Source organism: Bradyrhizobium sp. 62 (genome assembly GCF_023073035.1).
In the GTDB taxonomy this organism is placed as follows: domain Bacteria; phylum Pseudomonadota; class Alphaproteobacteria; order Rhizobiales; family Xanthobacteraceae; genus Bradyrhizobium.
This window is the reverse complement of sequence record NZ_JADPIT010000015.1, coordinates 1,294,907-1,336,673: the sequence shown is the minus strand read 5'-3', so window position 1 is coordinate 1,336,673 and position 41,767 is coordinate 1,294,907. Positions and strand designations below refer to the sequence as shown.

Sequence of the window (41,767 nt, the reverse complement as noted above, 5' to 3'; positions counted from 1 at the left end):
CGGTGAGCTGGCCGATCGCCTCCATCTTTTGCGATTGCCGCAACGCTTCCTCGCCGCGGCGGCGCTCGGTGATGTCGACTGCCTCGGGCACTGCGCCGGTGATGTTGCCGTGGCGGTCGAGCACCGGGCGCATGCCGAACTCGAAATCGCGCTCGCCGATGGGAAGGCGCAGGCGCATCTCCAGCCGCACGGCTTCGCCCTTGAGCACGGTGTCGAAGGCCTCGCGCACCCGCGCGTTCATGCCCTCCGTCGTGCTGAACCAGGGCGTCTGCCACAACGGCTTTCCAATCACGTCCGCAGGGCTCGCCTTGATGGCGTCGAGCACGGTCGTGTTGGCGTAAAGCAGCTCGCCCCTGAGATTGACGAGGCCCTGGTATTGGTTGCTGGTCTCCAGGATCGCGCGTAGCCGCGCCTCGTTGGATTCGAGCTCGGCGGTGCGCTCGACGATGCGCTCTTCCAGCGTCTCGTTGAGCTGCCGCAGCTCGATTTCGGCCTGCTTGGCCACCGTGATGTCATGGGCCACGCCGATGAAGCCGATATGCCTGCCGGTCGGGTCCCAGCGCGGCTGCGATTCCGAACGCAGCCAGCGCCATTCGCCGTCGGCGTTCTTGTAGCGGGCTTCCAGCACGAACGGCTTGAGCGATGCTTCACCCTGGACGGACTGCTGCAGCACATGCGGCAGATCGTCCGGATGCAGCACCTTGCGCCAGTCGAAGGAGATGGCCTGGTCATAGGGCAGGCCGACGAAATCGACATAGGCCTGGTTGGCGAAGGACCGCGTGCGGTCGAGCTTGGTGACCCAGATCGGCACCGGCGCGCTGTCGGCGATCAGCCGGAAGCGCTCCTCGCTCTCGCGCAGGGTCTCGCGCACCAGCATCTGGTCGGTGACGTCGATATGGGCGCCGACGAGGCGGAGGGCGTGGCCGCCACCGTCGCGCTCGATCTTGGCGACGACTCGGATCCAGCGCGTCTCGCTGTCGCTGGGACGGATGATGCGGTATTCGGCGGTGTAGTCCTCGCTGCTGCCGGACAGCGCATCGATGAAGTGCTTCACCGTAGCGTCCCGGTCGTCCGGATGAATGCGATTGATCCAGTCCTCGTGCGACTCGTCGGCGGCTTCCGGCGGCAGGCCGTGGAGCATCAGATATTCCGGCGAACGGCGGTTCTTGAAGCCTTCGCGGAAGTCGACTTCGAGACCGCCGACCTTGCCGATGCGCTGGATGCGCGCAAGCTCAGCTTCGCGTTCCTGGAGCGCGCGATAGGCGTTGTCGCGCTCGCGCGCGACGTCTTCTAGGTGCTGGCGCAGCCTTTCGGCGGCGATGGTCTCGGGCAAAGGATCGTTCAAGGCGTTGGCCGGGGTGATGCGAAAGCGCACGTGGCGGACGGATATTCACACAGACGAAGCGTGATGGCCATTGCCCAAAGGGTATATGGAAAGAAAGACGTCGCCGAATGCAGTGTGATGGGCATGAAAGAACGCCGGGTCTGGCTATTTGTTCCGAACCTTGGAACGATGAGCCCTCCGCGCGCGTATCCGCGAGGCGCCGCAACTTTCATTCATAAAAACTCGCTTTCCGAAGAGGCTAAATCTTGAAGCTTTTTGTCTGCCAGGCCTGCGGCAACATCATCTATTTCGAGAACCGCGCCTGCGAGCGCTGCGGCCACCGCGTCGCGTTCCTGCCGGAGAAGGAGACGATGTCGGCGATCGAGCCCGACGGAGAGGCCTGGAAGACGCTGGCGACCAAGGGCGAAAGCCGCATGCTGTGCAGCAATGCCGAGCATGATGCCTGCAACTGGCTGACTGATGCGGGTGATACCACCGGCTACTGCCGCGCCTGCCGCCATAACGGCGTCGTGCCGGACTTGTCGGATCCGGCGCAACTCGCCGGCTGGCGCGAGCTGGAGATGGCAAAGCACCGGCTGTTCTATTCCCTGATCCGCTGGAAGCTGCCGCTCCAGACCCGGCAGGACAATCCCGAACATGGCCTGATCTTCAATTTCCTCGCCGACGATCCGCAGAGCGGGCAGAAGGTCCTGACCGGTCACGACAACGGCCTGATCACGATCGCGCTGACCGAGGCCGACGACATCGAGCGCGAGCGGCGCAGGCTGGAGATGGGCGAGCCCTACCGGACGCTGCTCGGGCATTTCCGCCACGAGGTCGGGCACTATTTCTGGGACGTGCTGGTGCGCGACGGCGGCAAGCTGGACGAATGCCGTGCCGTGTTCGGCGACGATTCCGCCGATTACGGCCAGGCCTTGCAGCGCCACTATGCCGAAGGCGCCCCGCCGGACTGGCAGCAGAACTACGTTTCTGCCTACGCGACGACGCATCCGTGGGAGGATTTCGCCGAGACCTGGGCGCACTATCTTCACATCGTCGACACCCTGGAGATGGCCAGCGAGTTCGGCATGGAGGTGCGCCCCAAGGTCGATCGCGACGGGGAGTTGACGACGCGCATCCGCTTCAACCCTTACGAAGCAAGGGACGTCGAGGCAATCGTCAACGCATGGCTGCCCTTCACCTTCGCCATGAACAGCGTCAACCGCGCCATGGGCATGCGCGACCTCTATCCGTTCATCCTCTCGCCGGTCGTCGTCGAGAAGCTCGGCTTCATTCACGGCCTGGTCCGGAATGTGGGCAAGGCCGGGAAGCCGTAGGCCGCCCAGGGGCCCGCCAGGCCCGTTTCGGTCTAGCTTTGGTCTTGCGCTGGTACGCCAGAGGACCCGGATTTTGACCGTTGCCTCCGGCCTATTTTGATGTACCACGGGAGCCACACGGCCCGTCCCATAGGCTCCAACGGCCAGGGAAGGGTCCCGCCCAAGGTCGAGACTCAAGAAAAGCATGTTCAAACGCATTCTGATCGCCAATCGCGGCGAAATCGCCTGCCGGGTCATCAAGACCGCTCGCCGCATGGGAGTTCAGACGGTCGCGGTCTATTCCGAGGCCGACCGCGACGCCCTCCATGTCGAGATGGCCGACGAGGCAGTGCTGATCGGCCCGCCGGCTGCGGCCGAGAGCTATCTGGTGATCGAGAAGATCGTGGAGGCCTGCCGCAAGACCGGCGCCGAGGCCGTGCATCCCGGTTACGGCTTCCTGTCCGAGCGTGAGGCGTTTCCGCGCGCGCTGGAGGCGGCCGGCATCGTCTTCATCGGCCCCAACCCGGGCGCGATCGCGGCGATGGGCGACAAGATCGAATCCAAGAAGGCCGCCGCGAAGGCGAAAGTCTCGACCGTGCCCGGCTATCTCGGCGTCATCGAGGACGCCGCGCACGCGGTCAAGATCGCCGACGAGATCGGTTATCCCGTGATGATCAAGGCCTCCGCCGGCGGAGGCGGCAAGGGCATGCGCATCGCGCATTCGACCTCCGAGGTCGCAGAGGGTTTCAACCTCGCCAAGGCCGAGGCCAAGGCCTCGTTCGGCGACGACCGGGTCTTCATTGAAAAGTTCATCGTCGACCCCCGCCATATCGAGATCCAGCTGCTGGGCGACAAGCACGGCAACGTGATCTATCTCGGCGAGCGCGAATGCTCGATCCAGCGCCGCAACCAGAAGGTCATCGAGGAAGCGCCGTCGCCGCTGCTCGACGAAGCCACCCGCCGCAAGATGGGCGAGCAGGCGGTCGCGCTCGCCAAGGCGGTGAATTACGACTCCGCCGGCACCGTCGAATTCGTCGCGGGGCAGGACAAGAGCTTCTACTTCCTGGAGATGAACACGCGCCTCCAGGTCGAGCATCCCGTCACCGAGCTCGTCACCGGCGTCGACCTCGTCGAGCAGATGCTCCGCGTCGCCGCCGGCGAGAAGCTCGCGATCACGCAGAAGGACGTCACGCTGACGGGCTGGGCAGTGGAGTCGCGCCTCTACGCCGAGGACCCGTTCCGCAACTTCCTGCCCTCGATCGGTCGCCTCGTGAAATACCGTCCGCCGGCGGAAGCGAGCCAGGACGGCATCACCGTGCGCAACGACACCGGCGTGCAGGAGGGCGGCGAGATCTCGATCCATTACGATCCGATGATCGCCAAGCTCGTCACCCACGCGCCGTCGCGCGCCGCCGCGATCGAGGCACAGGCCACCGCGCTGGACTCGTTCTATGTGGACGGCATCCGCCACAACATCCCGTTCCTGTCGGCGCTGATGCATCATCCGCGCTGGCGCGAAGGCCGGCTCTCCACCGGCTTCATCGCCGAGGAATTCCCCAAGGGCTTTGCCGTGCGCGTGCCGGAGGGCGAGGTCGCACGGCGGCTTGCCGCGGTCGGCGCCGCCATCGATCACGTGCTGGGCGAGCGCAAGCGGCAGATCTCGGGTCAGATGGGCGGCCGCATCGTGCAACGCGAGCGTCGCCGTGCGGTCTGGCTCGACCGCCAGGAGGTCCTGCTGGAAGTCGCGCGCGAGGGCGGGGCGGTCGCGGTGCGTTTCGTCGATGCCGACGGCAAGGCCGGCAATCCGCATCTGTTGCAGTCGGCGTGGAAGCCGGGCGATGCGGTCTGGCAGGGCACCATCGACGGCCACGTCGTCGCAGTGCAGGTGCGCCCGATTGCGAACGGCATCCGCCTTGCGCATCAGGGCGTCGAGGTGCCGGTCTATGTCTGGACCGAAGCGGAAGCTGCCTCGGCGCGGCTGATGCCGGTGACCACGGCTGCCGACACCGGCAAGAAGCTGCTTTGTCCGATGCCCGGCCTCGTGGTCTCGATCGCGGTGATCGAAGGGCAGGAAGTCAAGGCCGGCGAGACGCTCGCGGTGGTTGAAGCCATGAAGATGCAGAACGTTCTGCGCGCCGAGCAGGACGGCACGGTGAAGAAGATCCACGCCAGCGCCGGCGCGACGCTCGCGGTGGACGCGCTGATTTTGGAATTTGCGTAACGTCATTGCGAGGAGCCACCGGGTCCGCCCGAAGCGCGGCCCTATGACAGGCTCCGCGACGAAGCAATCCAGTCTGTCTCTGCGGATGCAGCAATCCAGAATCCGTGCCGCGGAAATAGTTGGATTGCTTCGCTTCGCTCGCAATGACAGATTGCTTCGCTTCGCTCGCAATGACGGAGTATGCTGCGGCCTCCGTGACCTAACAGAGACATCACCATGGCCTTTCGTTCCCGCCGCGAAAAACTGCGCTCGATCCTGTCGGGCGGGATTTGCGTCCATCCCGGCTCGGTCTACGATGCCATCTCGATCCGCATCGCCGAGGATCTCGGTTTCCCGCTCGGCATGTTCGGCGGCTCGGTGGCTTCGCTCGCGGTGCTCGGCGACCCCGACATCACGCTGATCACGATCACCGAACTTGCCGAACAGATGCGGCGGATGTCGCGTGCGGCAGCGCTTCCGGTGCTGGTCGATGCCGATCACGGCTATGGCAACGCGCTCAACGTGCGCCGCACGGTGCAGGAGCTGGAGACGGCGGGTGCCGCCGGCCTCACCATCGAGGACACGCTGCTGCCGGCTGGCTTCGGCGAAGCGAAGACGCAGCTGATCTCGCTGGAGGAGGGCGTCGGCAAGATGAAGGCGGCACTCGACGGCCGCGGCGACCCCTCGCTCGTCATCATGGGCCGCACCGGTGCGGCCTCGATCACCTCGATCGACGATGCGATCCGCCGCGCCAGGGCTTATGAGGCCGCCGGCGTCGATGCGCTGTTCTTCACCGGCATCAAGTCGCGCGCCGAGCTTGAGGCGATCGCATCCGCCACGCGCCTGCCGATCGTGCTCGGCGGCGCGCCGGAGGAGTTGAACGTGCTCGAATACCTCGCTGGCCAGCGCGTGCGCATCGCGCTTCAGGGCCACGCGCCGATCGCGGCCGCAACGCAGGCGGTCTACGAGACGCAGAAGGCGCTGCGCGACGGCACTGCGCCCAAGAATCTCAAAGGCCTCCCGTCGTCGGACTTGACCAGCCGGCTCACGCGCGAGGCCGACGTCAAGGCGCGCAGCGCCCTTGTCCTCGGACTGACAAAATGAGCCAAGCGATCCTCCAGGTCATGATCCGCGGTCGCGTGCAGGGCGTCGGCTATCGTGCCTGGCTCGAGCATCAGGCGACGACCTGCGGTCTCGAAGGCTGGGTCCGCAACCGCCGCGACGGCAGCGTCGAAGCGCTGTTCGCAGGGCCGCCGAAGCACGTCGCCGACATGGTGGCGCTGTGCCGCCACGGCCCGCCGTCCTCGCGCGTCGACAGCGTCACCAGCGAGACGGCCGACGTCGATGAGCTGAACTTGCGCCGGGCAGGCGAGGCGTTCTCGGTGTTGCCGACGGTGTAGCTAAGGAATCACCGCGGCAGCTTGGCGATCGCTTCGCTCAATTCGTGGATCTCGTACGGCTTGCGCAGGATCGGGAAATCGCCGCGCACGCCTGCGGCGACTTCGCTGTAGCCGGTGGCGAGCAGGATCGGCAGGCCGGGACGGATCTGGCGGAGGTGATGGGCGAGGCTGAGCCCGTCCATCTTGCCGGGCATGACGATATCCGAGAACACGAAGTCGACGCCGTTCTTCTCGATCTCGCTCAAGGCGGCTTCGGCGTCCGCGACCCGGCGCACCTGATAGCCGAGCTGCTCCAGAAGACCGATGCTGACGGCGGCGACGTCCGGATTGTCCTCGACCAGCAGCACCGTGCCGCTGCCTTGGAACGCCGGTTCTCCCGCCGCCTCGCGCGATGGCTCGTCTTCTCCGCGCGGCAGGAGGATGGTGAAGGTTGTGCCCTTGCCGAGCGCGCTCGCGACCCGGATCGTGCCGCCGGCCTGATGGGCGAAGCCGTGCACCTGGGAGAGACCGAGGCCGGTGCCCTTTCCGATCGGCTTGGTCGTGAAGAACGGCTCGAAGATCTTGTCGAGAACGTCGGAGGGAATGCCAAGGCCGGTATCGCTGACGTCGATCGCGATGAATTCGCCCACGAGGGGGTCCTCGTCGAGCACGAGATTGCGCGCTGCGATCGTCACCGTGCCGCCGTCGGGCATCGCGTCGCGGGCATTGATGACGAGGTTGAGCAGCGCGGTCTCGAGCTCGGAAACGTCGGTCCTGATCGGCCAGACGTCGCCGCTGACGTCGAAAGCCAAGCGCACGGAGCTGCCGACGCCGGCATCGAGCACCTCGCGGATCGCCGCGATGCGATCGGCGAAGTCGATCGCCTGCGGATTGACACTCTGCCGCCGTGCGAAGGTGAGGAGCTGGTTGGTCAGCGCGGCGCCACGCCTGGTGGCGGTCTCGATGGCCGAGATCGCGCGCTGAAGCTTGGCTTCGTCGTCGGCCCCTCGCTTCAGCATGTGGAGGCTGCCGCTGATGATCATCAGGAGATTGTTGAAGTCGTGGGCGACCCCGCCGGTGAGTTGGCCGAGCGCATCGAATTTCTGGGATTCGGCGAGCTGCTTCTGCATCGCCTCGAGCTTGATCTGGGTATTGCGGCGCTCGGTGATGTCGCGTGTGATCTTGGCGAAGCCCACCAGCTTGCCGTCCTCGTAGATGGGATCGATCACGACGCTCGCCCAGAAGAAGGTGCCGTCCTTGCGGACGCGCCAGCCTTCCTCCTCGTAGCGGCCCTTGTCCCGCGCGATCCCGAGCGCACGGGCGGGCTTGCCGTTGGCGCGGTCGGTCTCGGTGTAAAAACGGGAAAAGTGCTGGCCGAGGATCTCCCCGGGCGAATAGCCCTTGATGCGCTCGCCGCCGATGTTCCAACTGGTGATGATCCCGGTGGGATCCAGCATGTACAGGGCGTAGTCCGCGACCCCTTCAACCAACAGGCGGAAACTGCGTTCACTCTCGAACAAGTCTCTCTGCTGACTGAACTTCTCGACCATTCCCGGACCCTGCCTTAACGGGAGCAAACGCCGCAGATGGCGGATTGTTCCCCGAGTTTGGAACCTTTTTAAGCAATATTGCGAGCCCGTATGCACCGCGCAAGCCAGCGGATGCTCTTGACAGCCGATCCTACCTGTCAGATATTTCTGTTATGACAGAAACAACCGGAAGAAAGAAACTCCCAGCCGCCGTCGAGCGCTTCATCCTGCATTGGGGTGACATGGGAGACGAGTGGGGCGTCAATCGCTCGGTCAGCCAGATCCACGGGCTGCTCTATCTGGCCGAGGCGCCGATGACGGCCGAGGACATCGCCGACACCCTCGGCATGGCCCGCTCCAACGTCTCCAACTCGCTCAAGGAGCTGCTTGCCTGGAACTTGATCCGGCGCGTCCCGATTCTCGGCGATCGCCGCGACCATTACGAGGCCGAGACCGATATTTGGGAGGTTGCGGCCAGGATCGCGGCGCGGCGCAAGGAGCGGGAGCTTGATCCAGCGATCACAGCGCTCAGAGCCTGCGTGTCCGATGCCGCGGAAGATCCGACCATCAATCCGGTCGCGAGCAAACGGCTGAAGGAGATGCTCGCCTTCACCGAGCTCACCGACCACTGGTTCATGCAGATGCTGAAGGTGCCGCGGCCGCGGCTGGCCGCCTTGATGCGGCTTGGTGAGAAGATCGCCAATCTGCTGCCGATGGGCAAGGCCAAATAGGTTTGAGGAGGGTGCGATGACGTCGGCAAGATTATCAGGCTCCAACGCACCGACCTTCGCTCACACGAAACTGCTTGACGATCGCCGCTTCCGCGCGCTGCTGTCGGATGAGGATTGGGGCCGGCTGCCGCTGGCGACCTGGCGACGTTTTTCGAAACGCGTCGCCGACGGCGACAGCGTCGTCTATGTCGGTGTAGTCGACGAGATCGGCTTCAGGGACATCGGCTGGTGGTTCGCGCAAGCCGCGCGCCTGATCGGCGGTCCGCTGCCGACCGGGCGCGACACCGGCGTCCCCATCATCGTCACGGTGACCGAAGACGCCGGCGGCGGCGGCCAGACCTGGACCCGCATCTGCGCGCGCAAGCGCGGCTTTCCGCAAGTGATCCATTCCGCCAAACGTTTTGCCGGCCCGACCGGGCTGGAAGAATATGTCGGCTTCGGCGTCTCGATGGCGCTCCGCATCGCGGTCGAGGACCAAGCGCTGACGTTTCGCAGCGCCGGCTACGGTCTCCAGTTTGGACGCCTGTGGATTCCCCTGCCGCGATGGCTGACGCCGGGCGATCTCACGGTGACACACAGCGATCTCGGCGAGGGCGCCTTCCGCTTTACCCTCGACGTCATTCATCCGCGTTACGGCGCGCTGATCCACCAGTCCGCAATGTTCAGGGAGGCCGTGTCATGACACAGCTCATGTGGACGCTCATCGCCATCCAGATCGTGATGGGCGTGTTCGACACCTTCTATCACCACGAATTCACCGAGCGCCTGGCCTGGCGTCCGTCGCAGCGTTTCGAATTGAAGCTGCACGGCATTCGCAACATGCTTTATGCGCTGCTGTTCCTCGTGCTCGGCTGGCTCGAAGTCCATGGCGCGCTGGCGCTGCTGATCGTCGCGGTGCTGGTCGCCGAGATCGTCATCACGCTGACGGATTTCGTCGAGGAGGATCTCAGCCGAAAATTGCCGCCGAGCGAGCGGATCAATCACACGCTGCTCGCGATTAATTACGGCGCCATCCTGGTGTTGCTGTTGCCGGTGCTGATCGATTGGGCCACGCAGCCCCTCGGCGTGATGGTCGTGTATCAGGGCCTGCTCAGCATTGCCGCGACGGCGTGTGCGGTCGGCGCCGCGCTGTGCGGTGTCAGGGATTTTGCGGCGATGCGCCGGCTCAGCCGCATGAGAAGCGCTCCCGCGCACGGGCTCGTCGAAAAGCTGTCCGGCCGCAAGACGGTGCTGATATCAGGTGCCACCGGCTTCATCGGCAGCCGCCTCGCAGCGAGCCTCAGCGGAGCAGGGCATCACGTCATTGCCCTGATCCGCAATCCCGCCAAGGCCGAGATGCTGCCGCCGCCGGTCACGCTGATCACGAGCCTCGATCAGCTCGCCTCGGACGCGCCTATCGACGCTGTCGTCAATCTCGCCGGCGAGCCGATTGGCAACGGCCTGTGGACCGAGGCGAAGCGCGCGAAGATTCTCGGCTCGCGCATCGACATGACCGGCGAGATCGTCAAGCTGATCGCGCGGCTCGAACGCAAGCCCGAGGTGCTCGTCAGCGGCTCTGCGATCGGCTGGTATGGCCTGTGGGCCGACCAGGCGCTGACGGAATCGGCGAAGTCGCACGCCTGCTTCAGCCACGAGCTCTGTGCGGCCTGGGAGGCGGCGGCGCGGCCGGCGGAGGAGCTCGGCGTCCGCGTGGTCAATTTGCGCATCGGCCTCGTGCTCGGCACCGAAGGCGGCTTCATCACGCGCTTGCTGACGCCGTTCGAGTTCGGGCTCGGCGGTCCCATCGGCAACGGGCGGCAGTGGATGTCCTGGATCGAGCGCGACGATCTGATCCGGCTGATCGCCTATGTGATGGCGACGCCCGATCTCGCCGGCCCCGTCAACGCCACCGCGCCGATCCCCGTCACCAACGCAAAGTTCAGCGAGGAACTAGGCCGCCGTCTGCATCGGCCCGCGGTGTTCCGGATTCCCGGCGGCCTGCTGCGCCGGATCGGCGGCGGTTTCGCCGACGAGCTCCTGCTCGGCGGTCAGCGCGTGCTGCCCAACAAGGCGCTAAGCCGCGGTTTTGTGTTCCGGCACGAGACGCTGCGCAGTGCGTTCGAAGCAATCTTGTAAAGCCGTGCGGCGTCAGATCGCCGCCACGCTCCGGAACGTTGCCGCGACTGCGCGCAGCGCCGCCAGCTTGGCGGGATCGCTGACCTTGGAATGTAGCATCACCTTCGAGCTGCCGAGTTTCGGCAGCTTGTGGGTCGGCCCGATGTCGACCAGCCCGGGGGGCGCGATCCGTCGCGCCAGCGGCGCGATTGCAAGTCCGGCGAGCGCGGCTGCAACCACGGCGGTGACGCCGCCGCCGACGAAGCGCTCACGCCATTTCAGGCCAGCCTTATCGAGCGCGCGCACGGCGATGGCGCGGACCCCACAGGGCGGGGCGAGCGTCGCGAGCGGCAAAGGCTGCCCCTTTGGCACTGTGAAGTGTCGTGACGCGAACCAGCCGAACTCGTCCTCGGCCAGCTTCTCGCCGCCGCGCCGGCTGCCTTCCTGGCGCACGATCACCGCATCCAGTTGGCCCGAATCATAAGCCTCCTGCATCTCGCGGGAGAAGCCGATGGTGACGGCGAGCGTGAGGTTCGAGGACATCGCATGCAGGCGTTCGAGCAGCGGCACCAACTCCGAGCCCGCGGCATGGTCGGAGATGCCGAGCGAGAGCGACTGCGCGACTGACCCCTCGCCCGACAGCGCGCAATCATGCGCCGCGATGAGCGCGCGGGCGCGCTCGCGGAACGCTGCGCCATCCGCGGTAAGACGGACCGCGCGCGGCGAGCGTTCGACGAGACGTTTTCCCAGCAGCGTCTCCAGCCGTTGCAGCTTGAGGCTGACGGCCGCCTGGGTCGTGCCAAGCGCTTCGGCGGTCCGCGTAAAGCTCTGGAGGTCGGCAACCAGCAGGAAGGCCTGGACGGTGGCGATGTCGAGCGTTGCTGTCATTATTATCTCTTATCACTGGTATCAACAGAGATAAGATACCAAAATGTCGAGGGCGGGTCTAGCTTCTCACCAACGCCGCGCAACACCTGCGCGACATCCGAGGAGAACGACCATGCCGCTGATCACCGTGTCCTACACCACCTCCCGCCAGTCGCCCTCGCTGAAGGCCGACATCGCGAGCGCCGTGTCCGAGCTCACCGCAAAAATCCTGCACAAGGATCCTGAGGTCACGGCCATCATCGTGAAGTCGGTGGAGGCGGCCGACTGGTTCGCCGGCGGCAAGTCGCTCGCAGAGCAAAAGCTCGCGAGCTACTGGATCGACATCCACGTCAGCGAAGGCACCAACACCAAGGACGAGAAGGCCGCCTATCTCGCCGCGATGTTCCAGCGCATGGCCGGGATCCTGGGCCCGCTGCATCACGAGACCTATCTGCATGTCGACGAGGTCAAGGGCGATGCCTACGGCTTTGGCGGCCTGACCCAGGAGCGGCGCTACGTCGCCGGCAAGCTCGAGGTTTCGCCGGAGAAGGCGTGAAACCGCGGACCGCGGGTGAACGATCTCACCCGCGGCCTGAACCGGCGGCCTGAACCGATTGAGCCTCCTGATCGTCAGCTCGCTATGCGAAACTGAACTTCGTCCTTGTTCAGGAAACAGGTCTTGTCGAACAGCTTCAGGTCGAGCGGGTTCGGCAGCCTGACATCGTCCAGGTCAGGGCAGGGCTTGAGCGAGGGATCATAGGAACGGTCGATCTGCGAGATGAAGACGACAATCAATCCCTTGTCGCGCGCGAATGATTTCAACGCGCGCACCTGAACGGAAAGGTCGGGATTTTCCCGCCGCTGGTCGAGCAGTTGCAGATAGTCGATCACCACGACGGTGCCGCGCGGTGCTGCGGCCATCTGCTTGATGACGTGGTCGGCACTGATTGCGTCGGAGCAATCGACCTCGAAGAGTTTTTCGAATTGCGCCAGGTCCACGCCGATCGCCCGAAAGCGATCGAAGACGTCTTTCTCGGTGTATTCCAGCGAGAAGAACGCGGCGCGATGGCCTGACCGCATCGCCTCCACGGCAAGCTCCAGGCTCATCAGGGTCTTGCCCTGGCCGGGACGCGCACCAACCAGCACCAGGTCACCCGGTTGGAATTGCGTGAAAAGCCGGTTGGCCGGCGTCGCTGCGGCAGCTTTCGCCGCGAGCATGCTCCATGCGGAAAAGCCTTCCGTCGCGGCGATGCGGTCGAGCGCATCGTGCAGCGGAATGCCTTCCTCGCGGGACAGGCGCTTCGCTCTTCGCTTCAGATGATAAATGGGTGCAGACAGTCTCATCGCAAAAACCTCCCATTGCGAGCTGAAACGCAACCCCTCCTTATGCCTGGCGCTCGAACAGTCGGTCCGATGATCAATTCGCCCGGTATGAAATGTACTTTCCCGGCGGAGGGGGGAGGCGTGGGCGACACCGAGATCAAGCGTAGCTGATTCCGGGTTTGCGGAGAATGAGGGAGACCGGAAGTTAGGCCGCCGCTTCCGGCACCAGCGCCTGGGTCGGCCCGAACAGCTCCTCGAAGGCTTGCCGAAGCGCCACGTCGACATCGCTCATCGTCACGAGCTGGCCGAGGTCGACCAGCGAGGTGACGCCGTAGCGGGGATCGGCGACGCCGCAGGGCACGATGCCGTCGAAATGCGACAGCTCCGGCTCGACATTGATGGCGATGCCATGGAACGAGACCCAGCGCTTCAGCCGGACGCCGATCGCCGCGATCTTGTCCTCGTGCTCGGGTCCCTTATCGGGCCGCTTGACCCAGACGCCGACCCGGTCCTCGCGACGCTCGCCACGGATATTGAACGCGGCGAGCGTCCGCAGAATCAACTCTTCCAAGCTCGCGACATAGGCCCGGACATCCGGCCGGCGGCGCTTCAGGTCGAGCATGACATAGGCCACGCGCTGGCCGGGCCCGTGATAGGTGAGCTGGCCGCCCCGCCCGGTGGCAAAGGTCGGGAATCGGGCCTCGAGCAGGTCTGATTCCTTGCCCGAGGTGCCGGACGTGTAGAGCGGAGGGTGCTCCAGCAGCCAGACCAGCTCCGGAGCTTCACCCGCCGCAATCGCCGCGACGCGCGCTTCCATTTCGGCCACGGCCTCCGGATAGGGCACGGGCGCGTCCGAAATCCGCCACTCCACGGGCTCGCCGGAGGAGGCGGAAAACGCCGTCAAATCGAGCTCTTGGCGGGGGTATTGGGGTGAATTAACCATTGGCTAACCATAACCGGGTGATGATCCCAGGCGCAAATACCAAGTCCCTAGTCCTAGTCCCAAGTTGCGGTGGTGCTGAAGTGCCTACTCTCGACAAAGTCACCGTGGATCTCATGGTCGTCCTCGGGACGACAACCATGCCGATCCATCAAGTATTACGTCTTTCCCGCGGCGCCATCATCGAGCTGGACGCAACCGAGGCCGACGAGGTCAAGGTTTTGGCCAATAATTTGCCCGTCGCCTCCGGCGTCGTGCTGGTCGACCGCAACCGGATCGCGGTCGAGGTCAAGCAGATGCTGCCCCGTATCCCGGGCACGCGGTAGCGGCCCGGGCACGCGCAGCCGCCTGGGCAGGCGGAAAAGGCCGATGCCGGCGCGAAGAGCCGGAACTTTCCTGCCAAGCTTGTGGAATTCAGGGCCTTTGGAGGCTTGTACCCCTCTGATGGATTTGTTAGATCGGCGCCGTTGATCCGGTTGGCCTTCAAGCCTCTAGCCGGCATCCCCAAAAGCGCTCGTGGCGGAATTGGTAGACGCGCTGCCTTGAGGTGGCAGTGAGTAAAATCGTGGGGGTTCGAGTCCCTCCGAGCGCACCAAGCAAACAGACACGCGAAAGATTGTTTCGCGATTTTCGGTGCCCGCCCTGTTCGCGCTGCGAATCCTGGAACGGGGCCTCCCCCAGTCTTCGATGTTCGATCTCGCGGCCGAGAGTCGGCGCGATCGTCGTCCGCGCCTCGCAATCACTTCGGCAAGGTCAGCAGGAGCCACGCGCCCGCGGCCACACAGGCAATGCCGGCAGCGCGCGCGATCCAGCGTCCCACCGGCGTGACTTTCTCCAAAAGTACAAGCAACGACAAAAGCGCAATCCAGAGCACGTTCATCACGCCGCCCACGAACAACAGCGCCATCATTACCCAGCAGCAGCCGACACAATAACCTCCATGCCGAAAGCCCAGCAGCACGCAACCCCGCAGGTCGCTGCGAAAGCCGCCGTGGCGCATCAGGAACAGAAACGGCGACTGGCATTGGGCGAGGCAGATGTCTTTGAGCCGTGTCCATTGATAGGCGCCCGCCGCGATCAGCACGATGCCGCCGAGCAGGTTGCTCGCGATCGCCATCCGGGAATCCAGCAGGGCAGCCCGCTCGATCGCCCATTGGAACAGGGTGGCTGCCAGCGAAAAGCCGCACCAAGCCAGGAGATAGCCGGCGGCAAACCAGCCGGTCGCTGCGAATAGTTTGCCTTGCGCTTTGCCCTGTCGACCGACGCGGGCGTACATCAGGATCATGGGCGCGGCCGAGGGGGCCATCATTCCGACCATCATCACCGCCCACATCAGGAACACATAGGCGAACTCGATTTTTCGCCACGGCTCTTCGGCTGGCAGCATGATTCCGATCCCAGCCGGGATCATGCGGAACTCGGTCATCCCCATTCCGCCCATGTCCATGTCGTTGGCGAGCCAGAGCACATAGCTCCACGCCAGCGCGACCATGAGGACGATCGCGATGCCGACGATCCAGCGATCGCGCCGCAGCACGACTTCCAAGGGGCTGTCCGTCATTTGCGATCGATGTTGTGCGATCGATGTTGCCGGCCACCGATGCAGGGCGGTATCTGGAGTTTACATCACACTTGGTTCGACCAGCGGATCGGCGCATAGAGGCCGTTCCTGCCGGAATTATCCCAGCGCATGCCATGATCGCTGAAGGTATTGCCGGCAGCACCGACCGCCATCACCATGGCGTCGGGGCTGACCGGATGGCCGATGTTCACCCACATCTCGCCGCTCGGATGCATGGTCGGTAGCGGATCGACGGACATGTGCAGGACGCCGGGGATTTCCGCGGACCGCGTCTTGCCGTCGATTTGGAACGTGATCGGGACCTTGCGCACCCCCAGGTTCTTGCTGATCAGTGGCGCGAACGCGGCCATGGGACCGCCGGCACCGCCGGTGAAGATTGCAGCCAGGGCCTCGGTCTGGTCATCGTTGGCGCGCTGATCGATATAGGCGGCCACCGACCAGTCTCCGTCTGCCATGACCCCAGGTGCGTGGAGGATGACGAGCACATTCAGGTCATCGAGCGCGATCTCGCCATAGCGGCCGGTCTCGATGTGGAAGATCAGCGGTACGTTGCAGAAGCCTTCGGTCGGTCGCGCGGTCAACGGCGGCGCCGCCGACACCAGGCAGGGGCACACGATGCTGCAATTGCAATTCTCGAAATAGTCACCAGAAAGGTGCCATGGGACATCCGCCATTGCTGTCTCCCGCTTGGCCGAACCCGATAGATGCTTTCGAATGAGCTACGTAGAGTTGAAAATTACGCTTCGTGAGGAAGCACCGCAAGCCGATTCCACCATCGACATATGTCGAGCAAGGTGAGCGCGACGAAGTTCGCTATCCCTCATGCCCGGGTTCCCTTAGTTCGCCTGCGGTCGAAACTCCGGCTCGATCTGGGTGGCCGCGGGCATGAACACCCGCGCCGGATGGCTGAAGATCTCGAATTCGTCGCCCCGTGCGATACCGACAAGCGTAATGCCACTGGCCTCCGCCGTTCGGACCGCAAGCGCAGTCGGTGCAGACATGGCGACGACGATGCCGGCGCCCATCGCGGCGGTTTTTTGCACCATCTCGACCGATAGCCGGCTGGTGAGGATGACGGCGCCGGCGCCGCCGGATGCACCTTCGATGGCGAGAGCGCCGGCAAGCTTGTCGAGGGCGTTGTGGCGCCCCACGTCCTCGCGCACCATCATGGTCTTGCTGCCTGGCCGGAAAAAACCCGCGGCGTGAGCGGCGCGTGTCTTGTGGTTGAGGATCTGTGACTCGGTGAGGGCCGCGATGGCCGTGCTGATCTGCTCCGGCGTGAGGCCCGCCGGTTGCTCGACGCACTGAGCGATACGGCCGGCTTCGCGCAGGCTGTCGATGCCGCACAGGCCGCAACCCGTCGGCCCGACCAGATGTCGCCGTCGCTCCTTCAGCCGTCGCCCGGCATTCGGTCGCAGCCATAGCCGCAGTTCGATCCCGTCGGGACCGGGAACGACCGTGAGTTCCTCGATCTCGCCGATGTCGCCGATGATCCCTTCGGTCAGACTGAATCCCACAGCAAGGTCGGTCAGATCGGCGGGAGTTGCCATCACGACGGCGACGGTCGTTCCGTCGTAGACGAGTGCCACGGGACATTCCTCGGCCAGCATCCGCTCATCGTGCGTCCCGCTCGACGTGAGCCGGGGCATTCTCACGGATGGCGTGGGCATGGATGCGCGATCGTGTGCGCCGGATCGAGAGCCGTGCATGGGTGTTCGTCCTACGTCGATTCATCGACGCACGAACCGGAGCAAGGTTCCGAACGGTTGGAACTTGCCATCCCATCTCGGGTTCTGCGTGCAGGGCTTGCGATTGAAGGAAACGCCATGCGGCAAAAGGCAAAGGTCGAGAACAATGATGCGCCGGCAGGCGGCTGGGGCTCACTTAAAGCCGTTGCAAGCATCCTGACGCAGGAAGAGGTCGCCATTCTCGGCAGCGAGATCCTGCTCAAGCAGAACAAGCCCGACGGATTCATGTGCGTGAGCTGCTCCTGGGCCAAGCCGGCCAAGCCACGTCCATTCGAGTTCTGCGAGAACGGTGCCAAGGCGACCGCCTGGGAGATTACTAGCAAGACCGCGACACCGGAGTTCTTTGCGCAACATACGCTGACTGAACTACGAACCTGGTCCGATCATCAACTGGAGGAGCAGGGGCGCCTGACGACGCCGATGCGTTACGACCTGGCAAGCGACAAATATCTAGCGGTCGACTGGGACGAGGCCTTTGCGGATATCGGCGCCGAGCTGAACCGGCTCGATCCCCGTTCCGTCGTGATGTACACGTCCGGACGTGCCTCGCTCGAAACCAGCTACATGTACCAATTGTTCGGCCGCATGTACGGCACCAACAATTTCCCCGACAGCTCGAACATGTGCCACGAGACGACGTCGGTGGCGCTGCCGGAGGTGATCGGAGTTCCGGTCGGCACGGTGCTGCTGGAGGATTTCGAGATCACCGATTGCATCTTCTTCTTCGGCCATAACACCACCACCAATGCGCCGCGCATGCTGCATCCGCTCCAGGAGGCGGCGCAGCGCGGCGTGCCGATCATAACGTTCAACCCGCTGCGCGAGCGCGGCCTGGAGCGTTTCGTCAATCCGCAAAATCCCGTCCAGATGATCGCAGGCGGCACGCGCATCAGCTCGCAATATTATCAGGTGCGTGTCGGCGGCGACGCGGCGGCGATCGTCGGGATTTGCAAATGGGTGATCGAGGCGGACGACCTCGCTCGGGAAAATGAAACTGCGCGCGTGGTGGATGTCGAATTCATCCGGCAGCACACGGCCGGCTTCGAGGAGTTCGCCGAATTCTGCCGTGCACAGGATTGGGAGGAGATCGAACGGGCCTCGGGGCTTTCGCGCGGTGCCCTGCGCGAGGCCGCGAACACTTATATGGAGGCCAAGGCCGTGATCGCCAATTACGGCATGGGCATCACCCAGCACAAGCACGGCGTCGAGACGAACAAGATGATCGTCAACCTGCTGCTGCTCCGCGGCAATATCGGCAAGCCCGGCGCCGGCATTTCGCCGATCCGGGGCCACTCCAACGTGCAGGGCCAGCGCACCGTCGGCATTTCCGAGAAGACCAAGCTGGTGCCGCTCGACAAGCTTGCGGAGCTCTACGGTTTCGAGCCGCCGCGGTGGGAGGGACTGTCCACCGTCGACGCCTGCCAGGGCATTCTGAAAGGCGACGTTCGCGGCTTCGTCAGCCTTGGCGGCAATTTCCTGCGCGCCGTTCCCGAGCGGTCCCTGATGGAGCCCGCGTGGTCCAGCCTGCGCCTGTCGGTGCAGATCGCGACCAAGCTCAACCGGACTCACCTCGTGCCCGGCGAGGTCACTTATCTGCTGCCGTGCCTCGGCCGGATCGAGATCGACCGGCAGGATAGCGGCGAACAAGCGGTGTCGATGGAGGATTCCACCGCCTGCATTCACGGATCGCGCGGGCAGCGCAAGCCGGTGGCCGACCATCTCCTGTCGGAGCCTGCGATCGTCGCCGCCCTGGCGAAGGCGACGTTGAAGCCTAATCCCAAGATCGATTGGGACGCCTGGGTCGCCGATTATTCACGGGTTCGGGACGCCATCGAGCGCACCTATCCCGACCAGTTCAAGGACTTCAACGCGCGGCTGTTCGAACCCGGCGGTTTTGCGCGGCCGCTCGCGGCGCGCGAGCGGAAGTGGAAGACCCCGAACGGCAAGGCCAACTTCACCGTTCCAAAGTCGGCCTTCGCGCCACCCCGGGAGACCGACGGCGTCTATGAGCTGATGACACTGCGCGCCGACGGACAGTTCAATACGACGATCTACGCCGAAGGCGACCGCTTTCGCGGCATCGAGGGCGGCCGCTACGTCGTGTTCATGAATCCCGCTGACATGGAGGAAGACGGGCTAAAATCGGGAGATACCGTCACGCTGGTGACGGAGGCGGGCGATGGCGTCACGCGCAGCTTGAGCGAGCTCCAAATCGTCCCCTATGGCATCCCACGCAGGAGCATTGCGGCCTATTATCCCGAATGCAACGTGCTCATTCCGCTCTGGCATCAAGCGGAGGGCAGCAAGGTCCCTGCTGCGAAATCCATTCCGGTGCGTTTGTTCAAGGACGTCCTTCCGGAGATCGTCGAGGGCGGAGAGGCTCCGATCTCGGCGTCGTGAACGCCGTCGATCACGCCCAAAGGAGAAGGACGATGAGAGACAGCGCGTCAGAAGTGACCGGCATCAGCGACGCCGTTCACTTGTGCATCGACATGCAGAACATCTTCGCTCCGGGCGGTCTCTGGGCGACGCCCTGGATGGCGCGAGTTTTGCCGACGATCGCCTCGATCGTTTCGCGCCATCAGGCCAGAACGATCTTCACGCGATTCATCACGCCGGAAGATCCGGAGGATCGGCCCGGACAGTGGCAGAGCTATTTTCGTCGCTGGCGACGGGCGACCCGCAAACATCTTCCGCCGTCCGGTCTCGAGCTCGTGCCGGCCCTGAGCCGCTTCGTTCCCCCGGCGGCCGTCATCGACAAGCCGGCCTATTCGGCGTTCAGCAATCCCGGGCTCGCGAGCCTGCTGATCGACAAGAACGTCGGCACGGTCGTGATCACGGGCGCGGAGACCGACGTCTGCGTGCTCTCGACGGTGCTGAGCGCCGTCGATCTCGGCTTTCGGGTCGTCATCGTCGAGGATGCGCTGTGCAGCTCGTCCGACGTCGGCCATGATGCGCTCATGACGATGTACCGCACCCGCTTTCACGGCCAGGTCGACCTGATGAGCGCCGAGGAATTGGCGGAGTTCTGGCGTGAGTAGGGGACGATCCACTCAATTGACATTGTCGCCGAGCATGTTGCGGAAGGCGGTGGCGACGGCGGCAGTGCCGCTGGCGCCGTGCATCAGCGCGATCTCACCCTGCTGCTCGTGGCGGATGGCGTGGGCCATCACACGCAGGCGCAGATCGCCGGCGCTATGCCACATCTGGTCGGCCATCCTGACCGCGCCGGCGTGATGCTTGCTCATCGTCTCGACGAACAGCGTGTCGAATTGGCCCGCCGGCGCGGCCTTCACCTGCCGCATCTCGGCTTGGGTTAGGAAGCCCGGCATGACGGCACGTTCGTCCGAGCTGCAATCGGGCATCTCGGTGTCGAACCAGCTCAGCCACCAGGTCTCGAAAATCCGGTTCTCGCCGGTCTGGCTCGCGACCATCAGCATCGCCAGCTTTCGCAGATGAGGGTCCTGCGCGCGCTCCGCGGCGATCCGCGCCAGCGCGATGCCCTGGGCGTGATGCGCGGTCATATGACGGATGTAAGTCTGGTCCGTATCCCTGTCGCGGCCCATCCATGGCGGCTCGTAACCATGGCTGCCGAACAACGCGGTCGCCCCGAGCAGCGCGATCAAGGCCAGCGCGCCGGTGATCCAGGCATTGGTGAAGCGAACATCGCGCGCGGGTGCAGCTCCCCCCGTCCAGCGCAGCCTGGCGAACAGGGGGTACATCACGGCCGAGGAGCCGTGGACGAGCAGGCCGATCCAGTACGGCTGCTGCAGCGTGAACAGCGGCTGCCAGAACGGAAACAGCGGCACCAGCACGAACCATTCCATGCTTGACGAGAACACGGCCCATGGCAGGGCGAGCAGCAGGATCGTGAGCGGCCGCAGGTCGGCGGTCCAGCGTCCGAGCACACCGAAGAACACCAGCGCCCACGAGAAGTCCGCCCATTGGTGGAAGGCGATCCCGGCAAGGATCGCGCTCCACGACGGCTCTGCGCTGATCGCCCAATCGCGCGCGGGAATGGCGGCGACCGTCATCCAGTCGACGGCGGCATCGCGTCCGATGCGCGCGGCGAAGAGCTGGCTGACGATGGTCGAGAAGGTGCTGCTGATCAGGCCGAGTTGGGCAGCGGCGATCCAGCGGGAGCGCCGCCGTGAGGCGGCTTCATCACCGGGGCGAATTGAACTGGGAATGGCGGACGGCGCGGCGGCGTTCACGTCAGCTGATTGAGTTTCTTCAACGGATTGAGCTCGCTCGGCTTGCTCTGTTCGTCCCGGCCGCGCCCCGCTTGCTCCTTGCCTTCCTCATGGAGATCCTGATCGCCGACGATCTCGCCGACGGCCTGTTTCGCCTTGCCAGCGATCCGCTGACCGAGGCCCTTGGTCTTGCTCATGGTCTGCCTCCAGGCTCACGCCGTGACCCCGGCGCTTGAAGGGGGATGAGCGCCGGGGCCGCGGTTTCGTCTATTCAGCCTCCGGCAGGGGGGACGTCGGAAGCGTTGAATGAGACTCGCTGACACGTGGATGGTTCCTCGGGCGTCATCTTGGCTCGAGTTCGATGATCACGCCTTCATTGCCGCGGAGCAGGATGGTGGCGCCCGGCAACCGCTCGGACGGCAGGTCGAGATGCGTCGACATCAGCAGGCGGCCGCGACCTTGCCAATGCAATTTCCGCGGCTCGGCGGCAATGTTGAGCGCGACCAGAATGTCGTTGCCGCCGTCCGTCCGCCGGTAGGCAAGAACATCGTTCTGCGAGCGCAGCGGCTCGTAGCCGCCGTGACGCAGGCACGCCTGCTCGTGCCGCAGCGTCATCAGCGCGCGAAACAGCGCCAGGATCGAACGCGCATCGCGCTGCTGCGCGGCCACGTTGGCCGCGCTGTCGGGCGGCTCCAGCGGCAGCCATGGATCGCCGGTGGTAAAGCCACCGTTGGTGCTGTCGTCCCATCGCATCGGCGCGCGTTCGGGATCGCGGCAAAGGCCGTAGCCCGGCACAAGCTTTTCGAAGGGGTCGCGGACGCGGTCGGGCGGAATGGGAACGCGCTTGCGGCCGATCTCGTCGCCCATGAAGAAGAACGGCGTTCCCCGCAGCGTCATCAGCAGCATCGCCAACACCCGCATCTGCGCGTCGCCGATTTTGCTCGCAATCCGCTGCTTGTCGTGACCACCGATCACCCAGACCGGCCATGCATGATCCGGGATGGCGTTATAATATGCGTCGATCGTCGCTTGCAGCGAGGACGCGTCCCATTGCGAGTCCAGCAGCGCGAAATTGAGCGGCAGATGCAGGCGCGGTCGGTCGTTGCCGTAGAAGTGGCCGATGCGGTCGGTCTTGCCCTGGACCTCACCGCACAACATCCGCCCCGGATAGCCATCGATCACCTCGCGGATGAATTCGATGCAATCCATCGTCTCCGGCCGATCGTCGGTAAAGACAGGCGTCTGGCGCTGCGGCGGCGGCTTGCCTTTGGCTTGCGGGTTATGCGGATTGTCGCGCAGCAGCGCGTCCTTGATCAGGACGGCGCTGGCATCGACGCGAAAGCCGTCGACGCCGCGATCGAGCCAGAAGCGCATGACATCAGCGATCGCGGCGCGCAGCTGCGGGTTGCGCCAGTTCAGATCGGGCTGCTCGACCAGGAACGAATGGTAGTAATATTGCCGCCGCGCCTCGCACCATTCCCATCCGCTGCCGCCGAAGCGGCTCAGCCAGTTGTTGGGCGGGCCGCCGTTCTCGGCCGCGTCGGCCCAGATGTACCAATCGGCCTTCGCGCTGTTCCGTGAGCTGCTGCTCTCGACGAACCATGCGTGATCGTTCGCGGTATGGTTGGGCACGAGATCGAGGATCACGCGGATCCCCTCTGCGTGCAGGGCCTTGAGCAGGCGGTCGAACGCCTCGAGGCTGCCGAACGCAGGGTCGATGGAGCAGTAGTCGGAGATGTCGTAGCCGAGGTCGCGGAACGGACTCTTGTAGATCGGCGTCAGCCACACCGCGTCGACGCCGAGCCATTTCAGATAGTCGATCCGTGATGTCAGGCCGGCGAGGTCACCCTTGCCGTCGCCGTCCGAGTCCTGGAACGAGATCAGTGCGATTTCGTAGATGACGGCGGATTCCCACCACGCACCTTCGTTACGGGACGCCTCGTTCATTGCTTTGCATTACCTCGTCGTGCTTCCTCAAGTCCGTCCCGCGGTGGCGTTCGCTGCGATCTGCTTGGCCGCGGTTCGGGCGCTCTCGATGCCTTTGGGAAAGCCGCTGCGGTTCGGATACAGCTTGCGCCGGGCGTCGCGCGGCGGCCGCCGCGGCTTGGTGTCCTGCGCGGCGCGGTAGTCGAGCATCGCGATTCCGCCGACCATCAGCAGCGCCAGCGCGATATTGCCCTTTTTGGGATTATCCGCGGTCAACCCGGAAAGCAGCGCGGCCGCATCGAGGCCGTCGCCGCCGACGCGGGCCCACAGGCCGGCGTTCTTCTCGACCGAGAGCGTCGTGATCCCGGCCAGGATCTCGCGCACGCCGAAGGCGCGGACCAGCGTCTCATGGCCTTCCATGCCCAGCGTTTCCGTGACCCGCCGTGGCGCGAAGAATTCGACGACGCCGAGGCCGATGCTGAACCAGCCGAGCGCGCGGGCGAGCTGGTCTTCGGGGCGCTTCAGGCTCGGGCCGCCCTCGACGATCTTCGGATCGCCCTTGGTGCGAACGATGTTGGAGAAATGAAACATGGATCTTGCTCCTCAGGGCTTCAGCACGACCTTGACGCAGGAGTCGCGCTTGTCGCGAAACACCTGATACATATCGGGGCCTTGGCTGAGCGGGACGGTGTGGGTGATGACGAAGGACGGATCGATCTGGCCTTCCTCGATGCGATGGAGCAGGTCGTCGGTCCAGCGGTTGACGTGGGTCTGGCCGGTGCGCATCGTCAGGCCCTTGTTCATGAAGGCGCCCATCGGAAGCATGTCGGAGAATCCGCTGTACACGCCCGCCACCGAAAGGATGCCGCCGGGACGGCAGACATAGATCATCTCGCGCAGCACATGCGGCCGGTCGCTCTCCACCATCATCATCTGCTTGGCGCGGTCGAGCAGCGTGTCGGGCAGGGAGGCCATCACATGCGACTCCATCCCGACGCAATCGATGCATTTCTCGGGGCCTCTGCCGTCGGTGAGCTCCTCGAGCCGCTCCAGGACGCTTTCGTTCTCGAAATTGATGGTGGTCGCGCCGCCGGCTTCGGCCATGCTGAGCCGTTCAGGCAGGCAGTCGATCGCGATCACCTGGTTGGCGCCGAGCAGGATGGCGCTGCGGATCGCCATCTGCCCCACCGGACCGCAGCCCCAGATCGCGACCGTATCGGTCGGCTCGATGTCGCATTGCACGGCGGCCTGCCAGCCGGTCGGGAAGATGTCGCTGAGGAACAGCAATTGCTCGTCGGGAATTCCGGCGGGCACCTTGATGTGGGTGGCGTCGGCAAAGGGCACGCGCAGGTATTCGGCCTGGCCGCCGGGATAGCCGCCGGTCAGATGCGTATAGCCGAACAGGCCGGCGCCGGAATGACCGAACGCCTTTTCCGCCAGATGGCGCTTGCGATTGGTGGTCTCGCAGACGGAGAAATTGCCGCGCTTGCACTGGTCGCATTCGCCGCAAATGATCGTGAAGGGCACGACGATGCGGTCGCCCTTCTTCAGCTTGCCATCAACCCCCGAGCCGACCTCGACCACTTCGCCCATGGTCTCGTGGCCCATGATGTCGCCGGGCAGCATGCCCGGTATGTAGTTGTGAAAGAGGTGCAGGTCCGAACCGCAGATGGCACAGCTCGTGACTTTAATGATCGCGTCGCGCGGATCCTGAATCTCGGGATCGGTGACGGTGTCGCAGCGAATGTCTTCCTTGCCGTGCCAAACCAGCGCCTTCATCTCTGTCCTCCCGCGAGCTACGAGGCATCCAAGTCGAACAGCGAACGATGGTTGCTATCGCACGGTGCAGAATCTTTGCGCCGCACCAGAGTGCGTCCCCGATAGGAACGAGCGGCCACCGCGGTGATTGGAGCGTCATCAATCCCACTCAAGGACTAGCGAAGGATACGCTCATGGCCGCGAACCAACTTGCAGTCGTTACCGGCGCCTCCACCGGCATCGGCCTGGAACTCGCCAGATGTTGTGCCCAAGGAGGCTTCAACCTTGTCATCGCTGCCGATGAGCCCGAGATCGAGAGGGTGGCCGTGGATCTCCGCAGGCTCGGCACCAGCGTCGAGGCGGTCGAGGCCGATCTCGCCACCACCGAAGGCGTCGACAAGCTCTGCGCCGCGGTCGGCGACCGGCCGATCGACGCGCTGCTGGCCAATGCCGGCGTCGGCCTCGGTAAGGCCTTCCTTGACCAGGATTTTGCCAGGATCAGGCACCTTGTCGACACCAACATCACCGGCACGCTGTATCTGATCCATCGCGCCGGCAACGAGATGGTTCGCCGCAATTCGGGCCGTATCCTGATCACGGGCTCGATCGCTGGATTCACGCCGGGCAGCTTCCAGGCGGTCTACAACGCCAGCAAGGCATTCCTCGATTCATTCTCGTTCGCGCTCCGCGAGGAGCTGCGCGACAGCGGCGTCACCGTCACCTGCCTGATGCCGGGCGCGACGGAAACCGAGTTCTTTCGCCGCGCCGACATGATGGACACGAAGGTCGGCACCGAGCCGAAGGACAGCGCCTACGACGTGGCGAAGGCCGGCTTCGACGCCATGTTGCGCGGCGAGTCCGACATCGTGACCGGAATGAAGAACAAGATCCAGACCACAATCGCCAACGTCACGCCCAACGAGATGTTGGCCAAGCAGCATCGCAAGATGGCGGAGCCGGGCACGGCGAAGTCGTAGAACGATGCCGTCGCAATCTAGGCTGAGGACCCCGCCGCTCCCGCGGATCGACAAAGGAGGAATCCGATTCACATAGCCTAATGCGCGTGGCTTCCCAGTCCGCCAGATTGGTTGGGCTGGAGAAGGGGGCTGTGATGCCGATGGATCGCGTCGAACAGGCCTTTATCGCAACGGCAATCACGGGTTTTCTGGTGATGATGGCGGCGATCGTCTGGATGATGATGGGTTAATGGCGGGGAGGGCTGCTGATTTGCGGATCGCGTTGCCCTATGCTGCGGTGCTCCTGTGCCTGGCGGTGACCGCTTGGCTCGCTTTCGCGCATCTGTTCTGATCGCCGTTCGGCTCACCCCTGCGGGTCGGCGATCAGTGCGGCCAGCCTGTGGGCCATCGCCGGCAGATCGATCGGTTTCTCCAAGATCAACACGTCGTGGAATTCCGGACTGATCGTGACCTTGTCGTATCCGGTCGTGAAGAGGAACGGTATGTTCCGTGCCTTCAGTTCGCGCGCGACAGGAAAGATCATCTCGCTGCGGATGTTCACGTCGAGCACGGCGGCATCCAGGATGCTGCCGTCGTGCAGGATCCTGAGTGCGTCCGCGAGATCGCCGACGGGGCCCGCGACGTCTGCGCCGAGCGCGCGACATGCTTTGCCAATGTCATCGGCGAGAAAATATTCGTCCTCGACAACGAAGATCCGCCGCCCGCTGAGCGGCGGCAGCGGATCTGACGACGTGGGCGATATCACCATGACGCCTCCCATGCCTTCCTTTCCGGTCCGTAGGAACATAGGGCGGTGACCCGCCTTGGTACAAACGTTACAACCGAAAGTGGGTTCCATGAGCAACCGCGACATCATCGTCATAGGTGGCTCGGCCGGCGCGACCGCACCGCTGAAGCAGATCCTGGGCCGCCTGCCGCCGGATCTGCCCGCGGCGGTGTTCATCGTGCTGCACATCCCGGCGCAAGGCATCGGCATTCTCTCGACGGTCGCCAGCAGCGCCGGCCCGCTCCCGGTCCGGCAGGCCGAAAACGGCATGAAGATCGAGCCGGGCCAGGTTTATCTGGCCGCACCCGACCATCATCTGCTGCTGTCAGAGGATCGCGTGTTCCTCGGGCGGGGTCCGCGCGAGAACATGGTGCGGCCGGCCATCGACGCCTTGTTTCGCTCGGCCGCCATCAATTACGGCCCGCGCGTGATCGGCGTGCTGCTCAGCGGCCTGTTGTCCGACGGTGCGGCCGGTCTCAACGCGATCAAGCGTTGCGGCGGGATATCCGTGGTTCAGGACCCCTCGGACGCCATCGCCGATGAGATGCCAAGGAGCGCCCTGGAGGCCTCCATCATCGATCTTTGCGTCCCAGGCGCCGGAATGGGTGATGTCCTGTCCGATCTCACCAGGGAAGTTGCCGGCGCCGCGCTGCCGATCCCGCCGGAGATCCGGCTCGAGGTCGAGATCGCGGCCGGCGAGCGGATCGGCAGTGACAAGCTCATCTCGGTGGCTGATCCGGTTGCGCTGACCTGTCCGGCCTGCGGGGGGGTGCTGTCCGAGATTAAGGAAGCGCACCCGATGCGCTTCCGTTGCCAGGTCGGTCACGCCTACACCGCCGACATCCTCGCCAAGGAGCAGGAAGGGCAAGTGGATGAAGCCCTGCGGGTCGCGCTGCGTATCATCGAGGAGCGGGCGGAGCTAGTGCAGCGCATGGCCGCTGACGGCCGGCGCAGTGGCCGGCCCGCGGTTGCCGAGATGTACCAGGCGCGGGCTGCCGAATATCGCGAATATGCCGACATGATCCGGCGGGTTGTGCTAAAGTCGCTCGATCCTCCGGTTCGCAACCGGGAGGCTTGAGGGTCGCCATGAACATTTCCCTCGCCGAATGGACCGAGCAGCTCGATACCGAGCGCCGCCATCTGATCAAGGCCGATCGTGATATCGATGAGGGTTGGCAGCGCATCCGAGACCAGGAGGATCGGATTCGTGCACTCAGTGCCGGCAGCCATGAGGCGGCCCTGGCGGAGCGGTTGGCGGAGGCCCTGAAGCAGACCCTGACCGAATGGCTGCGCCATCGTGTCCTGATCGAGCAGCGGATTGCCTACCTTCGGCAGCAAGTCGGTCCGGAGTGATCCGGGCGGCAGGCCGCCCGAAATCTGCGCCGAGTTCATACATGAAGTCGAGTTGCCGCTCGACGTTGCGGCGCAAACGGTCGTTCTCGCGGAGCAGCCGGCGGGCGGTCGCGGTGGCATCCTCGGCCCGCCTGATCAGGGCCGCGAGTTCGTCGGACGTTTGCATCCTAAGGCTCCTGCCGCACGCAACTATGGGCCCGTGGTCGGGAATTGACAACGACGCTCGCTGTATGGAACGCAGCGTGGCATTTCCGCCTTTCACCTGTTGAGATAACGTCAATTCTGCTATTGCGGCGAGCGGGCATCCGGTCCCGGCACTGAATGAGAGCCACCGAAGACCATGCATGAAGTCGGCGACCAGTCGGTCGAAAGAGAGCGCCAGATCAACTCCCCGCTGATCATCGGGGTGGGTGCCCCGCCGACCGCTCTGGGCAGCATCGAACGCTTCTTTGGCAAGTTGACCCTTGGGGCCGACCAGGCCGTCGTGCTGGCGCTTCAACATCATGAGGCGCTCGATGAACCCCGGCTGCGCCGGATCGTGCAGAATTCCAGCGGCGGCAAGGTCGCCGACATCAGCGACGGCCAGACCATCGAGGGCGGCACGATCTACCTATGCCCGCCGGCGATGATCACCACCATCCGTGGCGGGCGCTTCGCAGTCCGAGAGGCCGAGCAGGCGCCGGGCGAGCGGGCCACCATCGACAGCTTCCTGGTGTCGCTGGCTGAAGAACGCGCCGAGCAATCGATCGGTGTGATCCTGTCAGGCATCGGCGGCGATGGCACGCTGGGTACTGCGACGCTGAAGGATCACGGTGGTCTCGCGATCGCCGAAAAAGGCGCGAGCGACGAGGCGGATCATCTGAAGGACGCCGATACGCCGGCCGCGATCGCCGACTACGTGCTGACCGCCGAAGACATCGCCGAGCACATCCAGGTCTATGCCCGTCATCTGCGGCGGCTGGAAGAGAAGCAGGGGTTCGACGAGGTCTTGGCCGCTGCGGCGACCTCGCTGTCGCGCATTGCCGACGTCCTGCGCAGCAAGACCGGCAATGATTTCCACGGCTACAAGCAGAATACCTTTCTGCGCCGCGTGCAGCGACGCATGCAGGTGGTTCAGATCGCCGATATTTCCGCCTATGTCGATTTCCTGCGCAACGACCAGGACGAGGTGCAGCACCTCTTCAACGATCTCTTGATCGGCGTCACCGAATTCTTCCGCGACAAGCGCGAATTCGAGGTGCTGGAGAGCCAGATCGTCCCGAAGATCTTCGAAGGCAAGACCGCGGGCCAGCAGGTTCGCGTCTGGGTGCTCGGCTGCGCCACTGGAGAGGAGGCCTATTCGATCGGTATCCTCCTGCGCGAGCACATGGCAAAAATGGACTCCGCGCCGCAGGTTCAGATCTTCGCTACCGATATCGACGGGCGGGCGCTGGCGACCGCGCGCGTCGGCCGCTACCGCACCAAGATCGAGGCGGACATGACCAGCGAGCGGCTGGCGCGCTGGTTCGTGCGCGAGGGTGACACCTATTGCGTGGTCAAGGAGCTGCGCGAAATGTGCATCTTCTCGCAGCATAACGTGATCAAGGACGCACCGTTCTCCAAGCTCGATCTCGTCTCCTGCCGCAACCTGCTGATCTATCTCAATGCCGAACTGCAGAACCGGGTGATCCCGCTATTCCATTTCGCACTTCTGCCGGATCGCTACCTGTTCCTCGGCAATTCCGAGAACGTGACGCGGCATCCAAAATTGTTCGTGCCGATCGACCGCCGCGCCCGCATCTTCAAGAAGCTCGAGACCGGAACGCGGCTGCCGCCGGAATTTCCAATCACGACCGCTGCGGGGAGGGCAACCCTCGAGGTGGTGCCGGCGCGCTCGTTCCGCCCCGACGTCGGGCTGGAGCGCCGCGCGCAGCGGGTCGCGGAACGCTACTCGCCGGCCTATGTCATCATCGACGGCAATTTTCAGGTCCTGCATTTTTCCGGGCGCACCGGCCGCTTCATCGAACCGACGGCAGGGGTCGCTACGCTAGACCTGCTCCAACTCGTCCACCGCGATCTCCGCCTGGAACTGCGCGCGGTGCTCAGTCGCGCGACGGAGACCAACGAGGCCGCCCATGTCGTGCAGGTGCAACTCGGCGCCAACGGCCATCGCATTCTCGTCGACATCACGGTGGAGCCGATTCAGGATGGCGGCAGCGGCCACCGCAATTTCGTCGTCCTGTTCAAGGAAGGCCCGGTCCGCGCCATTGATCCCGAAGAGGGCCAGCCCAATGCGCTGGTGCAGACCGAGCATGTGGAGCGTATCGAAGGCGAGCTGCGGGCGACGCGGGAGCGCCTTCAGGCGACCATCGAAGAACTCGAAAGCACCAACGAGGAGCTGAAGTCCTCGAACGAGGAATACCAGTCGCTCAACGAAGAGCTTCAGTCCGCAAACGAAGAGCTCGAAACCTCGCGCGAGGAACTGCAGTCGGTCAACGAGGAGCTGACCACCGTGAACGGCGAGCTGGCCCACCGCGTCCAGGAATTGACGCGCGCCACCAGCGACCTCGAGAATTTCCTGGAGAGCACCCAGATTGCGACCGTGTTCCTCGACAACGATTTGCGGGTGATGAACTTCACGCCGGCGATCACGCAAATTCTGCATCTCGTCGAAACCGACACGGGCCGTCCCATCGCGCATATCAAGGCGCGCATCCCGATCGAGGAGCTCTATGACGACATTCGGGGCGTGCTGCGCACGCTCGCCATCGCCGAGCGCGAGCTGAGGGACCCCGACGGCGGCACGCGCTACATCGTGCGCATCCTGCCCTATCGCAGTATCGACAATTTCATCGCCGGGGTCGTCATCACTTTCGTCGACATCACCGCCATTACCCGCGCCGAGGAGCGGCAGCGCCTGCTGCTGGCCGAGCTCCAGCACCGCGTCCGCAACACGCTCGGCGTGGTGCGCTCGATCGCGCGTCGCACGGCCGATACGAGCTCGACGGTCGAGGAGTTTGCTTCCCACCTCGACGGCCGGCTCAACGCATTCGCCCGTACCCAGGCGCTGGTGACCCGCGACCCCGAGGGCGGCGTTGATCTCGAATACCTCGCGGTCGAGGAGCTGCTGGCCTATAATGCGAGAGAAGGCGAGCAGGTGCGTGTCAGCGGGCCCACGGTGCGTTTTCACTCGAAGGCCGCGGAAACCTTCGCGCTTGCCATTCACGAGCTCGCGACCAACGCGCTGAAATATGGCGCCCTGAGCCGGCCGACGGGTCGCATCGAGATTTCCTGGCGCATTGAGCAGGGCACCGAGCCGGCGGAGCTGGTATTCGAGTGGCGGGAGCGCGGTGGGCCGCCGGTTGCGCCGCCGCCGCACAAGGGATTTGGGACCGAGCTCCTGGAGCGCACACTGGCGTTCGAGTTCAAGGGGCAGACCACGATGGCATTCAATCCGAGGGGACTGGAATGCACGATCGCCATTCCCCTCAGCAAGCGCGCGTTTCATACACCGGCGGTAGCCAACTGATGCCCTTGTCGACGCTAGATCGCAGCCTGCTGGATCCGGTCATTCGCCGGCTGAACGTGCTGAGATCGTTGTCGGCCGAGGCCCGCACCTCGCTCGAATACGCAATGCTCGAGGGAATCCAGCGCGCAGGGGCGGGCGAGGATCTGATCTCGGAGGGCGATCCGGTCGACAGCGTGCGCCTGGTGCTGTCGGGCTGGCTCTGCCGCTACAAGACGCTCGAGGATGGCAGGCGCCAGATCGTCAATTTTCTCTTTCCCGGCGAGAGTTGCGACGCGCACGCGTTCCTGCTGTCGGTGATGGATCATTCCATCGCGGCGATGACGCCGGTCGTCTACACCGAAATCAAGCGCGCGCGGTTCGAGGGTCTGGTGGCTGCCGACCGTGGGCTCGCGGAAGCGTTCTGGTGCGAGACGCTCGTCAACAACGCGATCCAGCGCGAATGGGCCATCAACCTCGGCCGCCGGGTGGCCTTTGAACGCGTGGCCCATCTGTTCTGCGAAATCATCGAGCGGCTGCGTCCTGTCGGCATGGTCGAGGGCAATTCCTGCGTGATGCCGGTGACGCAAATGGATCTTGCGGACGCCACCGGCCTGTCGGTGGTCCATCTCAACCGCACGGTTCAGGAGTTGCGTGCCTCCGGCTTGATCGTGCTGCGCGATCGCACGCTGACCATCACCGATCTCGATGCGCTCAAGGACGCGGCGCTGTTCTCGCCGAGCTATCTGCAACTCTATCGACGGGCCTAAGCGCTTTCTCGCCTGGGAACGGTCGTTGGTCCGGTATCCGATCGGGTGTTCCGAGGTACTTGATCCAGGTTAGTGTTCGCGGCTGTTTTTGAGCGGACGGCTGGTTTTGAGCAACTTACGTAACTTACGTAAAGGCGCCTTCGTCGCGAAGCTTTTATACTCTCCCTCCATGAACGACGTCCTCCTTTCCCGCGCTGAGCGCGCGATCGAAGCAAGCCGCGTCCTTCGGGCGCAGCACAGAGCGGTCGCGGATCAGCTTGAAAATGCGAAGCGCGAGGTGCGCCGCGTGGTGATGGAAAGTGCGATGTTGCGTGCGGAGCTCAAGGCTCTTCGCGACGATCGCGAAGAGCAGCCCGCCCAACACCTTGTGCCGCCGGAATAGGAGCCGACGAAGTGAACGTGCAGCACGCGCCCCATGGCGCCCCGCTGCGGGCGTCCGGCGCTGCTCGGCCGCTGTCCTTCGCACCGCAAAATCACGCACCGTTAACTTACTGAAATGCAGGAACCTGCGGTTGCGGCCGAAGCTCTGAACGCTGCCGGGCTGGGCCGCCCCAACCGGCACGAAACTCCGGCCCCGGCGCCGACCTCCCGCCGGGGCCAATTTCCTTCCATCCAAAGGGTTTTGTGAAAGTACAATGACCGCCAAACGCAACCGCAGGAAACAAACCCAATCGCTCCAGGAGCGATTAGCGGCATTCGCCGAAACCGCCCGCGAGCGCGCGCGCAGCCTGCCGCCCGGCAAGGAGCGCGACATGCTGCTTCGGCGCGCCATGCAGAACGAAGTGACCTCGAACCTGACGGACTGGTTGAGCGAACCCGTCTACCCGAGACGAGGATGATGATGATGCGGAGCATCAAGCACTACCGTGCTTTCCAGATCGATCCGGACGGGCATGTGTTTGGATGCATCAACCTGGTCTGCGACAATGATGAGCAGGCCAAGCGCGAGGCCGCCTCGCTCGTGCTGGTGCACCGCATCGAACTGTGGCGGCTGGACCAGCGCATCGCGCAATTCGATGTGCCGCTGGAAGTTGTTCGCCAGTAGAGCGACGAGAGGAGAGCGACGAGGAACCGCGCGCTGCGCCCCGGGTTGGTCGACTGTACCGACCTCGCGAGGAGCCAGCATGACGGAAGCCGACATTCGCAAGGGGATGCCGCCCGTCAAGCTCTCGCGCGAGGCGTTCGAGCGCCGCTACCGGAGCCGGTTCGTCGATCCCGCCTTTGCACCGCTCCAGCGCGAGCTCGACGCGATCGTCGGCGCGGCCTGGGATGCCTACAGCGGTTCACGCAAGGCCCCGCTGACGCGAAAGGCGGGCGCGGGATTCGCCGATCCCGGTTACGATATCGCCGTCGACTGGCTTGATGCGCGCGCGAAGATCCTGGCGGCGCAGCGACGCCATGACGATGCGGACGAGACGCCGCGCATCCTGATCATCAACGGCTCGGCCCGCAGCGAGCACACCTGTCCCGGCGAGATGTCCAAGACCTGGCGTCTGGTCGAGCTCGCCAAGCCGGTCTTTGCCGAGCTTGGGTTTGCCGTCGACATCCTCGATCTGTCGCGCCTGGCTTCGGAGTTCGGCAAGACGATCCATCCCTGCAAATCCTGCGTCGGAACCGCGATGCCGCTCTGCCACTGGCCGTGCAGCTGCTATCCGAACTATTCGCTGGGGCAGACCGACGACTGGATGAACGATATCTATCCGCTGTGGGTCGCCGCCCACGGCATCCTGATCGTGACGCCGGTGAACTGGTATCACGTGCCCGCCGGACTGAAGGCGATGATGGATCGCATGGTCTGCGCCGACGGCGGCAATCCCGATCCGACCTCGACCCACGGCAAGAAGGCGGACGAAGCCAAGGCGCTGGAGCTGAAGGGCTGGTCTTATCCGCGCCATCTCGCCGGCCGTCATTTCGGCCTCGTCGTTCACGGCGATGCGGTCGGTGCCGAGGGCGTGCGCCGGGCCTTGTCGGATTGGTTGACCGATATGCAGTTGATCTCGGCGGGCCGCTTCGCCGAGCTCGATGGCTATGTCGGCTACATGGAGCCATACGCCACCTCGCACTGCGACCTCGATGACGACAGGGCATTCCAGACAGAGGTGCAGAACGTCGCGCGCGCCCTCGGCAATGCAGTCCGGCTGGTGCGCAGCGGGCAGCTTCGCGAGCCCGGTGCGGGCCTGTCCGACCCAAACCCCAAATGACGGCGAATGATCAGCCGTATGATTGCCTGATCGTCGGCGGGGGCCCCGCCGGGCTGATGGCTGCGATCTACCTCGCGCGATTTCGGCGCCGCGTCTGTGTCGTAGACGCAGGCGCGAGCCGGGCGGCGCTGATCCCGCGCAGTCACAATGTGCCGGGCTTCGTCCACGGCCTGTCCGGCACTGACCTGCTCGCGCGTATGTCCGCGCAACTGGGCGAGCTCGCGGTCACGCGCGTTGATGCCGAGGTCACCGGCTTGCGACGACACGATCACGGTTTTCAGGCGATCTGGAACGGCGGCGCGCATGCGGCCAGCACCGTCATCCTTGCCAGCGGCATCGTCGACGCCCATCCGCCGTTCGACGAATGGCGAGCGGGGGTCGCAGACGGGCTGTTGCGCTACTGTCCCGTTTGCGACGCCTTCGAGGCGATCGGCCGTCGTATCGGCATCGTCGGTCCGCTTGACCGCGCCGCCGGCAAGGCGCTCTTCATGCGCGGCTACTCGCGCGACGTGACGCTGCTGGCAACGGGCGAGGATGACGGGAAGACCGCCGCACAGGAGCTGAATGAAGCGGGTGTCGAGATCGTCGTCGCGCCCGGCCTGCGCCTGAGGCGGAGAGACGACAGCATCGAAGCCGTCTTCGCAGGAGGCCACACTGCGCAATTCGAGATGGTCTACCCCGCGATGGGTGCGGAGGTGCGCTCGCATCTCGCGATGAAGCTGGGGGCCGAGCATACCGGGGAGGGTTACCTGAAAGTCGACGACCATCAGCGCAGCTCAGTCGATGGGCTCTACGGGATCGGCGACGTCGTTACCGACCTGCACCAGATCTCGGTCGCGTTCGGCCACGCCGCGGTCGCCGCCTGCACCATCCATCACAGCTTGCCGCGGCGGCTGGCATGAGGAGCGGGGTATCGGACATTGGCAACAGAATCATCCTCGAAGACCGCGGTCTATGCGGCGCTCTTCGGCAATGTCCTGGTCGCGGTCACGAAGATTGGCGCCGCCGCCTGGACGGGAAGTTCGGCCATGACGAGCGAAGCGGTGCATTCGCTCGTCGACACGACCAACGAGATCCTGCTGCTCTACGGCTACCGGCGCGCAAGCCGTTCGCCCGACGAATCCCATCCGCTCGGTTATGGGCGCGAGCTGTATTTCTGGAGCTTCATCGTTGCGCTGCTGATCTTCGCCCTGGGCGCCGGTGTCTCGCTGTATCAGGGCATTCTGCATGTCGCCGCACCCGAGCCGATCGAAAGTCCGATCGTCAGCTTCGTGGTGCTCGGGCTGTCGTTCCTGTTTGAAGGCGGCTCCTGGTTGGTTGCCCTGCGGCGCTTCGGCCCGGACGGCCGGCGGTTCGGTTATTACCAGGCTTTCGTTCGCAGCAAGGATCCTCCGGCATTCATGGTGCTGCTCGAGGACAGCGCGGCGCTGGTCGGCATCGCCATTGCCGCGGCGGCCACCGCGGCGGCCGTATGGCTGCGCCAGCCGGTCTGGGACGGGATCGGTTCGATCCTGATCGGGATCTTGCTGGCGATCGTGTCGATCGGTCTCGCGCGCGAGAGCAAGAGCCTGCTGATCGGCGAGCCTGCCGATCCGGAACTTGCGCGATCGGTCCTCGACATCGCAAGACGTTCGCCCGGCGTGCTCAGGGCCAACGGTCTTCTGACGGTGCAGCTGTCGCCGGTCGAGATCGTTGCGGCCCTCAGCATCGAATTTGCGGATGACAAGCGCGCCGACGACATCGAGCGATGCGTCGTTTCGATCGAGGCCGAGATACGCAAACGCCATCCAAGCGTGGCGGCGCTGTTCATCAAGCCGCAGACCGATGCTCGCTACCGGGCGGTGCGCGCGAGGCGTTACGGCTAGCTTCGCGAAGTTCCCCGGTGTCACAATCGGCAGGACGGCAGGAACGATCGCAACATCCCACTGGTTGACCCATGCAGGGGGCGAGCATTGGAGACACCGGATGGCTCAATCCGAAGACATGACGCGCTGCATCGCGCTCTGCATGAGCTGCTACCAGACCTGCCTCGGCACCGCGATGAACCATTGCCTCGAGACCGGCGGCAAGCACGTCGAGCCCAAGCATTTCCGCCTGATGATGGCGTGCGCCGAAATGTGCCGGACGGCGGCGCATTTCATGCTGATCAACACGCCGCATCACCGGCACACATGCGGCGAATGCGCCGAAATCTGCAGCGAATGCGCCGAGGATTGCGAGCGGGTCGGCGGCATGGAGGAGTGCGTCGCCATGTGCCGCTCCTGCGCACAATCCTGCCGTGCGATGGCGGCCTGAGGACAAGCCCATGCTGGAAGAGAAACTCACGGAAGCCATCGTCGAGGAGCTGAAGCGGCAGGCGGCCAACCGGCCGCAATCGCTGAAGGTCGAACGGGCGGACGACGCGAAAGCCTCGGAGGAGCTGATCGTCAACGGCAAGATCGACTTGGCCGCGTTGGTCATGGTGATCGCCGGATCTGTCGCCGGCGGACCTTAGGTCCGGCCGGTCAACGGCGCTCTCAGCCATACTCTTCGCCGATGCCGTATTCCCGGTAGATCTCCAGCGGATCGAGGTCGGGAAACAGCCGGCATTTGGCCTGTGCGAGATGCAGGCTCACCGCCGCCGGCTCCTTGCCGTTCGAGAGCACCTTGCGGATGTCGTCCATATGCGCGCTCGGCTGGTGCTTGGTGTCGAGCTGCTCCAGCGCGACCAGCGCAGTCGCCAGCGCCTCGGTCAGAACCCAGTCGTCGTGGCCGGTGATTCCCTTCTTCGGCATCGGCAGACCCCACATGTGGCGGCCCCAGTCTATCGGGACTTCCGCGAAATCTCCAAGGAGCCGTTGCAGCCAACAGGCGCGCGGAAGGCACCGGCGGCCTTGCTCCGGCTTGCATTATGGCCGGACGTGGCTAAAAGGCGGCATTGCAGGGGCAATAGTATCTTCGTTGAAACAAAGTTGGCGTAGACGGGCCTGCATGGCATTCAGGCCGGCTGTTCCGGTCTGGGCTCCTGATTCCCGCATTTGCAACACGGTCCGGTTGCGCCACCCTCCAAGGCTTGAGCCCGCATGGTCTTTTTAAGCTTCGTCTATCGCTTCGTGACCAACTTCGCATTCATGGCGATGGTCTATTTCAGCCTGAATTTCATGGAGAAGTACCAGAACCGGGCGATCATCGCGATCCTGGTGCTGGTCTATACCGGCATGCGCGCAGCTTCGACGCTCCGGGCGTTTTACTTCTACCAGAAGATCGAGCGGCTGGAGGCTGAGACCAAGCGGCTGCAAGGGCCGATCAATGACGGCGCGGGCGGAACGAACGCGCGCAGGCAGGTCGTGGTTGACGTCGCCCGGCTGCGGCGCGACGGCGAGGTCAAGTCCTATATGGACCTGTTCTTCCTGGCGCTGATCGTCTTGCTCTGCGTCGCCAACATCATGCGACAGTAAGCTCTACTGCGCGCGCTTCTTCAGGCTCGCCACGCGGGTCGGGCGCGGCGCGGCGCTCTTGGGCGCAGTGCTCTTGGGGGTAGTGCCCTCGGCCTCTGCGGCATGCTTCGGTGTGCCATGAACAGCGTGCGCGGTGCGGGGAGCGCGCGACTTGCCGGCTTTGCTCTTGGCCGCGCGGGGCGTCTCGGCTGCCATCGCCAGGCGCGTCGCGGCGCGCCGCGACAAGGTCGTCGACAGCAGCACCTCGACCGAGCCTTCCGGGATCGCAAAGAGATCGCGGCCAGGCACGGGCAGGGTGGCCGCGACATTGGCGAGCGCCATGGTCTTGTGCGGCAGCAGCGGTTGGTGCGCGGCCTGTGCGTTGAGGTCGGCCAGCGAGGGTGCCGGAAGCATCTTGGTCTGCGCGAACACGAAGTTCGGCACGGCCGGCCAGCGCGCGATCGGTGTGGTCTCGGTCGGCGGATGCAGCAGCCATTCGACCGGCGTTGTCGGCGTCGCCGGCTGCTCGGGGGTCGCGGGCACCACGTGCACGATGCGATAGCCGCGTGCCTTGAGATCGCGGATGATCTTCGGCAGCGCCGCCACGGTGCGGGCCTGGATGTCGTGCAGCAGCAGGATGCCCTTGCCCTTGGCCTCAAGCCGCTGGATCGCGAGCTGATAGACGCGGTCGGACGACACATGGCGCCAGTCGTCGGCCGGGAAATCGGCGCTCCAGACCTGGATCCCGCGCGAGATCAGAACGTTCTCGACGCCGTCGGCGCGCATCAGGCCGGGAATGCGGAAGAACGGCGCGAGCTTGGACGGATCGGTCATTGCGGCCGATGTCCACTCGATGCCGCCATTGATCTGCGCCTCGGCCTTGTCGAGCGGCATCCGGTCCATTGTGAGCGGATGGTTCATGCTGTGCGTGCCGACGGTATGGCCCGCTGCGACCAGCTTGCGCACGCCTTCCGGGTTCGCCTTGGCCTGTTCGCCAATGATGAAGAAGGTCGCCTTGATGCACTCGTCGGCGAGGATCTGCAGCACCTGGTTGGAATATTTCGGCAACGGACCGTCGTCGAAGGTCAGGACGACTTCATGGTCCTTCAGCGGCAGCGTCTCGCGGTACTGCATGGTGCCGATGCGGGGATGCTCGTGCGGATCGACCACGAGGGTGCGGGAGGTCCCGAGCGCGCCCGGATGGCCGGGGCAGTCAGCCGCAAGGGCCGCCTGCGCGCCGATGGTCAGGACACCAAGCAATCCGCCAAGGAATCCGCCAAGGCAAAGGACGATCCACGATCGCGTCCGGGCAACAACGCTGCTTCCGATCATGAACCCCGTCTGCCCTCTTGCGCGATTGCCGCCATAGTAGGTCGGAGACATCAGCAAACGGTTCAGGCGCAAGAACCTTTGCCGTTGCAAGTCCCCTAAATACTTGCATGGCGTAGCATGAACAGACTGTTAATAGGGCCCAAATCACCCCATTTTGCGCCGGCGTGACATTCCGGCATCAATGCGCGTCGGCACTCTTCTGCGATGTGCCCGCCGGCACGACGTGAACCACCCGATAGCCGTTCTCCCTCAGATACCGCAGGAAGGCCGGCATGATCGCGGCCGTGCGTGCCTTGGGATCGTGGAACAGGATGATACCCTTGCCGGCGGCGGCGAGGCGCTCGGTGACGAGCTTCAATTCCTGCTCCGGCGTCATCTCGTTCCAGTCGCTGGCCCACAGGTCAGCCCCGAACACGACGATGCCGCGGGACTGGAGCAGGTCGAGCTCGGCTTGCGTCGCTTCGAAATAGGGAAACCGGAAGAACGGCGTCGAGGGTGTCGTCGTCGGCGTGCCGTGCAGCGCCATCTCGTCGGCGGCAATGCCGCGGTCGATCTCGCTCTTCGCCTTGTCGAGCGGGATCCGCGCCATGAACGGATGCGAGAAGGTGTGGTGGCCGATGCTGTGGCCCTCGCGGGCGATGCGCTTGACCATGTCGGGGTGTTCCGAGGCGTGCAGGCCGATCAGGAAAAAAGTCGCGCGCACGCATTCCTGCGCCAGCGCCGCCAATACCTTCGAGGTCGTCGGCGGATGCGGTCCGTCGTCGAAGGTCAGCACGACCTCGTGATCGGCGAGGGCCAACGTCTGCGGAAAGCTCTTCAGGCCCACGCGCGGCGTGGTCTTGGCGTCGACGCTCAGAATGCGGGAGGTGCCGAGCGCGTCCTTGCGCGGGCACTCGGCGGCTTCAGTCGAGGCGATGCCGGTGAGGGCGGCGAGGGCTGCGCCGGCCGCCATCGAGGCCCACCTCAGTCGAAGCATCTTTGTCATTGCGCTCAGAGTTGCCTTGTGGGTATTGCCTGAACCAACAGCTCAGACCACTCGTTCCAACCTGTCGGACGGCGAGGCGCGCCATGGATGAACATCTGGACGGTGCCGCGTCTGCCGCGGAATCGGTACTCGACCACGTGCCGATGCGCAATGAAGACGGCGAAATTCGTCACGAATTCGTCGCGGAAATTGCCCATGCGATCGAGGCCGGCGACAGCGCCGCGCTGCGGGCCTGCGTTGCCGAGCTGCACGAGGCCGATCTCGGCGATCTCATCGGGGCTCTCGAGCCCGACGATCGGGTCCGCCTGGTCGAGCTGACGGGACGCGATTTCGACTTCTCCGCGCTGAACGAGCTCGACGAGGGCGTGCGCGAGGAGATCCTCGAGGAACTGCCGCCGCAGACGGTCGCGGAAGGTGTGCGCGAGCTCGAATCCGACGACGCGGTCGAGCTGCTGGAAACGCTCGATCAGGCCGATCAGGAGGAGATCCTCGAGAAGCTGCCGCTCAAGGAGCGCGTCGTGCTCGAGCGCAGCCTGCTTTATCCGGAAAATTCCGCCGGTCGCCGGATGCAGACCGAGTTCATCGCGGTGCCGCAGGATTTCACGGTGGGACAGGCGATCGACTACATGCGCGAGACGCCGGATCTGCCCGACCGCTTCTACGAGATCTATGTGGTCGACAAGGAGCAGCACTGGCAGGGCGCGGTCTCGCTCGACGTGCTGCTGCGTGCCCGCCGCCCGGTGGCGCTTGCCGAGCTGACTGACGAGGATCGCCGCCGCGTCTCCGTCCTGGAGGACCAGGAGGAGGTGGCCCGCATGTTCGGCAAGTACAACCTCGTCGCGGCCCCCGTGCTCGACACCCAGGACCGCCTCGTCGGCGTCATCACCGTCGACGACGTTGTCGACGTCATCGAGGAAGAGGCGGACGAGGACCTCAAGGCGCTCGGCGGCGTCAACAGCGACGAAGAGCTGTCCGACACGGTGTTCACCATTGCACGCGCGCGGTTCAACTGGCTGCTGGTCAATCTCGCCACCGCCTTTCTGGCGTCCTCCGTGCTCGGCCTGTTCGAGGGCCAGCTCGAGAAGATGGTGGCGCTCGCCGTGCTGGCGCCGATCGTCGCAAGCCAGGGCGGCAATGCCGCGACCCAGACCATGACGGTCGCGGTGCGGGCGCTGGCGACGCGCGAGCTCGGCTCCTCCAATGCATGGCGCGTCGTGGTGCGCGAGGGTCTGGTCGGCCTCGTCAACGGTCTCGCCTTTGCCGTGATCACGGGCGTCGCTGCGGTGGCCTGGTTCAGGATCCCGGGCCTTGGCATCGTCATCGGACTCGCGATCATCGTGAACCTCTTCGCCGGCGCGCTCGGCGGCATCCTGATCCCGATGGCACTCGAACGTGTGCGAGCCGATCCGGCGGTGGCGTCAGGCACGTTCGTGACAACGGTCACCGACGTCGTCGGCTTCTTCTCCTTCCTGGGAATTGCGACCTTGTGGTTCGGGCTCAGGTAGGAGCTGTTGAAATCCGTAGCCTGGATGGAGCGAAGCGTCATCCGGGCCGCCGGGTCGGCTCCAGAGAC

44 protein-coding genes and 1 tRNA gene are annotated in these 41,767 nt (G+C 64.6%); 28 read left to right on the top strand and 17 right to left on the bottom strand.

The annotated features are described in order from the left end of the window. The coding region (locus tag IVB47_RS17000) for a PAS domain S-box protein (RefSeq protein WP_247462753.1) at positions 1-1,375 on the bottom strand (1,375 nt) is incomplete at its 3' end. 33 nt (positions 1,376-1,408) lie between these two features. On the opposite strand from IVB47_RS17000, the gene IVB47_RS16995 reads away from it, so the two are divergent. The 5 genes from IVB47_RS16995 (at position 1,409) to IVB47_RS16975 (ending at position 6,240) form a co-directional block, all read left to right on the top strand. Continuing rightward, positions 1,409-1,594, top strand: a complete 186-nt coding sequence (locus IVB47_RS16995) for a hypothetical protein (RefSeq protein ID WP_155809665.1) — start codon at positions 1,409-1,411, stop codon at positions 1,592-1,594. Beyond that, entirely contained in the window at positions 1,591-2,661 is a 1,071-nt protein-coding gene (locus IVB47_RS16990) for a putative zinc-binding peptidase (RefSeq protein ID WP_247462751.1), read from the top strand. The genes IVB47_RS16995 and IVB47_RS16990 overlap by 4 nt, the downstream gene beginning before the upstream one ends. A gap of 184 nt (positions 2,662-2,845) precedes the next feature. Then, on the top strand, positions 2,846-4,861 hold the full coding sequence (locus IVB47_RS16985; protein ID WP_247462749.1) for an acetyl/propionyl/methylcrotonyl-CoA carboxylase subunit alpha: 2,016 nt from the start codon (positions 2,846-2,848) through the stop codon (positions 4,859-4,861). Between the two features lie 216 nt (positions 4,862-5,077). Then, positions 5,078-5,944: an isocitrate lyase/PEP mutase family protein gene (locus tag IVB47_RS16980; RefSeq protein ID WP_247462747.1), complete on the top strand. Its 867-nt coding sequence runs from the start codon at positions 5,078-5,080 to the stop codon at positions 5,942-5,944. Then, the gene (locus tag IVB47_RS16975) at positions 5,941-6,240 is read left to right on the top strand and encodes an acylphosphatase (RefSeq protein WP_247396934.1); all 300 of its coding nucleotides are present in this window, start codon (positions 5,941-5,943) and stop codon (positions 6,238-6,240) included. The genes IVB47_RS16980 and IVB47_RS16975 overlap by 4 nt, the downstream gene beginning before the upstream one ends. A gap of 8 nt (positions 6,241-6,248) precedes the next feature. Here IVB47_RS16975 and IVB47_RS16970 read toward each other — a convergent pair whose 3' ends face one another. After that, a complete protein-coding gene (locus IVB47_RS16970) occupies positions 6,249-7,769 on the bottom strand; it encodes a PAS domain-containing sensor histidine kinase (protein WP_027567405.1) in 1,521 nt (506 codons plus the stop codon). Positions 7,770-7,921: 152 nt separating this feature from the next. Here IVB47_RS16970 and IVB47_RS16965 point away from each other — a divergent pair, with 152 nt between their 5' ends. Genes IVB47_RS16965 through IVB47_RS16955 form a run of 3 tightly spaced genes read left to right on the top strand, consistent with a single transcriptional unit; the run spans position 7,922 to position 10,594 of the window. Continuing rightward, positions 7,922-8,479, top strand: coding sequence for a MarR family transcriptional regulator (locus IVB47_RS16965; RefSeq protein ID WP_247463197.1), 558 nt, complete (start codon positions 7,922-7,924; stop codon positions 8,477-8,479). Positions 8,480-8,495: 16 nt separating this feature from the next. Continuing rightward, the gene (locus IVB47_RS16960) at positions 8,496-9,161 is read left to right on the top strand and encodes a DUF4166 domain-containing protein (RefSeq protein ID WP_247462745.1); all 666 of its coding nucleotides are present in this window, start codon (positions 8,496-8,498) and stop codon (positions 9,159-9,161) included. Then, positions 9,158-10,594, top strand: a complete 1,437-nt coding sequence (locus IVB47_RS16955; protein ID WP_247462743.1) for a TIGR01777 family oxidoreductase — start codon at positions 9,158-9,160, stop codon at positions 10,592-10,594. The genes IVB47_RS16960 and IVB47_RS16955 overlap by 4 nt, the downstream gene beginning before the upstream one ends. 12 nt (positions 10,595-10,606) lie before the next feature. On the opposite strand, the gene IVB47_RS16950 is transcribed toward IVB47_RS16955, so the two are convergent. Then, on the bottom strand, positions 10,607-11,461 hold the full coding sequence (locus IVB47_RS16950; RefSeq protein WP_247462741.1) for a LysR substrate-binding domain-containing protein: 855 nt from the start codon (positions 11,459-11,461) through the stop codon (positions 10,607-10,609). A gap of 112 nt (positions 11,462-11,573) precedes the next feature. Here IVB47_RS16950 and IVB47_RS16945 point away from each other — a divergent pair, with 112 nt between their 5' ends. Next, the gene (locus IVB47_RS16945; protein ID WP_027567400.1) at positions 11,574-11,996 is read left to right on the top strand and encodes a 4-oxalocrotonate tautomerase family protein; all 423 of its coding nucleotides are present in this window, start codon (positions 11,574-11,576) and stop codon (positions 11,994-11,996) included. A gap of 74 nt (positions 11,997-12,070) precedes the next feature. Here IVB47_RS16945 and IVB47_RS16940 read toward each other — a convergent pair whose 3' ends face one another. Together IVB47_RS16940 and lipB are read right to left on the bottom strand one after the other, a co-directional pair. Further along, the gene (locus IVB47_RS16940; RefSeq protein ID WP_247463195.1) at positions 12,071-12,784 is read right to left on the bottom strand and encodes a DNA helicase; all 714 of its coding nucleotides are present in this window, start codon (positions 12,782-12,784) and stop codon (positions 12,071-12,073) included. A gap of 184 nt (positions 12,785-12,968) precedes the next feature. Continuing rightward, complete coding sequence (lipB, locus tag IVB47_RS16935) at positions 12,969-13,706, bottom strand: lipoyl(octanoyl) transferase LipB (protein WP_247462739.1); 738 nt, start codon at positions 13,704-13,706, stop codon at positions 12,969-12,971. 80 nt (positions 13,707-13,786) lie between these two features. Between lipB and IVB47_RS16930 the strand changes: the two genes are divergently transcribed. Together IVB47_RS16930 and IVB47_RS16925 are read left to right on the top strand one after the other, a co-directional pair. Further along, positions 13,787-14,029 (top strand): FliM/FliN family flagellar motor switch protein, encoded by a 243-nt coding sequence (locus IVB47_RS16930; protein WP_007603171.1) that lies wholly within the window; start codon positions 13,787-13,789, stop codon positions 14,027-14,029. A gap of 184 nt (positions 14,030-14,213) precedes the next feature. Further along, positions 14,214-14,298: transfer RNA gene (locus tag IVB47_RS16925), tRNA-Leu, on the top strand. 144 nt (positions 14,299-14,442) lie between these two features. On the opposite strand, the gene IVB47_RS16920 is transcribed toward IVB47_RS16925, so the two are convergent. From IVB47_RS16920 to fdhD, 3 genes are all read right to left on the bottom strand, one after another. Beyond that, a complete protein-coding gene (locus IVB47_RS16920; protein ID WP_247462737.1) occupies positions 14,443-15,264 on the bottom strand; it encodes a DUF2182 domain-containing protein in 822 nt (273 codons plus the stop codon). Between the two features lie 65 nt (positions 15,265-15,329). Further along, the gene (locus tag IVB47_RS16915; protein WP_247462735.1) at positions 15,330-15,959 is read right to left on the bottom strand and encodes a DUF1326 domain-containing protein; all 630 of its coding nucleotides are present in this window, start codon (positions 15,957-15,959) and stop codon (positions 15,330-15,332) included. Positions 15,960-16,121: 162 nt separating this feature from the next. Next, positions 16,122-16,895, bottom strand: coding sequence for a formate dehydrogenase accessory sulfurtransferase FdhD (gene fdhD / locus IVB47_RS16910; RefSeq protein WP_249800351.1), 774 nt, complete (start codon positions 16,893-16,895; stop codon positions 16,122-16,124). Positions 16,896-17,111: 216 nt separating this feature from the next. Here fdhD and IVB47_RS16905 point away from each other — a divergent pair, with 216 nt between their 5' ends. Both IVB47_RS16905 and IVB47_RS16900 read left to right on the top strand, forming a co-directional pair. After that, a complete protein-coding gene (locus tag IVB47_RS16905; RefSeq protein ID WP_247462733.1) occupies positions 17,112-19,433 on the top strand; it encodes an FdhF/YdeP family oxidoreductase in 2,322 nt (773 codons plus the stop codon). Between the two features lie 32 nt (positions 19,434-19,465). Then, positions 19,466-20,074, top strand: a complete 609-nt coding sequence (locus IVB47_RS16900; RefSeq protein ID WP_247462730.1) for an isochorismatase family cysteine hydrolase — start codon at positions 19,466-19,468, stop codon at positions 20,072-20,074. A gap of 12 nt (positions 20,075-20,086) precedes the next feature. Here IVB47_RS16900 and IVB47_RS16895 read toward each other — a convergent pair whose 3' ends face one another. The 5 genes from IVB47_RS16895 to IVB47_RS16875 form a co-directional block, all read right to left on the bottom strand. Beyond that, a complete protein-coding gene (locus IVB47_RS16895) occupies positions 20,087-21,247 on the bottom strand; it encodes a DUF305 domain-containing protein (RefSeq protein ID WP_247462729.1) in 1,161 nt (386 codons plus the stop codon). Beyond that, a complete protein-coding gene (locus IVB47_RS16890; protein ID WP_247286918.1) occupies positions 21,244-21,423 on the bottom strand; it encodes a CsbD family protein in 180 nt (59 codons plus the stop codon). Before IVB47_RS16890 ends, IVB47_RS16895 begins: the two co-directional genes overlap by 4 nt. A 145-nt stretch (positions 21,424-21,568) precedes the next feature. Next, the gene (locus IVB47_RS16885; RefSeq protein WP_247462728.1) at positions 21,569-23,173 is read right to left on the bottom strand and encodes an alpha-amylase family glycosyl hydrolase; all 1,605 of its coding nucleotides are present in this window, start codon (positions 23,171-23,173) and stop codon (positions 21,569-21,571) included. A gap of 27 nt (positions 23,174-23,200) precedes the next feature. Beyond that, on the bottom strand, positions 23,201-23,743 hold the full coding sequence (locus IVB47_RS16880) for a hypothetical protein (RefSeq protein WP_247361731.1): 543 nt from the start codon (positions 23,741-23,743) through the stop codon (positions 23,201-23,203). Positions 23,744-23,755: 12 nt separating this feature from the next. Continuing rightward, a complete protein-coding gene (locus IVB47_RS16875; protein WP_247462727.1) occupies positions 23,756-24,931 on the bottom strand; it encodes a zinc-dependent alcohol dehydrogenase in 1,176 nt (391 codons plus the stop codon). A 173-nt stretch (positions 24,932-25,104) separates the two neighbouring features. Between IVB47_RS16875 and IVB47_RS16870 the strand changes: the two genes are divergently transcribed. Next, entirely contained in the window at positions 25,105-25,887 is a 783-nt protein-coding gene (locus tag IVB47_RS16870) for an SDR family NAD(P)-dependent oxidoreductase (protein ID WP_247462724.1), read from the top strand. A 343-nt stretch (positions 25,888-26,230) separates the two neighbouring features. Here IVB47_RS16870 and IVB47_RS16865 read toward each other — a convergent pair whose 3' ends face one another. Beyond that, positions 26,231-26,635 (bottom strand): response regulator, encoded by a 405-nt coding sequence (locus IVB47_RS16865; RefSeq protein ID WP_247287427.1) that lies wholly within the window; start codon positions 26,633-26,635, stop codon positions 26,231-26,233. Between the two features lie 88 nt (positions 26,636-26,723). Here IVB47_RS16865 and IVB47_RS16860 point away from each other — a divergent pair, with 88 nt between their 5' ends. The 12 genes from IVB47_RS16860 (at position 26,724) to IVB47_RS16805 (ending at position 36,955) form a co-directional block, all read left to right on the top strand. Then, positions 26,724-27,731 carry a chemotaxis protein CheB gene (locus IVB47_RS16860; protein WP_247286913.1) on the top strand — a complete coding sequence of 336 codons (1,008 nt, stop codon included), beginning with the start codon at positions 26,724-26,726 and terminating at the stop codon, positions 27,729-27,731. Positions 27,732-27,739: 8 nt separating this feature from the next. Further along, positions 27,740-28,006, top strand: coding sequence for a hypothetical protein (locus tag IVB47_RS16855; protein WP_247286912.1), 267 nt, complete (start codon positions 27,740-27,742; stop codon positions 28,004-28,006). A gap of 340 nt (positions 28,007-28,346) precedes the next feature. Then, positions 28,347-31,514, top strand: coding sequence for a CheR family methyltransferase (locus IVB47_RS16850; RefSeq protein ID WP_247361723.1), 3,168 nt, complete (start codon positions 28,347-28,349; stop codon positions 31,512-31,514). Continuing rightward, positions 31,514-32,260 carry a Crp/Fnr family transcriptional regulator gene (locus tag IVB47_RS16845; RefSeq protein WP_247462722.1) on the top strand — a complete coding sequence of 249 codons (747 nt, stop codon included), beginning with the start codon at positions 31,514-31,516 and terminating at the stop codon, positions 32,258-32,260. The genes IVB47_RS16850 and IVB47_RS16845 overlap by 1 nt, the downstream gene beginning before the upstream one ends. A gap of 88 nt (positions 32,261-32,348) precedes the next feature. Next, a complete protein-coding gene (locus IVB47_RS16840; protein WP_247462721.1) occupies positions 32,349-32,642 on the top strand; it encodes a hypothetical protein in 294 nt (97 codons plus the stop codon). Positions 32,643-32,895: 253 nt separating this feature from the next. Further along, complete coding sequence (locus tag IVB47_RS16835; RefSeq protein ID WP_247286906.1) at positions 32,896-33,099, top strand: hypothetical protein; 204 nt, start codon at positions 32,896-32,898, stop codon at positions 33,097-33,099. Then, positions 33,096-33,305 (top strand): hypothetical protein, encoded by a 210-nt coding sequence (locus IVB47_RS16830; protein ID WP_247361717.1) that lies wholly within the window; start codon positions 33,096-33,098, stop codon positions 33,303-33,305. Before IVB47_RS16835 ends, IVB47_RS16830 begins: the two co-directional genes overlap by 4 nt. A 79-nt stretch (positions 33,306-33,384) precedes the next feature. Further along, complete coding sequence (locus tag IVB47_RS16825; RefSeq protein WP_247462719.1) at positions 33,385-34,461, top strand: flavodoxin family protein; 1,077 nt, start codon at positions 33,385-33,387, stop codon at positions 34,459-34,461. Then, positions 34,458-35,363 carry an NAD(P)/FAD-dependent oxidoreductase gene (locus IVB47_RS16820; protein ID WP_247462717.1) on the top strand — a complete coding sequence of 302 codons (906 nt, stop codon included), beginning with the start codon at positions 34,458-34,460 and terminating at the stop codon, positions 35,361-35,363. The genes IVB47_RS16825 and IVB47_RS16820 overlap by 4 nt, the downstream gene beginning before the upstream one ends. Before the next feature lie 18 nt (positions 35,364-35,381). Continuing rightward, positions 35,382-36,326 carry a cation diffusion facilitator family transporter gene (locus IVB47_RS16815; RefSeq protein WP_247438037.1) on the top strand — a complete coding sequence of 315 codons (945 nt, stop codon included), beginning with the start codon at positions 35,382-35,384 and terminating at the stop codon, positions 36,324-36,326. Positions 36,327-36,426: 100 nt separating this feature from the next. Then, a complete protein-coding gene (locus IVB47_RS16810) occupies positions 36,427-36,756 on the top strand; it encodes a four-helix bundle copper-binding protein (RefSeq protein ID WP_027567375.1) in 330 nt (109 codons plus the stop codon). 10 nt (positions 36,757-36,766) lie between these two features. Beyond that, the gene (locus IVB47_RS16805; RefSeq protein WP_247286900.1) at positions 36,767-36,955 is read left to right on the top strand and encodes a hypothetical protein; all 189 of its coding nucleotides are present in this window, start codon (positions 36,767-36,769) and stop codon (positions 36,953-36,955) included. A 22-nt stretch (positions 36,956-36,977) separates the two neighbouring features. On the opposite strand, the gene IVB47_RS16800 is transcribed toward IVB47_RS16805, so the two are convergent. Continuing rightward, on the bottom strand, positions 36,978-37,235 hold the full coding sequence (locus IVB47_RS16800; RefSeq protein ID WP_247462715.1) for a hypothetical protein: 258 nt from the start codon (positions 37,233-37,235) through the stop codon (positions 36,978-36,980). Positions 37,236-37,523: 288 nt separating this feature from the next. Between IVB47_RS16800 and IVB47_RS16795 the strand changes: the two genes are divergently transcribed. Further along, positions 37,524-37,898, top strand: coding sequence for a hypothetical protein (locus tag IVB47_RS16795; RefSeq protein ID WP_027567373.1), 375 nt, complete (start codon positions 37,524-37,526; stop codon positions 37,896-37,898). A 3-nt stretch (positions 37,899-37,901) separates the two neighbouring features. On the opposite strand, the gene IVB47_RS16790 is transcribed toward IVB47_RS16795, so the two are convergent. Next, positions 37,902-39,209, bottom strand: coding sequence for a polysaccharide deacetylase family protein (locus tag IVB47_RS16790; RefSeq protein ID WP_247462713.1), 1,308 nt, complete (start codon positions 39,207-39,209; stop codon positions 37,902-37,904). 178 nt (positions 39,210-39,387) lie between these two features. Next, the gene (locus IVB47_RS16785) at positions 39,388-40,161 is read right to left on the bottom strand and encodes a polysaccharide deacetylase family protein (RefSeq protein ID WP_027567371.1); all 774 of its coding nucleotides are present in this window, start codon (positions 40,159-40,161) and stop codon (positions 39,388-39,390) included. 116 nt (positions 40,162-40,277) lie between these two features. On the opposite strand from IVB47_RS16785, the gene mgtE reads away from it, so the two are divergent. Beyond that, positions 40,278-41,699, top strand: coding sequence for a magnesium transporter (gene mgtE / locus IVB47_RS16780; RefSeq protein ID WP_027567370.1), 1,422 nt, complete (start codon positions 40,278-40,280; stop codon positions 41,697-41,699). The last annotated feature ends 68 nt before the right edge of the window (positions 41,700-41,767 follow it).

Excerpts from the sequence above, each read along its gene's own strand:
- IVB47_RS16995 (WP_155809665.1), top strand. The coding sequence starts at position 1,409 with ATGGCCATTGCCCAAAGGGTATATGGAAAGAAAGACGTCGCCGAATGC.
- IVB47_RS16985 (WP_247462749.1), top strand. The coding sequence starts at position 2,846 with ATGTTCAAACGCATTCTGATCGCCAATCGCGGCGAAATCGCCTGCCGG.
- IVB47_RS16980 (WP_247462747.1), top strand. The coding sequence starts at position 5,078 with ATGGCCTTTCGTTCCCGCCGCGAAAAACTGCGCTCGATCCTGTCGGGC.
- IVB47_RS16975 (WP_247396934.1), top strand. The coding sequence starts at position 5,941 with ATGAGCCAAGCGATCCTCCAGGTCATGATCCGCGGTCGCGTGCAGGGC.
- IVB47_RS16970 (WP_027567405.1), bottom strand. The coding sequence starts at position 7,769 with ATGGTCGAGAAGTTCAGTCAGCAGAGAGACTTGTTCGAGAGTGAACGC.
- IVB47_RS16965 (WP_247463197.1), top strand. The coding sequence starts at position 7,922 with ATGACAGAAACAACCGGAAGAAAGAAACTCCCAGCCGCCGTCGAGCGC.
- IVB47_RS16960 (WP_247462745.1), top strand. The coding sequence starts at position 8,496 with ATGACGTCGGCAAGATTATCAGGCTCCAACGCACCGACCTTCGCTCAC.
- IVB47_RS16955 (WP_247462743.1), top strand. The coding sequence starts at position 9,158 with ATGACACAGCTCATGTGGACGCTCATCGCCATCCAGATCGTGATGGGC.
- IVB47_RS16950 (WP_247462741.1), bottom strand. The coding sequence starts at position 11,461 with ATGACAGCAACGCTCGACATCGCCACCGTCCAGGCCTTCCTGCTGGTT.
- IVB47_RS16945 (WP_027567400.1), top strand. The coding sequence starts at position 11,574 with ATGCCGCTGATCACCGTGTCCTACACCACCTCCCGCCAGTCGCCCTCG.
- IVB47_RS16940 (WP_247463195.1), bottom strand. The coding sequence starts at position 12,784 with ATGAGACTGTCTGCACCCATTTATCATCTGAAGCGAAGAGCGAAGCGC.
- lipB (WP_247462739.1), bottom strand. The coding sequence starts at position 13,706 with ATGGTTAATTCACCCCAATACCCCCGCCAAGAGCTCGATTTGACGGCG.
- IVB47_RS16920 (WP_247462737.1), bottom strand. The coding sequence starts at position 15,264 with ATGACGGACAGCCCCTTGGAAGTCGTGCTGCGGCGCGATCGCTGGATC.
- IVB47_RS16915 (WP_247462735.1), bottom strand. The coding sequence starts at position 15,959 with ATGGCGGATGTCCCATGGCACCTTTCTGGTGACTATTTCGAGAATTGC.
- fdhD (WP_249800351.1), bottom strand. The coding sequence starts at position 16,895 with ATGCTGGCCGAGGAATGTCCCGTGGCACTCGTCTACGACGGAACGACC.
- IVB47_RS16905 (WP_247462733.1), top strand. The coding sequence starts at position 17,112 with ATGCGGCAAAAGGCAAAGGTCGAGAACAATGATGCGCCGGCAGGCGGC.
- IVB47_RS16900 (WP_247462730.1), top strand. The coding sequence starts at position 19,466 with ATGAGAGACAGCGCGTCAGAAGTGACCGGCATCAGCGACGCCGTTCAC.
- IVB47_RS16890 (WP_247286918.1), bottom strand. The coding sequence starts at position 21,423 with ATGAGCAAGACCAAGGGCCTCGGTCAGCGGATCGCTGGCAAGGCGAAA.
- IVB47_RS16885 (WP_247462728.1), bottom strand. The coding sequence starts at position 23,173 with ATGAACGAGGCGTCCCGTAACGAAGGTGCGTGGTGGGAATCCGCCGTC.
- IVB47_RS16880 (WP_247361731.1), bottom strand. The coding sequence starts at position 23,743 with ATGTTTCATTTCTCCAACATCGTTCGCACCAAGGGCGATCCGAAGATC.
- IVB47_RS16875 (WP_247462727.1), bottom strand. The coding sequence starts at position 24,931 with ATGAAGGCGCTGGTTTGGCACGGCAAGGAAGACATTCGCTGCGACACC.
- IVB47_RS16870 (WP_247462724.1), top strand. The coding sequence starts at position 25,105 with ATGGCCGCGAACCAACTTGCAGTCGTTACCGGCGCCTCCACCGGCATC.
- IVB47_RS16865 (WP_247287427.1), bottom strand. The coding sequence starts at position 26,635 with ATGGTGATATCGCCCACGTCGTCAGATCCGCTGCCGCCGCTCAGCGGG.
- IVB47_RS16860 (WP_247286913.1), top strand. The coding sequence starts at position 26,724 with ATGAGCAACCGCGACATCATCGTCATAGGTGGCTCGGCCGGCGCGACC.
- IVB47_RS16855 (WP_247286912.1), top strand. The coding sequence starts at position 27,740 with ATGAACATTTCCCTCGCCGAATGGACCGAGCAGCTCGATACCGAGCGC.
- IVB47_RS16850 (WP_247361723.1), top strand. The coding sequence starts at position 28,347 with ATGCATGAAGTCGGCGACCAGTCGGTCGAAAGAGAGCGCCAGATCAAC.
- IVB47_RS16845 (WP_247462722.1), top strand. The coding sequence starts at position 31,514 with ATGCCCTTGTCGACGCTAGATCGCAGCCTGCTGGATCCGGTCATTCGC.
- IVB47_RS16835 (WP_247286906.1), top strand. The coding sequence starts at position 32,896 with ATGACCGCCAAACGCAACCGCAGGAAACAAACCCAATCGCTCCAGGAG.
- IVB47_RS16830 (WP_247361717.1), top strand. The coding sequence starts at position 33,096 with ATGATGATGATGCGGAGCATCAAGCACTACCGTGCTTTCCAGATCGAT.
- IVB47_RS16825 (WP_247462719.1), top strand. The coding sequence starts at position 33,385 with ATGACGGAAGCCGACATTCGCAAGGGGATGCCGCCCGTCAAGCTCTCG.
- IVB47_RS16820 (WP_247462717.1), top strand. The coding sequence starts at position 34,458 with ATGACGGCGAATGATCAGCCGTATGATTGCCTGATCGTCGGCGGGGGC.
- IVB47_RS16810 (WP_027567375.1), top strand. The coding sequence starts at position 36,427 with ATGGCTCAATCCGAAGACATGACGCGCTGCATCGCGCTCTGCATGAGC.
- IVB47_RS16805 (WP_247286900.1), top strand. The coding sequence starts at position 36,767 with ATGCTGGAAGAGAAACTCACGGAAGCCATCGTCGAGGAGCTGAAGCGG.
- IVB47_RS16800 (WP_247462715.1), bottom strand. The coding sequence starts at position 37,235 with ATGCCGAAGAAGGGAATCACCGGCCACGACGACTGGGTTCTGACCGAG.
- IVB47_RS16795 (WP_027567373.1), top strand. The coding sequence starts at position 37,524 with ATGGTCTTTTTAAGCTTCGTCTATCGCTTCGTGACCAACTTCGCATTC.
- IVB47_RS16790 (WP_247462713.1), bottom strand. The coding sequence starts at position 39,209 with ATGATCGGAAGCAGCGTTGTTGCCCGGACGCGATCGTGGATCGTCCTT.
- IVB47_RS16785 (WP_027567371.1), bottom strand. The coding sequence starts at position 40,161 with ATGGCGGCCGGCGCAGCCCTCGCCGCCCTCACCGGCATCGCCTCGACT.
- mgtE (WP_027567370.1), top strand. The coding sequence starts at position 40,278 with ATGGATGAACATCTGGACGGTGCCGCGTCTGCCGCGGAATCGGTACTC.